Annotated in this window: 47 protein-coding genes (2 of these 47 cut by a window edge); 22 read left to right on the top strand and 25 right to left on the bottom strand. The window is 46.1% G+C overall.

The window, feature by feature from the left end:
• From G493_RS27620 to G493_RS0103510, 13 genes are all read right to left on the bottom strand, one after another.
• On the bottom strand, window positions 1-92 hold the beginning of the coding sequence (locus G493_RS27620) for a DUF932 domain-containing protein (RefSeq protein ID WP_269746305.1). It extends 409 nt beyond the left edge of the window; 92 of the gene's 501 nt are visible here — the first part of the coding sequence; the start codon lies at window positions 90-92; the stop codon falls past the left edge of the window.
• 6 nt (window positions 93-98) lie between these two features.
• Window positions 99-260 (bottom strand): hypothetical protein, encoded by a 162-nt coding sequence (locus G493_RS33310; protein ID WP_153306421.1) that lies wholly within the window; start codon window positions 258-260, stop codon window positions 99-101.
• Complete coding sequence (locus G493_RS0103460; protein ID WP_051308983.1) at window positions 257-1,438, bottom strand: multidrug effflux MFS transporter; 1,182 nt, start codon at window positions 1,436-1,438, stop codon at window positions 257-259. The genes G493_RS33310 and G493_RS0103460 overlap by 4 nt, the downstream gene beginning before the upstream one ends.
• Window positions 1,439-1,738: 300 nt before the next feature.
• Complete coding sequence (locus tag G493_RS0103465) at window positions 1,739-3,025, bottom strand: sensor histidine kinase (RefSeq protein WP_028579253.1); 1,287 nt, start codon at window positions 3,023-3,025, stop codon at window positions 1,739-1,741.
• 67 nt (window positions 3,026-3,092) lie between these two features.
• Entirely contained in the window at window positions 3,093-3,770 is a 678-nt protein-coding gene (locus tag G493_RS0103470; RefSeq protein WP_028579254.1) for a response regulator transcription factor, read from the bottom strand.
• Window positions 3,764-6,922 carry an efflux RND transporter permease subunit gene (locus G493_RS0103475; protein ID WP_028579255.1) on the bottom strand — a complete coding sequence of 1,053 codons (3,159 nt, stop codon included), beginning with the start codon at window positions 6,920-6,922 and terminating at the stop codon, window positions 3,764-3,766. Before G493_RS0103475 ends, G493_RS0103470 begins: the two co-directional genes overlap by 7 nt.
• The gene (locus G493_RS0103480) at window positions 6,915-8,081 is read right to left on the bottom strand and encodes an efflux RND transporter periplasmic adaptor subunit (protein ID WP_035273474.1); all 1,167 of its coding nucleotides are present in this window, start codon (window positions 8,079-8,081) and stop codon (window positions 6,915-6,917) included. Before G493_RS0103480 ends, G493_RS0103475 begins: the two co-directional genes overlap by 8 nt.
• Window positions 8,081-9,442 (bottom strand): TolC family protein, encoded by a 1,362-nt coding sequence (locus G493_RS0103485; protein ID WP_035273476.1) that lies wholly within the window; start codon window positions 9,440-9,442, stop codon window positions 8,081-8,083. Before G493_RS0103485 ends, G493_RS0103480 begins: the two co-directional genes overlap by 1 nt.
• Before the next feature lie 561 nt (window positions 9,443-10,003).
• Window positions 10,004-12,643 carry a hybrid sensor histidine kinase/response regulator gene (locus G493_RS31735; RefSeq protein WP_084813411.1) on the bottom strand — a complete coding sequence of 880 codons (2,640 nt, stop codon included), beginning with the start codon at window positions 12,641-12,643 and terminating at the stop codon, window positions 10,004-10,006.
• A gap of 17 nt (window positions 12,644-12,660) precedes the next feature.
• Window positions 12,661-13,953 carry an ABC transporter substrate-binding protein gene (locus G493_RS0103495; protein WP_028579258.1) on the bottom strand — a complete coding sequence of 431 codons (1,293 nt, stop codon included), beginning with the start codon at window positions 13,951-13,953 and terminating at the stop codon, window positions 12,661-12,663.
• 580 nt (window positions 13,954-14,533) lie between these two features.
• Window positions 14,534-15,187: a class I SAM-dependent methyltransferase gene (locus G493_RS0103500; RefSeq protein ID WP_028579259.1), complete on the bottom strand. Its 654-nt coding sequence runs from the start codon at window positions 15,185-15,187 to the stop codon at window positions 14,534-14,536.
• 266 nt (window positions 15,188-15,453) lie between these two features.
• Window positions 15,454-16,776, bottom strand: a complete 1,323-nt coding sequence (locus G493_RS27630) for a DEAD/DEAH box helicase (RefSeq protein WP_084813424.1) — start codon at window positions 16,774-16,776, stop codon at window positions 15,454-15,456.
• 539 nt (window positions 16,777-17,315) lie between these two features.
• The gene (locus G493_RS0103510; RefSeq protein ID WP_028579260.1) at window positions 17,316-18,506 is read right to left on the bottom strand and encodes a tetratricopeptide repeat protein; all 1,191 of its coding nucleotides are present in this window, start codon (window positions 18,504-18,506) and stop codon (window positions 17,316-17,318) included.
• A gap of 497 nt (window positions 18,507-19,003) precedes the next feature.
• Here G493_RS0103510 and argA point away from each other — a divergent pair, with 497 nt between their 5' ends.
• Window positions 19,004-20,323: an amino-acid N-acetyltransferase gene (argA, locus tag G493_RS0103520; protein WP_028579261.1), complete on the top strand. Its 1,320-nt coding sequence runs from the start codon at window positions 19,004-19,006 to the stop codon at window positions 20,321-20,323.
• Between the two features lie 102 nt (window positions 20,324-20,425).
• Here the strand turns inward: argA and G493_RS27635 are convergent, their stop codons facing one another.
• Window positions 20,426-23,278: a UPF0182 family membrane protein gene (locus G493_RS27635; RefSeq protein WP_084813412.1), complete on the bottom strand. Its 2,853-nt coding sequence runs from the start codon at window positions 23,276-23,278 to the stop codon at window positions 20,426-20,428.
• 322 nt (window positions 23,279-23,600) lie between these two features.
• On the opposite strand from G493_RS27635, the gene G493_RS0103530 reads away from it, so the two are divergent.
• From G493_RS0103530 to G493_RS27640, 3 genes are all read left to right on the top strand, one after another.
• The gene (locus G493_RS0103530; RefSeq protein ID WP_084813413.1) at window positions 23,601-24,167 is read left to right on the top strand and encodes a YeeE/YedE thiosulfate transporter family protein; all 567 of its coding nucleotides are present in this window, start codon (window positions 23,601-23,603) and stop codon (window positions 24,165-24,167) included.
• Window positions 24,167-24,691, top strand: a complete 525-nt coding sequence (locus G493_RS0103535) for a DUF6691 family protein (RefSeq protein ID WP_028579263.1) — start codon at window positions 24,167-24,169, stop codon at window positions 24,689-24,691. Before G493_RS0103530 ends, G493_RS0103535 begins: the two co-directional genes overlap by 1 nt.
• A 137-nt stretch (window positions 24,692-24,828) precedes the next feature.
• Window positions 24,829-25,146 (top strand): hypothetical protein, encoded by a 318-nt coding sequence (locus G493_RS27640; RefSeq protein WP_035273483.1) that lies wholly within the window; start codon window positions 24,829-24,831, stop codon window positions 25,144-25,146.
• Between the two features lie 17 nt (window positions 25,147-25,163).
• Here the strand turns inward: G493_RS27640 and G493_RS0103545 are convergent, their stop codons facing one another.
• Entirely contained in the window at window positions 25,164-26,951 is a 1,788-nt protein-coding gene (locus G493_RS0103545; RefSeq protein WP_028579265.1) for a DEAD/DEAH box helicase, read from the bottom strand.
• Window positions 26,952-27,530: 579 nt separating this feature from the next.
• Window positions 27,531-28,184, bottom strand: a complete 654-nt coding sequence (locus tag G493_RS0103555; protein WP_161629786.1) for a methyl-accepting chemotaxis protein — start codon at window positions 28,182-28,184, stop codon at window positions 27,531-27,533.
• A gap of 759 nt (window positions 28,185-28,943) precedes the next feature.
• Between G493_RS0103555 and G493_RS0103560 the strand changes: the two genes are divergently transcribed.
• Together G493_RS0103560 and G493_RS0103565 are read left to right on the top strand one after the other, a co-directional pair.
• Complete coding sequence (locus tag G493_RS0103560; RefSeq protein WP_028579268.1) at window positions 28,944-29,366, top strand: hypothetical protein; 423 nt, start codon at window positions 28,944-28,946, stop codon at window positions 29,364-29,366.
• A gap of 532 nt (window positions 29,367-29,898) precedes the next feature.
• A complete protein-coding gene (locus G493_RS0103565; protein ID WP_153306422.1) occupies window positions 29,899-31,158 on the top strand; it encodes a hypothetical protein in 1,260 nt (419 codons plus the stop codon).
• A gap of 138 nt (window positions 31,159-31,296) precedes the next feature.
• On the opposite strand, the gene G493_RS33315 is transcribed toward G493_RS0103565, so the two are convergent.
• The gene (locus G493_RS33315) at window positions 31,297-31,470 is read right to left on the bottom strand and encodes a hypothetical protein (protein WP_153306423.1); all 174 of its coding nucleotides are present in this window, start codon (window positions 31,468-31,470) and stop codon (window positions 31,297-31,299) included.
• 112 nt (window positions 31,471-31,582) lie between these two features.
• On the opposite strand from G493_RS33315, the gene G493_RS0103575 reads away from it, so the two are divergent.
• Window positions 31,583-32,479, top strand: a complete 897-nt coding sequence (locus G493_RS0103575) for a DMT family transporter (protein ID WP_028579270.1) — start codon at window positions 31,583-31,585, stop codon at window positions 32,477-32,479.
• Window positions 32,480-32,689: 210 nt separating this feature from the next.
• Window positions 32,690-35,383 carry a cation-translocating P-type ATPase gene (locus G493_RS27645; protein ID WP_205623629.1) on the top strand — a complete coding sequence of 898 codons (2,694 nt, stop codon included), beginning with the start codon at window positions 32,690-32,692 and terminating at the stop codon, window positions 35,381-35,383.
• Window positions 35,384-35,406: 23 nt separating this feature from the next.
• Here G493_RS27645 and G493_RS0103585 read toward each other — a convergent pair whose 3' ends face one another.
• Window positions 35,407-35,832: a Rap1a/Tai family immunity protein gene (locus G493_RS0103585; RefSeq protein ID WP_028579271.1), complete on the bottom strand. Its 426-nt coding sequence runs from the start codon at window positions 35,830-35,832 to the stop codon at window positions 35,407-35,409.
• A gap of 599 nt (window positions 35,833-36,431) precedes the next feature.
• Here G493_RS0103585 and G493_RS0103590 point away from each other — a divergent pair.
• Together G493_RS0103590 and G493_RS33930 are read left to right on the top strand one after the other, a co-directional pair.
• Complete coding sequence (locus G493_RS0103590) at window positions 36,432-37,361, top strand: substrate-binding domain-containing protein (protein ID WP_028579272.1); 930 nt, start codon at window positions 36,432-36,434, stop codon at window positions 37,359-37,361.
• Window positions 37,362-37,364: 3 nt separating this feature from the next.
• Window positions 37,365-38,318: a HAMP domain-containing protein gene (locus tag G493_RS33930; protein WP_028579273.1), complete on the top strand. Its 954-nt coding sequence runs from the start codon at window positions 37,365-37,367 to the stop codon at window positions 38,316-38,318.
• A 41-nt stretch (window positions 38,319-38,359) separates the two neighbouring features.
• Here G493_RS33930 and G493_RS0103600 read toward each other — a convergent pair whose 3' ends face one another.
• The 4 genes from G493_RS0103600 to G493_RS0103615 all read right to left on the bottom strand — a co-directional run bounded on the left by G493_RS0103600 (window position 38,360) and on the right by G493_RS0103615 (window position 41,990).
• Window positions 38,360-38,923, bottom strand: a complete 564-nt coding sequence (locus G493_RS0103600; protein WP_028579274.1) for a hypothetical protein — start codon at window positions 38,921-38,923, stop codon at window positions 38,360-38,362.
• A gap of 275 nt (window positions 38,924-39,198) precedes the next feature.
• Window positions 39,199-40,479 carry a TRAP transporter large permease gene (locus G493_RS0103605; RefSeq protein WP_035273488.1) on the bottom strand — a complete coding sequence of 427 codons (1,281 nt, stop codon included), beginning with the start codon at window positions 40,477-40,479 and terminating at the stop codon, window positions 39,199-39,201.
• Window positions 40,479-40,949, bottom strand: coding sequence for a TRAP transporter small permease (locus G493_RS0103610; protein ID WP_035273490.1), 471 nt, complete (start codon window positions 40,947-40,949; stop codon window positions 40,479-40,481). Before G493_RS0103610 ends, G493_RS0103605 begins: the two co-directional genes overlap by 1 nt.
• 9 nt (window positions 40,950-40,958) lie before the next feature.
• On the bottom strand, window positions 40,959-41,990 hold the full coding sequence (locus G493_RS0103615; RefSeq protein WP_028579277.1) for a DctP family TRAP transporter solute-binding subunit: 1,032 nt from the start codon (window positions 41,988-41,990) through the stop codon (window positions 40,959-40,961).
• A gap of 288 nt (window positions 41,991-42,278) precedes the next feature.
• On the opposite strand from G493_RS0103615, the gene G493_RS31745 reads away from it, so the two are divergent.
• From G493_RS31745 to G493_RS0103630, 3 genes are all read left to right on the top strand, one after another.
• Window positions 42,279-45,482: a hybrid sensor histidine kinase/response regulator gene (locus tag G493_RS31745; protein ID WP_051308987.1), complete on the top strand. Its 3,204-nt coding sequence runs from the start codon at window positions 42,279-42,281 to the stop codon at window positions 45,480-45,482.
• A gap of 270 nt (window positions 45,483-45,752) precedes the next feature.
• Window positions 45,753-46,037, top strand: a complete 285-nt coding sequence (locus G493_RS0103625) for a hypothetical protein (protein ID WP_028579278.1) — start codon at window positions 45,753-45,755, stop codon at window positions 46,035-46,037.
• 178 nt (window positions 46,038-46,215) lie between these two features.
• Window positions 46,216-46,986 (top strand): EI24 domain-containing protein, encoded by a 771-nt coding sequence (locus tag G493_RS0103630; RefSeq protein ID WP_035273492.1) that lies wholly within the window; start codon window positions 46,216-46,218, stop codon window positions 46,984-46,986.
• Window positions 46,987-47,045: 59 nt separating this feature from the next.
• On the opposite strand, the gene G493_RS0103635 is transcribed toward G493_RS0103630, so the two are convergent.
• Window positions 47,046-48,743 (bottom strand): FAD-dependent oxidoreductase, encoded by a 1,698-nt coding sequence (locus G493_RS0103635; protein ID WP_028579280.1) that lies wholly within the window; start codon window positions 48,741-48,743, stop codon window positions 47,046-47,048.
• 432 nt (window positions 48,744-49,175) lie between these two features.
• Between G493_RS0103635 and G493_RS0103640 the strand changes: the two genes are divergently transcribed.
• The 9 genes from G493_RS0103640 (at window position 49,176) to G493_RS0103695 (ending at window position 56,615) form a co-directional block, all read left to right on the top strand.
• Window positions 49,176-50,561, top strand: a complete 1,386-nt coding sequence (locus G493_RS0103640) for a sigma-54 interaction domain-containing protein (RefSeq protein WP_028579281.1) — start codon at window positions 49,176-49,178, stop codon at window positions 50,559-50,561.
• A gap of 236 nt (window positions 50,562-50,797) precedes the next feature.
• Window positions 50,798-51,271 carry a NifB/NifX family molybdenum-iron cluster-binding protein gene (locus G493_RS31750; protein WP_051308988.1) on the top strand — a complete coding sequence of 158 codons (474 nt, stop codon included), beginning with the start codon at window positions 50,798-50,800 and terminating at the stop codon, window positions 51,269-51,271.
• Between the two features lie 94 nt (window positions 51,272-51,365).
• Entirely contained in the window at window positions 51,366-51,731 is a 366-nt protein-coding gene (locus tag G493_RS31755; RefSeq protein WP_051308989.1) for a response regulator transcription factor, read from the top strand.
• A gap of 17 nt (window positions 51,732-51,748) precedes the next feature.
• Window positions 51,749-52,603, top strand: a complete 855-nt coding sequence (locus tag G493_RS0103660) for an ATP-binding protein (protein ID WP_035273495.1) — start codon at window positions 51,749-51,751, stop codon at window positions 52,601-52,603.
• A complete protein-coding gene (locus G493_RS0103665; protein ID WP_028579283.1) occupies window positions 52,603-53,508 on the top strand; it encodes an ATP-binding protein in 906 nt (301 codons plus the stop codon). The genes G493_RS0103660 and G493_RS0103665 overlap by 1 nt, the downstream gene beginning before the upstream one ends.
• Before the next feature lie 20 nt (window positions 53,509-53,528).
• Window positions 53,529-53,912 (top strand): NifB/NifX family molybdenum-iron cluster-binding protein, encoded by a 384-nt coding sequence (locus G493_RS0103670; protein WP_028579284.1) that lies wholly within the window; start codon window positions 53,529-53,531, stop codon window positions 53,910-53,912.
• 141 nt (window positions 53,913-54,053) lie between these two features.
• Entirely contained in the window at window positions 54,054-54,413 is a 360-nt protein-coding gene (locus G493_RS0103675) for a NifB/NifX family molybdenum-iron cluster-binding protein (protein WP_028579285.1), read from the top strand.
• A gap of 47 nt (window positions 54,414-54,460) precedes the next feature.
• Complete coding sequence (locus G493_RS0103680; protein WP_035273500.1) at window positions 54,461-54,904, top strand: iron-sulfur cluster assembly scaffold protein; 444 nt, start codon at window positions 54,461-54,463, stop codon at window positions 54,902-54,904.
• 1,111 nt (window positions 54,905-56,015) lie between these two features.
• Window positions 56,016-56,615: a DUF2284 domain-containing protein gene (locus tag G493_RS0103695; RefSeq protein WP_028579289.1), complete on the top strand. Its 600-nt coding sequence runs from the start codon at window positions 56,016-56,018 to the stop codon at window positions 56,613-56,615.
• Between the two features lie 310 nt (window positions 56,616-56,925).
• Here G493_RS0103695 and hypB read toward each other — a convergent pair whose 3' ends face one another.
• Window positions 56,926-57,645, bottom strand: coding sequence for a hydrogenase nickel incorporation protein HypB (gene hypB, locus G493_RS0103700; protein WP_028579290.1), 720 nt, complete (start codon window positions 57,643-57,645; stop codon window positions 56,926-56,928).
• Window positions 57,646-57,650: 5 nt separating this feature from the next.
• On the bottom strand, window positions 57,651-57,671 hold the 3' end of the coding sequence (locus tag G493_RS0103705) for a hydrogenase maturation nickel metallochaperone HypA/HybF (RefSeq protein WP_028579291.1). Its footprint extends 363 nt past the window's final position; 21 of the gene's 384 nt are visible here — the last part of the coding sequence; its start codon lies beyond the right edge, outside the window — the gene reads right to left on this strand; it ends in the stop codon at window positions 57,651-57,653.

The raw sequence follows: 57,671 nt of genomic DNA on the forward strand, positions 1-57,671 counted from the left end.
GCTGATTGGATAAAAGCATCCGGGCTGAAACCGATATGCTTATGGCTGAAGTTGGCAAACTCCGAGGCAACCATCAATCCGTTGCCGCATATCTGTCGTCAGGCTGAAGCTATCAGTTTGAAAGTACAGCCATAATCGTGAGAATTATAGAGGACCAGGTCAACCCGTTCGCCATCAAATGACAAGCCATTCTTGGCAAAACGGATGAGGTGCCGCTGGTACCCTTCCCGCTCAGTTTTGCGTACTATTGCAACTGTCATTTTGCCGTTATCATGGAGATAACACCAGCCAGCAGATACACTCCGAAGATTATTCCAAGCATGGGGTAGCTCGTTCCATTGTGCAGCGCGCTCACCAAACCACTGATGAGAGCGGCGATTCCAAATTGCAGTACACCGATGAGGGAAGAGCCGCTGCCGGCATGTTTTCCTGCTTGTTCCATGGCCACAGCCACACTGTTGGCAGCCACAACCGGTACCATGGAGAGGCTGCAGAAAAGCGGTATCAGGAGCAGGGCCAGATGTTCGGCATTTGCCATGGCAAGTGCAAGACCAGAGGTGATGCAGGCAAAGACAATACCGCCGATCAATATTCTGGTAGGAGGGAAATGCTTCAGGAGAGAGCGGTTTGCAATACTGGAAACGATGAACCCACAGGCATTCAGACCGAACAGCCAGCCATAATGCTGTGGACTGACACCATACAGTTCCATAATTACAAAAGGTGAGCCACTGATAAAGGCAAACATGGATGAGGCACCCACTGCTCCGGCCAAGGTGGGGATTATGAATTTGCGATTTCGTATGAAAGCAAGAAACACGTGCATGTCGCTGCGCAGCGGATTCTGTTCCCGCTCGGACATGGGCAGGGTTTCAGGGATAAAAAGGATTGATGCGGCAAAGGAGAGAACACCCACTGCCACAAGAAAGATAAATATACCGTGCCAGCTGGTTATCAGGAGAATATAGCCTCCCAGAATGGGGGCGAGAATTGGACCAAGAGCCTGCAAAACCATGAGAAGAGAGAGAACCCGTGCTGATTGGGTTGCATCAAACAGGTCACGTATAATAGCCCTGCTGATAATCATGCCTGCGCATCCTCCTACTCCCTGAAGAAAGCGTAACCCGACAAACACTTCAATATTGGGAGAAAGGGGAGCACCCACAGAAGTCAGGGTATAGATCAGTATCCCGGTCAACAATGGAATTTTTCTGCCTATTCTGTCACTTACAGGTCCATAAAATAACTGGCCTATGGCAAGGCCGAAGAAAAAGGTGGATAAGCTGAGCTGTACATCACCGCTGTTGCAGTTGAGGCTTTCAGCTATTTCAGGAAACCCTGCCAGATACGTATCTGTGGCAAAGGGGGCAAACATGGTCAAGATACCCAGGATAAGGATAAGAAAACCTGGCTTGTACGATGTGGTTGCTGGAACCATTTTTGTTAAACTCCGATACAGATTAATTCATGGTAACTGCTTACAGTGCACCTGATCTTTCCGCGATCAGCCTGGCTTACGTATGATCCAATACGCTGCGTCAGCCTGATTGCTAAAATCTCAGGCACCCTGTAACCAGTTACAAATACAGGGGGGGCAAGTTTATTGATTTCCCCTATGAGTAGTTGCAATGTATGTAAATAATTATGGACGATACAGGCAGAGAGTCGCTGCTTCTGCTTATTGTTCTCCTTGAGGCAGCCCAAAGACCTGAACTGGTAGGGTGCGTCACACGCACCGTCACACTTTGGGTTCTATAATGGTAACCGTAGCTTTGTTACCGTTGTCGGTAGCAATGTTGTCATAGGGCCATCCCAGACGTTGAGTCAGTTGCTCTGTAAGTTTCAACCCCAATCCAAATCCCAGGTCTTCATCGGTAGCTGAGCCAGTAGGCTGGGTGTTTTGAATACATATCCTGTTTTCCTGCTGGTTGATGGTAACCGAGCCGCAATCAGTATGCTGCAGGGCATTACGGATCAGGTTGCTGAGCACAATTCTGGCCACTGGTTCGGGGATATTGACGGTGTAAGCGCTTGTCTGTACCTGGATCGAGACCTCTTTACCCTTGCTGAGATACAATAACTCATCGGTGAGTTCGCTTATGAGCACATCAAGCTGTACAGCATGCATGGATGGCATGTTGCCTTCATTACGGCTGAGCCAGAGCAGGGTTTCTGTCATGTACTTCATATTCAGGCTTGCTCTGTCAATCCGTTCTATGACCTGTTGCTGTTTAGCGGTTTTCTTCTCTTCCGGCAGTTGTTGCAGTCTGGCCAGTAACTCCACATTATTGCGAATTACACTTATCGGTGTCCGCAATTCATGGCTGGCATGGCGAAGAAATCGGTGTTCCCGGTCCAACCCCTCCTGAACAGATTTCAAGGAGGTTCGAATCAGCTCTGCCAGTGCATTGAGTTCCGGGTATAGAAAATCCGGAGGCTGGTTCTGCAGAGTTTTTTCATCCAGTGACCTGGCCCAGTTTCCCAGGTTCGATACAGTTTTACTTACCTGGCGCATCATTACCCGCACTATCATGCCTACAACCAGAGCTGCGGTCAGGGTGATGAAGAGCAGGTTGCGCAGGCTTTCTTTGGCATTCCTGCCAATGAGAGGAATACTCGAATGCCGGCTTGCCTGCTTGGCGACATAGAGAACCGTGTCTCCCTGCTGATAACGAAGGGCAAAAGTGAGTACTTCTGGTGGATGCAGGAAAGTGGATTTATCCTGCTTGATCAATCTTGCTTCTCCGACAGGTCCCTCGGGTAGTTGTGTGCGTATGTCTTCGGGCATATCTGCCCAGCTTGATGCCAGATAGCATTCCCAGAAATATACCAGTGGTTTTCTGTCTTTTTCAGGAGTGTGCTGTAAATAGGCGTCTGCTGTTTTGTACATATCAGACGCCACAATCGAATCCATCCCCATCATGTAGTAGCGGGCACTCAGCATGGCAAAACCAAGGACCAGCAAAGCTGTCAGCGAGAGAAAAATAGCGCTGACATAGAGTTTCAGGCTGATTTGACGTTTCATTGTGTATATTCTTTTCTCGATGAAATGAAGCTCATGGCCGAATACGTAGCAGCCTCAACCCTGTGCATCATACTGGCTTATCTGCAGAGAGGGCGAAACCATGCCCGGTAATCGTATGTACAAGGGGAGGTTCAAAGGAGCCGTCCACAGCCTTACGTAGGTTAAAAATATGCACTTTCAGGGAATTGGAGTCAGGGAGATCGTCTCCCCAGACTTTTTCCATCAACTCCTGTCGAGAGACAGCACCAGGGGAAGCACGCAGCAGTACCTCAAGCAGCTTCCAGCCAATGGGGGAAAGCTTTATGCTGGTCCCCTGCCGTGTGATGGTATGGTTCTGCAGGTTCATTTCCAGGTCGGCACAGCTGAGCTTTTTTGCTTCTCCGCTGCGTCTTCTGGACAGGGCAAAAATACGGACCACCAACTCCTGCAGTTCAAAGGGTTTCACCAGGTAGTCGTCTGTACCAGCCCTGAACCCATCCAGTTTGTCATCAAGCTCGTCCCTGGCTGTTAACATAAGCACAGGGGTATCATCGCCCTGATCTCTCAGTTTACGGCACAGAGTCAGGCCATCCAGTCTGGGCAGATTAAGATCCAGGAGAAGCACGTCATACCTGTTTTCTTCAGCCAGGTGCAGGCCCGCGACTCCGTTGCTGGCATAGTGGCAGCTTATCTGCTCCAGTTCCAGGTACTCAATAATGGTATCCGCCAAATCCTGATCATCTTCAACAAGTAATACACTCAGCATGCGGTTTGCTCCTTCTGATGAGCTGGCAGTATCCTTTGGGCAATTCGCCTGGAAATGCAGGTAACGTCATGTTGAATCATCAGCAGCGAAGGTATCAGAATCAAGGTGATCACCGTAGCAAACATGATGCCGTATCCCAGGGATACCGCTGCAGGGATGAGAAACTGTGCCTGCATTGAGGTCTCGCCCAGCAAGGGCATTAAGCCGGCAAAGGTGGTTATGGAGGTCAGCAGAACCGCACGTAACCTGTCCCTGCAGGCCAGGCTGATGAGATCCTGTACCTTTGCGGTTTTTTCAGCATTGGAACGTAGTCCATTAAAACGGGCAACCAGCAGCAGGCTGTCGTTCACTACAACTCCACTCAGGGCTATAATGCCATTTAAGGAAAGTATACCCAAAGAAAGGTCATTCATCCAGTGGCCAAGTACTGCACCTACCACCCCAAAAGGAATCGCAGTCATGATCATGATTGGCTGGATATACGATTTCAGAGGAATGGCCAGGAGCATGTAGATGAGTAATAGAGCCAGGAAAAACATGTTCAGCATGGAATTTTGTGTTTCCGCCTGCTGTTCCGCTTCACCTGCAAAATGGATGTCCAGACCGGGAAAGGAGCGCTCCAGTTCCGTTGCAATCTCTGTTTTCAGTTTGGCCACCAGCTCAGTGGCAGACATCTGCTCTTTATCCACATCTGAAGAGATATACACCGCACGTTTCCCGTCAATACGATTGATGGATTCACGGGTATATCCATACGTTATTTTAGCAACTGAGGACAGGGGCAACACGGTGCCGTCTTCTGTTCGAATGTTTGCCTGCAGTACATCTGCCGGGTTTGAACGGTTCTCTTCCGGATAGCGCACCTTCACGTCAATTTCATCACTATTTCGCTGGAATTGCTGTACCACCTGGCCACTGAAAGCCTGGAGCACCTGGATGGAAAGCATATCTGTGGTTAACCCCAGGGCGCGTCCCTGCTGGTTAAGTTCCAGGTGAAGCTGGGGCAGCCCCGGTTCAAGGTTATCCTCGATGCCGCTTACAGCTGGTATGTTCTCCAGATAGGTCTTTAATTTCCTTCCCGCAGCTGTCAGTTCGCTGTCATCATCACTTCGCAGTTCCACCTTGAGCGCGCTGACCATTCTGGACGCATTTTGAATGGAAAGTGTGCGAACCCCTTCGGGAAACCCGGCAAGCTGTTGCCAGTGGCGGGTAAACTGGTTGATGTCATACGGGCTGTCTGCCTTAAGCTCCACAGTGATTTTACCTGCCTGGTCTGATTCGGAGAGTAGTTGTAGGTTGGCGATACCTGAGGTCGAATTTCCCTGTCCGAGTTCTTTATCAGTCTGAAATGCCAGTTCTTCCAGATGATTCAAGGCAGCATGGGTCAGACCATAGGTGGCGTCGTTTTCCATGATCAGTTCTGCGCGGACCGTATCGCCTACAATATCAGGGAAAAAGCTCAGGCGCACCACTCCTGTAAAAGGCATGGAAATCACCAGTACGAACAGGGCGGAAAACAGTATGGATACCGTATAACGCTGACACAGAGCCAGTTCAATAACACGCCGGTATATTTTCTCGTTGAACCACTGCAATGATGCATCCGCCAGACCCTGTACTTTTTGCCATATTCGCATGTAAGGATTGGCGCTGGCCTGTTGACCTGTATGCAGGTGATTAAGATGTGCAGGCAGAATCAGCTTGGATTCAATCAGAGAGAGAATCAGGCAGATGGCGACGACCATGGCAAACTGGCTGTACAGGTGACCAAGGCCTCCACTGGTTTGTGACAGGGCATAAAAGGCCGCCACGGTGGTAAACACGCCAAATAGAGTAGGGATGGCAACCCGCATGGTGCCTTTGATGGTACTTGCCATCGTATCTCCGTCTCTTCGGCGGATAGTATATACGCTCTCTCCGATTACAACGGCATCATCCACCACAATACCAAGGGCCATGATAAAACCAAAGGTGGTGAATTCATTCAGGGTCAGGTTAATGAGTGAGGTGCCCATGAAATAGAGTGTGCCGAAAAAGATAAAAGGCAATCCCATGGCAACCCAGAACGCAACGGTCAGGTTAAGAAATACAGCGAGCAGCAGGAACACCAGGGCTATACCGGTAACCGCGTTTTCCACCAGCAAATGCAGGCGCTCCTTGATCATTTGCGAGCGGTCATACCATGTCGCCAGTTCAATACCTTGAGGCAGTTTACCGGAATAATGCCATTCCTGTACCACTTCCCTTGCCCCGGCGACTGATTTGGTGATGTCATCCTGGCCTGCGGCTACTACCTGCAAACCAATGGAACTCTCGCCATTAAACCTGGACAGCACTGTGGTATCGTCGTCAAAGGTATCTGCAATGGTGGCAACTTCGCCAAGCAGAATCTGACTCCCATCATCCGTGGTGAGCAGCGGGATGGAGGCAAACTGTTCCTTGTAATAGGCCTGCTGGGAGGATTTCAGTTGCAGGTAGACGTTTTCATTGCGCAGCACTGCGCTCATGGTATCAGAAGATCCGTGGTTGACAGCCTCTTCAACATCAGAAAGAGAGAGTCCGTAGGCCTGGAGTTTATCTTCGTTGATCTCCACCACGATCATGGGATCAATCCAGCCGGAAATGGAAACCCGGCTGATATTGTCGTGGGCGAGCAGGTCATTTTTCAGGCGATTGGCAAGGCTCTGCAGGGTGGCCCTGTCGGCATTGCCATAGAGTTGTATCCACAGTGAATGCTCTTCTCTTTCTGCCTTTTCAATAACCGGGTTCTTTGCGTCGGTAGGAAAAGAGGATATGGCATCCACCTTGGCTGTAACATCTTCCAGCAGGGTATCGAGATCATAGCCATCTTCCATCTCGACAGTAACAGTGGCTCCACTGCCAGTTGAAGAGGATGTGATGGAGTCTATGCCAGTGACATCTTCCAACTGATCCTCGATTTTCATGGCAATGCCTTCTTCCGCCTGTTTGGCTGATCCGGAATCATAACTGACCGAGATGGTAAGGGAGTCCGGTTCCATGGGCGGGAAAGCTTCTTTGCGCAAAGAGCCTGATTGCATGATTCCCAGTACGATTACCAGAACCATGAGCAGGTTTGCGGCCACGGGGTTTTTGACAAACCAGGCAATGATGCCGTTGGTGTTGTTATGCATCGTTGTTCTCCTTTACTGGGCGCACTTCCATACCGGTTACATAACTGGATAATGGATGAATGAGCACATTCTGGGCAGCAGTGGCCAGAGCAGGAGGAACTTGTATGTAAATACTGTCATGGTCACTGAAAAGGGGAGTACTTTGAAAACATGCCAGGGTATTGTTGTCAGCCACAAACCAGATTTCACCTCGCTGGCTCAATGCAGAGCCCGGCAGTTTCCAGAGAGTATCTAGCTCTTTACCAGGAATATCCACCCGTACAAAGGTTCCAGCCAGCAGAGGAATGTTCTGGGTGAATGGCTGGTTGACCTTAACAATTATGGTTCGCTGTCTGGTTTTGGTATCAACATGGTTCTCCATGCGGCCGATGGTTCCCTGCCAGGTTTGTTGTCCGTCCTCAACGCTTGTGATGGTGACCGGATGGTTGTTTTCCACCGCATCTGCCGGCAGATTTCCCCACTCAGAGGCAGAAAGGGCAATGTTGATTTCCATAGTATCAATACTATACAGGGTTGCCACTTCTGTCCCCGCCTGTACATAACTTCCCGGAGTCACATCCCTGGAGACTATCAAACAGTCAAAGGGGGCTGTTACCGTTGTTTTACTTAGATTTTTGCGGGCAAGTTCCAGTGCAGCTTTTTTGTTTTCAACCTCTGCCCGAGCAGCAGCAAGCTGGGGTATACGGAGTACCAGGTCAGAATCCGGTTCGCCTTCAAGACCCGAAGATTCCCACTCCAATTGTGCCTGCCTTGCCTGGCGTTCTTCTTCCAGTAATGCCAGCTCACTTTCTGCCAGTTCGCTTTTTGCTGTGGCAAGTTCAGCAGTATATGCCGTATCTTCAATGCGAAAAAGCATATCACCTTTATGCAGGATACTGCCGGATTCAAAGTTGTTTCCCACGTTTTCTATCCTGCCGCTGACCTCTGTGGTCAAGGGCAGGCTGTAGTGGGGGGTAGCTTCGCCCTGACCGGATATATGCGCGTTATAGCTGCCAGGGGTCACGGTAACAACCGATACATCGGGATGCTGAGGTGATTCCTCTGCCATGGGCATAGGCTGACGGCTGTGTGCACCCATATTCTGAACAGTAAAAAAGATAACGCCTGCCAGTACCACGAGTGCCAGAGGAGGGGCAAGCCATTGTGTTATACGTCCCATTATTCAGTTACTCCCAATCCCAGGGCTAGGCCCAGGTCAATTCGATTTGCCAGTTGCTGGTACATAAGCTCGTCCAGTTCTATTTCAAGGTCATAGGTCTTTTTCTGAACAGTCAATAAGTCAAGAATGTCAACCAGTCCGGTACGATAGCTCTGCCTGTATGTTTGTAGAGAGTTGCGGGCGCTGGTCAGTGCCGCGTTGATATGTGTTATACGCTGAATCAGTTCCTGTTCATAGCCAAGGGCATCCTCCACCTCTTGCACAGCGGTGAGCAGGGTTTCCCGGTAAGCCTGGAAACTTTTGGCTGCTTCCAGCTGCGCCTTGTCAGCAGCCGCTTTCAGGCTACCGCCTTGGAAGAGGGGAGCAGTCAATTGCCCTAAGATGGACCAGAGGGGATCATTGAACAGCAGGCTGGAAGGAGACGATCCCACATCCTGCAGCGTGGCACCCAGGCTGATGCTGGGCAGTAACTCTTTGTAGGCCACCGAGGTCTCTAGATCTGCTGATGCAATGGCATAATAGGCTGCCTGCAGGTCCGGGCGGCGAGCCAGGGTCTGCTCAGGCAAGTCTGCCAATGGAATAAGCACCGCCGGATACTCTGAGGGAATGGCCACACTGTCCTTGTTGCTTTTTCCAAGCAGGATACGCAGGGTACGTTGCAGCCTGTTGAAGTTTTCTCTGTATTCAACAAGGGTTGCTCTGGCAGAGGAGGTAGAACTGCGTGCACTGTCAAGGTCTTCCAGCTCACCCAGACCGTTGCGGTAGCGCTCCAAAATGTATTGTTCATTTTTTTCCAGGGTGGCAAGGCGCCTTTCCTGGATGGCCACACTGTGCGATTGGGCAATTAACTCTAACCAGGTCTTCATCACCTCGGCAGCCAGGGTGTCACTGGCAGCCTGAACAAGTGCAGCCTGCTGGGCAACATCCATATTGGCGGCAGCTGTTTCATCGGCCAGTTTCAGCCACAAATCAATAGTCCAGCGGATGGTAAGTGAGCCTGTATAGCTCTCGTCACTACTTTCTTCCTTTGAGCCGGAGAGATCCGCAGCAGCCTGCGGTAACCTGCTGCCCCTGGTCTGGCGCAGTTCAGCCTTTGCAATCTGCAGGCTCAGTCGGGTCTGTTTCAGTCCTGGATTGGCTGTAAAGGCTTCCTGTACCAGGGCGCGAAGCTGTTCAGAGTCAAGCAGATCAAACAGGGTGGCGGCCTGTACAGCCTCTGCCTGCGATGACCACGTCGGAACCTGGGATTGTTGCACTTCAGTCAATGGGGCATATTCAGTACCCGGCTTGAATCCGCAGGCTGTAAGCTGTAGCAGGGCGAGAGCGGTAAGCAGCAATTTTTTCTGTTGTTTTTTCATCATATAATTAAAGAGACACGTAAAAAGAGTAATGTATGTCCTGTATGAACATACAATAGCAGGGCGAAGGTTAAGGGCAGGTTAACGGAGGGGAAAAAGATGTGATTATCCGAAAGATACAGCCTTTGAAAAGTGTATTTTGTTGATATCGTGGTGTAATGTGAGGGAAGTTGTCCCGTGGATTACATATTTCGCTCAGGAAATATTTGTTTATCTGGAAGTGTTTTAGCCCGGATTTCTCATGACTTTTTTGGAATAAATGTTAAAAATCTGAAATAACTAAACTTATCTAACAAAATCGAAAAACAATGTGTTTTTCTGGAAAATTCAAAAAAGTCACCTTGCAGGGCGAGTAAATTTTACAGAATCTGCTTTGTTACCGGACATTTGCAGTAGTTCTCTACGGCTACATGTCCGGTGCCTCGCATCTACTGCAAACTTTACTCGTGAGAAATCCTGGTTAGGGCAAGGGCAGGCAGTAAAGAGTAACGAGTGTCTGTTTATACATGAGGATTTTCCTTACCTGCTTTGGAAGGAAAATTCCCATTTATAAACAGACACTCACTATGACGAAGAGTCAATTTTTTGGAGAGTTGTTCGCAATTCCTCCAAATTAAATGGTTTTGGGAGAAAACCGCTAAATCCATAAGATTTATAGTTTGCCATTATCGGATCCTGTGAGTAGCCGCTGGCCACCACCAATATGGCGTTGGGATCCATTGCCAGGATCTTTTCCGCTGCCTCTTTACCGCCCATCCCACCGGGTATGGTTAAATCCATAATTACCAGGTTGATCGGTGTGTCAGAGTCCAGGTACTGACGATATCTTTCGATTGCTTCTTGCCCGTCAGCGGCCATAATAGTTGTATAGCCCAGGTGGCCAAGCATCTCGGCTGTTATTTCCCGCAACGTTTCTTCATCATCCATGACCATTACCGTTTTTCCAAGCTGCTCTACACTGGCCTGAATAGTCGGTTGTTCTTTCACTGTAGCTTCATAAGGTGCTGCGGGGAGCAGGATGATGAACGTGGTCCCACCTTCTTTTGGAGAATTGACAGATATTGAACCCTGGTGTTTGTTTATAATAGAGTGGGTTATGGCCAATCCCAGCCCACTGCCTTCCTTCTTGGTTGTAAAGTACGGGTCAAAGATACGTTGACGGAGCTTTTCAGGAATACCTGGACCGTTGTCGGCGATAGTAATCTCCAGGCAATTTTTGCCTGCTAGTAATTCCGTTGTTTGTGGAGCAGGTATCACATTACGGCAACTGACGGTTATAATGCCACCATTGGGCATTGCATGGCGAGCATTGACGATAATATTCTGGATGACCTGACTGATTTGACCTGCATCAACCTTGGCATGCCAGAGATTATCGGCAAAATTGAAATTACAGCGCACATTGCTGCCTCGCAAAACGAATTCTGCAGATTCTCTGATTATTTCGGCAACGGCAGTTACTTTCTTGACCGGCTCTCCTCCTTTTGAAAAAGTAAGCAGTTGTTGCGTGAGATCCCGTGCTCGTATTGAAGCCTTTTCTAATTGTTCAAGAAATGTATAACGTTTGTCGTTTTCTTGAGTCCGCGTCTTAATAAGGCTGACATAACCCAGGATTGCCGCAAGGATGTTGTTGAAATCATGGGCGATGCCACCAGCCAGAACACCAATGGATTCCAGCTTGCTAATCTTCAGGCGTTGTTCTTCTGCTGCTTTACGTTCGGTAATATCACGAATACAGGAAAGTAATAAAGATTGTCCTCCGAGTTCCATAATGGTGGCGGAAATCTCCGCCTGAAAAACAGAACCATCCTTTCGTAAAATCGGGATGTCTTTTGAGAGGGTTTTACGTTGAGCAAGAACTTCCTCAAAATCTTGAATTATCCAGTTGTGATCTTGAGGTGGATGCAAGTCTGTTACAGAGAAAGTAAGCAGTTCCTCTTCTGAATAGCCAAGCATGGTGCAGATCGTACGGTTGGCAAGTAGACATTTGCGTGTGGTCGTATCAGAGATTAAGATGCCATCTATGGAATTGTCAAAGATAGTCCTGAAACGTTTCTCCGAAGTCGCGAGGTTTTTTTCTGCCTCTTGATGCTCTACAATCTCCAGTTCCAGTTCGCGAGTCCGATCCTGTACCATTTTTTCAAGGTGGTCACGGTAGGTTTCAAGTTCCCCGAAACTGGTACGAAGACGCGCGGTCATCTGGTTGAAAAGATCGCCGAGTTCACCGATTTCATCCCTTGTCGTGATTGTAACAGAGGTATTAAGATCACCGTTGACTATATTCAGGGCGGACCGTTTGAGTTCTGCAATGGGGCGGCTGATAAATTCTGAGAGAAGGATTATGGCACCGATGCTGATAAGTACTGCTAAACCGGAAGTGGCAACGATGATGGTTTGTAATCTCTTAATATACTGGTTGATCAACCTTGTTTTGATGGTGATAGCCTGATTGAATTCATTTTTGAGTTGCTGGTAACTGCTACGCAGATTCCGATGAGAAAAGTCTAAATGTTCATACTGATCGGCAAATCTGTTGAAGACAATAGCAAAAGAGTTGGCTGCCCAGCTGATTCTATACAATTGAAGTTTGATGTTGTCAGAGAATTGTTGTGTGTTCATTGCGACTAACTGCTGCCTGGCCCCGGTGATGGTTGTCTCGATTTCTCCTCGAATTTCGTTTTTTGGATTGGCGATATAATTTTGCTGAAGCACAAGTGCCAACATGATGCGGTATTCGAAATCTCGGCTAACCGCTAATGAAGTTTGTTTTACCAGATTGGCTACACGGTCACGTAATCTTTTTGACTCTGCTTGCATGCGACTTCGCAATGTTTGCATCTCCAGGTTTTGTTGAACATAGTTAGAAAAAGAGTTCTCATAATCATTAAGTCTTTCAAGTACTCTGTTCAGTTGCTCCTGTTGCTGCTTTTCATCCTCCTTTTCCCGAGTCAGGAGTATTTTTTTGCGAACTTCAGTGAGCTTTTCAAGCACCTGGCGAGAATGGGTGATAGCTTCCTCAGCAGTAAATGCCTGCTCCTGTGCGCTCATTGCCAAAAAAGTATGTTCGATATGGTTTAAAAAACTATAGACTTGCTTCTGGCTGTTGAGTGCGCCGCGCATCCCCCACCAGCTGACCATCGAGACGATGATACTTAGAGATAAAACCAGACAGAAAGCAATAGTCAGTTTTGTGCGAAAAGGCATAGGGTGATATCTATCGACTAATGTGATTTATTGATCTCGTTCTGCATATCAGCCAGAATCTGATTGTATTGGCTGGGAAAGGCAATCAACTCATTGAAGCTATCCAGCCCCCGGTCGGCTATAGCAGGCCTGGTTGACAGGTCAAAGGCGTTTGCCCACAGATCGGCGCGAGTTATTTTCTGCTTGAGTCTGAGTTTAAACGGCGTATAAAAGGAATCGGGAATGGTTGTGTTTGGGGCCAGGGCCCCGGAACCGGTGCTCATGATTTTCTGAGCTTCAGGAGATGCAAAATAAGCGAGTACTTCTTTGGCGAATTTGTGGTTATCTGATGCCCGTGAAATGACAATTCCATCAATGGGCCCCATTGCTACATTTGGTACGTCGTTATCAATGACTGGAAAAGGAAAATAGTCATAATCACGACCGGGAACGTTTTTTGCCGGTCCTTCATCAAATATTTGAGTAGCCCAAGTACCCATCAGGGTCATGGCTGCTTTCCCCTCTTTGACCATCTTGGTGGCTTCGGCCCAGTCCAGAGAATTCGCATCACTGTTAAAATAACCGTGTTGGAGCATATCAGACCACATTCGGTAAACGGTTACCACCTGCTGAGCAGTGAAAGGTTCATGTTCCTGCAGTAGTCGGGTGCGGAAATCTGAACCTGCAGTGCGCAATAACAGGAAGTCAAACCAGTATTGTGCAGGCCAGCGTTCCCGGGAACCCAGAGCAACGGGAGATATGTTGTGTTGCAAAACCTGCTCGCAGATGTTGACAAATTCAGGCCAGGAGTCTGGCGGTATCAGGCCGAGATCGTCGAAAATTTGTTTATTGTAAAAAAAAACAATAATATGCTGCGTGATTGGCAGAAGATATTTTTTGCCGTTGTAACTCACTGCTGTATCAACTATGGCAGGGGCAAAACTGTTCGAAAGATTTTCCCTTGTCCAGAGATCGTCGATTTCCAAAAGCTGGTTTTTGTCAACCAGGTGTTGTACCCGCTCTCCTGCCCAATAGGAAAAAAGCTCTGGGGGATCGCTGCGGTCAAGAGAGACAGGGATCATTGTCTTGAAGGATTCGTGGTCAAGTGCACTGGTCAGTACGGTATATTCCTTGCTGTCCTTGTTTACCTTGGTCACCATTTCATCTATTCCACCACTCAGAGAACCGGAAAAGTAATGGAAAAAGTTTATTCTTTTTACACTACTTGCGGAGTTGTCCTGTTGCTCCGGGCGTTCGCCGTCACAGCCGGGTGACAATCCCAATATCATCGTCATAGATATTACTATGGCTAAAAAACGAAAAAGTTTCATCAAGAACTCCGTCTATCTTGGAAGGTGAGCTGCCTGTGGAGATTTGTAACAATATGCTAAGGAAAGTTTACCAAAAGATTAAACGGTGAAAAAGGTTTAACTTCTATCTCAAGAGGGGGAGTACTATGAAAAATGCTTGGACGATTGAAAGTTTTACAGTGTTATTGCATACAGAGCGCAATCTATTGCAATTAGAGAGGGTAAAGATGAGTGTAAATTAAAAAAAGGTTAGGGTTGTCTGTGATAATAGAATGCAATTACTATTGATACTGTGTAAATTTCATTTTTTACAAACTGCTAGAAGGCCGCCTGAGATACTGATGCAGACGTTAAAATTAAAATTTAAAGATAAAAAATAGAAATGACAGTTCATGAATGAAATTGAGTTTTGTTCTGTGGTAAGTTTTAAAAATTACGCTTTAATCGATAAGATAATTGATGATGTATAGATAAATATCAAGTTGAAATGTAATTCGTGATAAGCGGGGAGGTAAAGATGAAATTGTAAAAAGTATTTCTTGAAGTAAGGGATGCAGTGCTAAATAGTATGTTTTTTATAAAATTATTGTATTGTGATATGCTACCGTATAAATTTTAGAATATGACCCTTGAATTTTTCTTTTAAATATCCAGAAGTGTTATTTGCCTTGTGACAACTATAGTAATATCCCATTTTTTTCATGATAGAGCATAGTTTGTTTTTACGGCCTCTTCCAGGATCAACAATAATAACTTCGCATGCTGGTTTTGAATGTTTTTCTATAAAATAAGAAAGTAGTTCAACATGACAGTCTTCATACAGGAGGTCGCTTCCAATTATTAAATCAAAAAGGCCAAGTTGATCATTTTTATCGGACCAGCCAACTCGTTCAAAAGCAATGTATTCTCCTTCATTAAGTAGCGTATTCCTCTGTAAAAATTTCTCTACTTCTGGATGATAATCTGTCGCGGTAATATCTGCATGTTTTTTGTTTAAGAGTAAACTTGAAAGTGCTATACCGCATCCAACTTCTAGTATCCTTTTTGAACCAAAATCGTAGTTATTAATAAAATGAGCAAGAACTAATCCTGAAGGCCAAATAACGCCAAATATAGGCCAAAGTGCTGATGAAATCCCAACTTTATCAGCAATTCCAGCTGGATCGTGAAATTGTTGTCTATCGCGTAAGGTACAAAGATGGATATCTGTTTCTCCAAACTCTAACGTTTGGTAACGCAAGCGAACACCTGTCATTGACTCACCTGGAGATAACTTTCGCAATGCTGGCTAAGAGTCTGTCGGAGAATGCTCTTTTTTCCCATATTTGTGTTGTTTTCAGAAAATCAATGCTCGCAATATCAACTGTATGGCTGTGCTTTATTTCCTGAATATACCTTAATCTGAGAAAAAATAGCTTTTTCCGACAGACTCCTAGCTTGTAGAAGTATAATCTACTGAAAATCTGTCTTGGAATAGAGCCTATTACAAGCAGACCGCTCTAAAGCGTACAAAGGATATTGCTATATCTTACCTCTTTGAGCTTCAGAAATGCGGTTTGCAGAGCGTCTTCTTTGCCTGCTTTGCTGAATATTTGTCTTGTTGCTCTTTGGTTGTTTTAATTTCTGTATACTGGCTGGTGGGGTTAACATATTTTCTTCCGGAACGACACACTCCAGTTCTTTGCCAATATATTCCTCAATATCAGGAAGGTAGAAAGAATCTTCTTCACAGGCAAAACTTATAGAAGTCCCAAGCGCACCGGCCCTTCCTGTTCGCCCAATTCGGTGAACATAATTTTCCGGTTCATACGGCAAGTTAAAGTTGACCACATAGCTGACACCTTCGATGTGAATGCCTCTTGCTGCGACATCAGTAGCGATAAGCACATTAACTTTACCAGTTCGAAATCTCTCCAGTCGTTTGCCACGCTTACGTTGGGGAACATCTCCCGAAAGAAGACTGCAACGGATATTATGGCCTTGGAGGTTTTGGCTAAGGGTTTTCGCCTCATGCTTTTGATTGGTAAAGATGATGATTTTTTCATCGAGGTTGCTGATAATAAGGTTATATAAAACGCGATATTTTTCTTCCGTAGTTACCAGGTAGACAATTTGTCCAACTGTATCAACAGTCAATTGTTCTGTGGGGATATCTATGAACTCAGGTTTTCGGCACCATTGGAAGGCAAGCTGCTTAACAGCTTCCGTAATGGTGGCGGAAAACAGCATGGTCTGGCGCAAGTTTTTTTCTCGTACCTGACCGATAATTCGCCGAACATCAGGGATAAACCCCATGTCCAGCATTCGGTCAGCTTCATCGATAACCATGATCTCACACTGATCAAGCTTGATGATGTTTTTGCTCACAAAATCCAGTAACCTTCCAGGAGTGGCTACTATAATATCGTTTGTATTATAACGGGCCTGGTCCAGTTGTTTCTGGTAGTCTTCTCCACCATAAACTGCCAGAATGTTCAGAGAAGTATATTTGGCTAATTGGCGGCCATCGTTGGCAATTTGAATGACCAACTCTCGCGTCGGTGCTATCACCAGGGCTCTGGGTTTTGCAGGATTTAATGATACAGGCTGGCTAGTTTGGTTGAGCAGGCGGTTAATGATAGTAATGAGAAAGACCGCACTTTTGCCAGTCCCGGTGTTCGCTTTACCTACCATATCACATCCCTTTAACGTAATCGGGAGGGATTTCTCCTGAATCGGGGTGCAATATTTGTAGTTAAGGTCAGCAATGGCATGCATAACTGCGTTGGAAAGGCCGACATCGTGAAATCTGGTCTTGTCTGGGATTGGTCTAATGTCATAACCAGCAGGATCCCAAATTTTCATCCGTTGATTTTTTTTTGCTGGTAAGGGCTGAGGTTTAGCATGCAACCCGGAAGTTTCCAGTAAATAATCAGTAAGGTTTTGGCTGGTTGTTGGAAGGGGTGTGACGTGTCCATGTGCTACAGGATGCTCCCCGGTTTTCGGAAAAGTTATGGGTGCATTATTAGGTGCAAAATGGTTCGATTTGTTGATATGTTTACCTCCAAGAATTTTGAATTGTATACAGAAAAATAAGTTTGTCTCCAGGGCTATGAGCATGTTTTTGAGTAAGCTCAAATGTAGGAATACCGTGGTTTAGATATGCCAGTATAATGTGCAGCCAACTCTAAGCTTTTCATATGCACGCTATTTTCCAATGTAAGTAAGTGGTCAGAATGAACTTCTATGTTGGCGAACAACGCTGGAGAAAACGAAGTTTACGAGGACTACAGAAAAGGACATTACTTTTATTTTAGAATATAGTATTACACAATACACGATTGTGTGCTTAATGCAAACATTATTGATAAATATTTTTATGAAAACAAAAAGCTACTAACTCGTTAATTGCGTTTGAGAATCCATAAGTCTCCGGTTAACCACTCATCATCCTCCAATCTCAATGGAGCTGATTCTTGTGACACTATCCGCCAGCCGGTTTTCAAGGCAGTTTGTTCAATATATTCTGGCGAATAGGCAAAACGTCCGGTTGGTTGCAATCGATACTGCGTTCCATTCAAATGTTCAGTGGAGCAACAAAATAAGGCTCCTGGTGTGGCAATGGTGCCAGCAAGAGAAAGAATTGGTACGAGATCACCTATATAAACAAAAACATCTGTTGCAAGAAATAAATCGTACGTTTCTTCTGTTGTTGTCATGTGATGGACAATAGAATCTTGATAGATTTGAGCATAACACTTTTTATCTATCGCGTGAGCTATCATATCTTCTGAAAGATCCACCCCATCAAGAACATGAACCATTTTTTTAAATACAATACCACTCAGGCCCGTACCACATCCAAGATCCAAACCGTGTAGGCAGTAAGCCCCGCGTGCATCGCTACGATTTAGACAGTCATATAGCTGTTGTGGATTGTCATAACCTAGCTCAACAACAAGATCTTGTTCAAACTCACTGGCATAACTATTAAAGACGTCATGTATATAAGCGTCGGGTGCATGGTCTAAGTGAACACCCTGCAATGCTGCTAACAGATAACGAATCGACTCGTTTTGAGGTTGTTTTTCAAGAATTTGTTTGTAGTACATAATGACCAGATCATGGTCTCCAGCTCTGTAATGAATATCTGCAATGTTGTGGATTGCAGGTACATAGGCTGGATTCAAGGTAAGGGCGCGTTGATAGCAGCCAATGGCTTGATCGTCGTCATATTGGTCGCGATAACAATTACCGAGACAGAAAAGACTGTCAAAATGATTTGGCTCTATGATTAAGAGACGTATATGGGTAGCGATGGCCGCTGCATAATCTCCAGTTTTTTTTTGACAAAGAGCGAGGTTAAAAAGAGTGTCAGTGTCCTCAGGTTCAAATGAGGCAGCTAAAGAGAATTCGTTGATTGCATGATCGAATTCATCCTGTTGAAAATAGATTAGCCCAAGGTTGTATCGTAATGAAGCATGGTCGGGGTGAAGTTCAATGAGAAGCAGATACTGCCGACGGGCTTCCTGTAAAAGGCCTTTATCATGGGCAGTGCAGGCCAGCTCAAAAGACCTTTGAGATATTTCATCCATTGAGGGCTATCCGTTGATATCGTTTGTATAGGGGTATAGGGTGAGAAAAACGAAATGTTCTCTATACCATTCTGGTTGGAATAACGCTCTTGTGAAGCGATTATTTTTAATTGTTTCTATCTTGTGGAAACTTGTTTCAGCACGTTATGGGTGAATAATACCTGTAATATTTGATATTTACTCAAGCCTGTATAATTGAGATTACTCCTGTTTATGCGTAACAAAAGACAAAATTTGTTGCGTATATGCACCGTACCTCCAAGTTCAGGGCGATAATGGCGTAGAATATGAGGAGGTTTCCAATCCCCTGGCGGAGGATCTGGTGTATGAAATCTATCTTGTAAAAAACAGTGCTGATGGTATTCTTTTTTTCAGAGATATTGATCTATTCTCCCATCCGGTAAGAATCGTCGCCTAGGTGACGGCGAAAATCTATTTACTTTATAATCAATCATGGCAGTACGGATAGATGCTCCATAAAGGGATTGGACACTAGTGTGAATATTACAAAAGACCCGTTTCTGGAGTGGTTCAGGAATGTTTCTCCTTATTTTCACGACCATCGGGGAAAAACGATTGTCATTATGATTCCTGGAGACTGCCTCTCGCAGGGAATGTTTTCAGGCATAGTGAGCGACCTTGCCATCCTGCATGCCCTAGGGGTTCGCCTTGTGCTGGTCCATGGGGCTCGCCTGCAGATAGATGAGGAACTGCATCAGAAAGGTTTTGTCTCAAAATTTCATAAAGGCGTTCGAATAACAGAACGAGAGCATATCTCCTCTATCATGAAAGCGGTTGGATCGGTTCGCTGGCAAATTGAGGCGTTATTCTCAAGCGGTTTGCCCAACTCGCCCATGTATGGTGCCAAAATCAAGATTCGCAGCGGGAATTTCATCACCGCCATGCCGAAAGGGATAATTGATGGTATCGATCATCAGATGACCGGCAAAGTAAGAAGCGTGGACGGTGGTGCTATTAATGATATTCTTAAAGAAAATGGAATTGTACTTCTTTCTCCACTTGGGTATTCAATCACCGGTGAAGTCTTCAATCTTTCCTTTGCTGATATAGGGATCTGTGTCGCCAGCACAATAAAAGCCGATAAGGCTATCATTTTTAATGATGACGGGGCTATTTATGACAGAGACAACAAGCTATACAGGGAGCTTACCCTTGCCCAGTGCAAAGAGTTTCTTGATGGCAGTGATCTGCATGCTCCAAGCAATTCCTATTTTTCTCTGCGAGCCTGCTATTCTGTATGCCAAAGAGGTGTTCCCCGTGCCCATATCATCTCTTCACGTGACGACGGTTCTTTACTTAAAGAACTCTACACGAGGGATGGTGACGGCACCATGGTATACAGTGACAGTTATGAGGTGGTCAGGCAAGCGCAGTTGGAAGATGTGAGCGGAATAATCAACCTCATTTCTCCGCTGGAGCAGAAAGGCGTTCTCGTTAAACGTTCAAGGGAAAAGCTGGAAAACGAGATCGACTATTTTGCGATCCTGGAAAAAGACAGCCTGGTTATTGGTTGTGCCGCCCTCTATCCCATTGAAAAGTCAAACGCCGGTGAGCTTGCCTGTGTGGCCATCAGAAAGGAATATCAGAAAGCAGGCCTTGCTCCTATCCTGCTTGCCTATGTTGAAAAGCTGGCGGCTTCTCGTAATATCACTGAAATATATACGCTGACAACCCGGACCGCCCACTGGTTTCTTGGGCAAGGTTTTGTCGAAGTAGAAGTAGATGCGCTTCCTGCAAGCCGAAAGGCTCTTTATAATTATCAGCGAAATTCAAAGGTATTTTGTAAGAAGCTTTAAAAAATTTTCTCCATCAGCTAACTCACTTAAAACCCTTGAGGGCCAGAGTGCAATAGATTCTTCTTTGTTACTTCCTTGATGTAACCAGTTACCCCAATACCCTTATTCTTTGCGGGAGCCAGAATCAGGCTCAGCGCCACCTTGGTCAGCGGCTTGGGTGAACCTGGTGAGGTCCTGCAAAGTATCCTCCAGTTGCTTCAGTGCCTCTGAAGCATCTTGGAATCGTTTTTCTCCCAGTGCGTTGAGGTATGTCTCAAATGCAGTATTCGCCTGGGTGGCGAGATCCTGTATCGTGGGCTGTTGCGTTTCTGCGGGGCTTGCCATATCCGGGCGGAGGATTTGTTTATCGAAGAGTTTCTGCAATGCTTTATCAAAAGTTTCCGCATAGCTGAGCCGGTCCCCCTGCATCAGGGCGACCAGGCGTAGCTCCGGATAAGCCGCTGTCTCTGCCTGCAGGTAAATGGGTTCTACGTAGAGCAGGCTGTCTTCCACTGGAATTGCAAGCACGTTGCCGCGGATTACCCTGGAGCCTCTTTGGTCCCAGAGGGTTAATTGGCCGGAGAGAAATCTGTCCTGATCAATTTTTGTTTCCACCTGTTGAGGCCCGAGTACCCGTTTTTCTTTTGGGAACATGTAAGCAAGCAATCTACCGTATTGCGCACCGTCACACATGGCTGCAATCCAGCCGATGGATACCTGGCGATTTTTTGGAGTAAACGGCAGCATGAGAACGAATTCCGGATGATCTGATCCCGGTAATTCCCATAAGATATAGTAAGGCTCGACAGGTTTTATCGAACCGGAGTATTTTTCCGTGGCACGTACCCAAAGATCTTCCTGATTATAAAAAACCGCTGGCTCGGTCATGTGATATTTTGCATAAACCAGTCCCTGGAGCAGCAACATGTCTGTGGGGTATCGGACATGGCGCTGCAATGATACTGGCATGGCATCTGTCGTTTTGAACATATTAGGAAAAATATTCTGCCAGGTTTGGATGAGCGGATCCTTGTCATCATATATATAGAAATCCACTGATCCTTCATAGGCATCAATGACTACTTTGATGCTGTTACGCACATAATTGCTTCCCCGGAATCTTGCCAGTTTTCTTTTGGCAAAAGAATCATCATGATAGATTGTGCTGTTGTTTTCATTGGAAAGGAAGCGTTCACTATATGGAAGATATGCAGATGAAGTGTAGGCATCAAGTATCCAGTATAATTTACCTTCAGCCAATACAATATAGGGATCGTCGTCAAATTGAAGAAAGGGAGCAAGCTTCGAGGCTCGTTTTTCGATTTGTCGGTGAAAAAGTATACGGCTCTCAGCAGTGGGATAACCGGAAAGAAAGAGACGTATCCCATCAAATTTCCATCCATACAGAAATTTGCGCCACAAATTGCTTAGTTTGACCCCCCCAGACCCCTGGTAGCGGGTATAGGCGTTTTTTTCACCTGTGGGGAAATCAAACTCTTTTTCTTTGGTATTTACCAGCACAGGTGTGTTGGTAAGCTCTCCGTAATAAATTTCCGGTCGTTGTATTTCCAGTTCGGGATGGGGGCTGTGGGGTGGGATATCGCGGATGAGTAAATCTGGCAGACCCTGTTCTGTAAAGGTGCTTACGTTGGTCATGGTCATGCCGTATCCATGGGTATATTTAAATCTTTTGTTTACAAAAGTCTGGCTTTTGACCGGGATATTTTCAAGTTCCAATTCCCTGGCTGAAACCATGACCTGTGAATATCTCCCATCTATAAGGTAACGATCAATATCCACGCCGTGAAATTCGTAATAGAGACGTATTTCCTGGAATTGTTTAAAGACCGCTTTTAATGCATTGTAATCCCATAGGCGCACGTTATCAAAAATAGTTCTATTACGTTCGACCATTGCAGGGGTAAAAATATCAGCAGCAGGGAATTCCTTCTCTTCAACATTGTGCAGACGAAATCCATGTCGTGTCATGCGGATATTGTGGGCAATATAGGGACGTTCAAATGTAATTTCGTTGGGTTCAACTGCCAGGCGCTGGGTCGCCATTGGTAGGATTTTGAGTATAGCCAGATCAAGCAAAACCACGCTCACAAAAGAACCTATGGTAAGCAGGTAATGAGCTTTGGAAAATGAAAATTTATTCTGCAGGATTGCGATAACTTTGTTTCGTAGAAAGGAAAAACCCATAAGTATTGCTAAAGCTGTCAGAAACAGCAACATTACGGTCAGGGCAGGTAGCCTTATGTGTATATCCGTCCAACCCGGGCCGGTAATGGCCCCCATTTCTGAATACATGAGTTGAAATCGTTGCAGGTAGGTCGCATAGGCAAAGACAATAAATAAAAATGTCAAAGATTGATATATTGCGCCACTGTTGGATGTGTTCAGGTCGGGGATGAGCTTTACGTGTTCCCCATGCTGCTGTATCTGAATAACATTTGCACAGTTTGTAACCAGACAGATAACTGCAAGCAGGAAAAGAAAACCTTTGAGTGAATCCTGGAGAGGCAGGGTAAAAAAGTAAAATCCCACAGGCTTATGAAAAATGGGATCAGTCATCTCTGTGGGAACAGCATGCAGAAAGCGAAGAATGTTTGCCCAGTTTTCGTTACCCCAGATGATCCCGGCAAGCGAGGCAAGAATTAACGCCGCAAGACGAAAATATTTTTTCTTCGTGGAATACCCCCGGGTAAAGAAAAAGACCAGACCCGCAGCTATACTGAAGCCCACTGTTCCAGCTATGAGTCGTACCCAGAAGACATCCCAGAATCTTCGGCTGTATCCCAGGCTTTGAAACCAGAGCATCTCCCCCCAGAAATCCATGAACCAGAAAAATACCGCGGTTCCTGTCGTTGCCAGTACCCCTGTGAGGAGAAAAGAGAAACGGCGCTGTTTAACCCCCACGATAAAAATAAAGAGGCCGATGCCCATCAGGAAAAGCATTAATGCTGTGTACATGATTACCTCGCTGCCTGATTGCAATTACCGGAAGACAGAGATGCACGACCTGTAACCCGTGCACTGTACAATCTTATTTATATCTTATGCACGAATACCTTTTCCTCCAACCTTGTCTGTAAGCAAAATGTAGTAACGGGTGTATGTTAAGGTGGCTTGAAAATACTACCCACCATTGCTTTTTGTTAATGGTGTTATACTGTTTAAGAGATGTTGTACCGATTTCCCCTCAAATCAACATCCCCACCCATGTGTATCGATTCTACCAGGGGACAATGTTATTCTGGGGCTTGTAGTTGTATTGGCTGAGAAATGCTTTGCAATGACGAATCAACAGGAGCGCATTATGAATTTGTCTTTTTCTTCTCCACGATGGAGCCCGTACATGGCTGGAGCGCTAGTAGGTGTCTTGGCTGTGTTGTCTGTTCTTGTTACTACTTTGGTGCTTGATAAGCCTAAGTATTTGGGAGCATCCACCACCTTTGTTCGTGCTGCCGGGCTCATTGAAGCGTCTGTGGATGCCGAGCATGTTGCCCAGAACGCTTATTTTACCTCCAAGAAAGTCAAGGTGGACTGGCAAATGCTTTTTGTAGTCGGTATTTTCATCGGGGCGTTTGTCTCTGCTCGTCTGGGTGCCTCAAGCAAATTAGAAACCGTGCCGCCTATCTGGAAGGATCGCTTTGGCACCAGTGCTGTAACTAGAGCGATGGGAGCCTTCATAGGTGGTTGTATTCTGCTTTTCGGAGCCAGGATGGCTGGCGGATGTCCCAGTGGACATGGCTTGTCAGGAAATATGCAATTGGCGGTCAGTGGTTTGCTTGCATTGGTTTTCTTTATAATTGGCGGAATATTTACGGCTCGCCTTGTATATGGAAAAGGAGGCGCATAATGGAACAGATACTTGGTTTGATTACAGGTGTGCTCTTTGGATTTCTTCTGCAAAAGGGAGAAGTGTTACGCTATGAAAGACAGGTAGGTTTCATGTTGCTTAAAGACATGACTATCATCAAGTTCATGTTTTCAGCTGTGCTTGTTGGCATGGTTGGAATATACGCCCTGCATGGGGCTGGAGTGATCAGTCTCAGCCTGAAGGCAACTCATGTTGCGGCCATTGTACTAGGCGGCCTTCTCTTTGGTGTTGGCTGGGCTATTGCTGGTTATTGTCCGGGAACCTCAGTTGGAGCCCTTGCAGAGGGCAGGGTTCATGCTGTTTGGGCCATTTTAGGCATGCTCGTCGGCGCAGCTCTTTATGCAGAAGTGTATCCTGTGTTAACAAACACCATACTCTCCTGGGGAAATTATGGAAAAATTACACTTCCCCAAATGCTTGGAGTATCTCCTTGGCTTGTCATTATCGTCTTTATTGCCGTCGGACTGGGAATGTTTTACTGGTTTGAAAAGAAAGAGCTTTGATTGTGAGGTTTGATTAGAGAGTCTGACTTCCCCTGTAACTAGTTCAATCCAGAATCTTTTTCTGCTTTTTCAATGTACGAAATCAATACTCTCTTTATAATGCTCGTTCCAAAGACTCTTTAAAGATCCATCTTTCCATGCACGATGCAAACCTCTCGCAATTTGCTCTATTGCTTTTTTGTTTGATCTATGGAGGTAATTTTCTGATAGTGGAGGAGGGGAGAGGCTGTCAGTCTGAAATTTCCCTCATGAATCTTTCGCTGTTTGTTTTTGGGAATGATTGCGGTTTTCCGCATACAGAGACTGTGCTCATCAGCGAAAAACCGCTTTTAATCAAACCGGAAGCAGCTGTAACCCGTTGCCAGGTTTCCTTCATGCAAAGCCGATATCTGCCGGGGGCAGATATCGTTTACCGTTATGAGGTAGATGAAAGTCAGGCTTTACATCTCCTGTGATCAGTTGTATGCCACTGTTAATGGGTGGAAGGTCTTCTGGCAGAGCTACTGTTCTTTGAGGGCTTTCTCCTGGCCCGTTTTTTTCTGTCCTGGGGGCTTGGAAGGTCTCCGTGCAGTTGGTTTTCCCGTTTCATTTGCATCATACGGTTATAGATTCTGGCTTTCTGCAAAATTTTCAGAGTATTATTCGGCATACCGTAGGGGAGGTCTACAGTGGAATAATCGCCAAAAATTGATATTCTGCCTATGAATTCACTGTCGATATCAGCTTCATTGGCAATGGCACCCACGATGTTCCCTGGGGTTACTCCGTGGTCAAAGCCTACCTCTATACGAAAGCGTTCCATGCCTGGTTCCGGCTTTCTGGAGCGGGTTGAACCCTGTTTACGGGGACTATCGTCTTTGCTTTGGATACTTGCGACACGATCCCGTGCCTCCTTTTTATTGCGGACAGGTTGCTGTTTAGGCTCCTCTTTCATGAGCAGAGGTTTTTTCTGGTGCATTAATGAGGCGAGGGCAGCGGCAGCTTTTTCCGGGGCGATATCGTACTCCTGACAATAATCGTGCAGCAACGTTTCATACCAGCTGCAGTCTTCACCCAGTGCGGCTGTGAGTTTTTCTTTGAATGCCTCAACCCTTCGCTGGGTGATGGCCTTTGCTGTAGGCAATTGCGCCAGGCGTATTGAACAGCCTGTCTGCCGTTCTATGTTTTTCAGCAACCGTTTTTCCCTGGGTGCAAGAAAGAGGATTGCTTTCCCTGTTCTACCGGCCCGGCCTGTACGGCCGATTCGATGGATGTATGCTTCGGTATCATGGGGAGAATCATAATTGATGACATGGCTTATTCGGTCCACATCCAGACCGCGTGCTGCTACGTCGGTGGCCACGACAATGTCGAGTTTTCCGGTTTTCAGCTGGTCAACGATGCGTAACCGTTGTTCCTGGGGAATGTCACCATTCAGAGCACCACAGCGAAACTCTTTTTCACAAAGATATTCGGTAAGTTCAATTGTCTCAGCTTTGGTGCGTGCGAATATAAGGATGCCATCAAAATTCTCTGCCTCAAGAATTCTGATGAGAGCCTCTTTTTTACCATCGCGTCCTTTGGTTATAAGGCAACTCTGCTCAATGTTTTCACCGGTAGATGACGTACTTTCAACCGTTATTTCAACCGGGTTGACAAGATGTTTTCTGGCAATTTTGCGGATGGACGGTGGCATGGTGGCAGAAAACAGGGCTATCTGCTTTTGCGAAGGTGTCTGCTCGAGAATCCAGGTGACATCATCAATGAAACCCATTTTTAACATCTCATCCGCCTCATCCAGTACAACACTGTTTAATGCACTGAGGTCAAGGGTATTTCGCCGGATGTGATCCATGATTCGTCCAGGCGTACCAACGACAATGTGCACTCCGCGCCGTAACTGCTGCAATTGAGACGAATAGTTTTGGCCGCCGTAAATCGGAAGAACCTTCAGGCCGGGGATATATTGTCCGTAAGTGGAAAAGGATTCACTAACCTGAATCGCCAGCTCTCTGGTGGGAGCAAGGACAAGAATCTGGGGTTTCCTTTTGTCCTGTGGGTTTAGGTTCTGGAGCAGGGGAAGGGCAAAAGATGCAGTCTTGCCTGTTCCCGTCTGTGCCTGGCCAACGACATCGCACCCGGTAATAAGGTGCGGAATTATCTGTGCCTGAATGGGCGTTGGTTTTACGTAATTCAGGGCTTCCAGGGCATTAAGAAGTTTGGGGTTAAGATGAAGATCTGAAAAAAGTCCTGTCTCGGTGGTAAATGCGTCTTGAGTCATGTACTGTCGTCTGTTTGAAAAAGTCGTTTCTGAGCGCGGTAATCTTGCAAGCAAGCCGGTACTATAACCTGGAGCGGCGCTGGAAATAAAAAAAGGCTGTGTAAAAAAGGAGGATATATGCAGATGAAATGTATACTGATCGGTGTGAAACCGGCAGGAGCAGGTCATCCCTGATTGTTTAGCCGTAAAGTTTGTGGCAACGAATCAGAAAACAAACCCATGACCACTTTTACGAATATACTGCACTTTACGATTAACAGCCAATGAAAAAATACAAATCATAGCTTTTCTTTTTCTGCACAGTGAAAATATGGAGCGAAATGGAGCTGGGAGATGAAGCTGGAGGTATTTGTCAGTTACATATATATGGAAGCGTACAATGCGGAAAACCTCATGGGGAAGAAACGACAGGGTTTTCACCGCAACCGGAGTTGTAGAATGTGGTGGAAACCCTGTTGGATAATCGTTTGCCAGGATCTGAAGTGTTGGCAGAACCCCATAAAAGCAAGAGATACTCCTTTTGAACAGGAAGGATTGGTCAGGATAGTTGATCCTGGCAGCGGTTTGAAAAAGGAGATCTTATTGGAGCCGTGTGAGCAGTTCCTCTAGCTTCACAGACATCTGTACATTGTTGTTATTGACCGTTTCAATTCGATCCACCATACTTTGAGCCTCATTCGCTGTATCTTTGACAGCAGATGCCACTACGGAAAAACTTCTCCCGAAATCCCCGGCTCTTGCCGCTTCTATGGCAGCATTAATAGAGAGGACCTTCAGGCTGGATGCAACATTGGTGATATCAGTCAGGGTATTTTTTACGGAGTTGGCGTTTTGTGATATCTCCTCACTGAGAGTACTGATTTCTGTAAAGACGGCCTGGTTTGCTTTTTTTCTGTTTTCAGCCAGAACATTAAACAACATCAGGGATGCTTTGCTGCTGATGAGTTCTGTTCCTGGATGCAGGTGTTCCTGTATGATCTGGTGTACTTTTTCCGATCCTGTTGCCTCAAATATAAAATCCGGTTGATTATGTCGTAAAGCAGCAACCAGGTCTGTCTTTGTTGCTATACCCCGTGCTTTCGCCTCAACCATACCTACAGCCTTGAGATCCTGATCTACCATGAAGGCGATTTTAACCTGATCGCTGCCAGATAAAAGCTTCAGGATTTCCAGGCCGCCTCTGCCACCGCCAATGATGGCCAGGGTTGTTTTTTCTTGGTCGTTTTGGCTCATTGCGTTTTCCTTGATAATGATCTTGTGTTGCTTAAACTGAGGGGCGCGAAAAAAAATAACTCTCCAAAAAAGCGCAGAATGAGTTGAGAGTCCAACAAGATTAAAGAGCATTTTTTTCGCGCCCCTTATACCTCTTGTCCAATTATCATATCAAAAGACAACCCGGATGTTATGAATAAAATAAAAATTTTCTGGCTGTTGGGTCAGGGAAAGAGGTTTTGTATTCAGGCCGGAATTTATTTTGAGTACACTGTGAAAAATTTAGGGTTGCGGAAAATAATACATATCCAAAAAAAGCGTAGGATATCGGGTTGATAAGTAGCATCAATGGTTCCATACTGGCCGTATTGAGCCATTGACACTACCACGTTACCGGGTGGAGAGACAAGCAAGATGGGATAATTTATTTTTTCCGTGCCCCTTCTCTTATCTCTGATTTTGGTTGTCTGAAAAAATCGTTTGAAATGGGGGGCTGTTTTGTCCTTCGGTTTTGAGGGTGCTCTGAAAAATGCAATTGATTATGATTATTATTTCTATAATTAAGCTTGTGCGATTATAAAATGACCTTACAGTGCAATATAATGATCTTGCGGGCAGCTGCTCACAATATACCTGATTTTTTGCGATCAGCCTGGCTTATGCATCACCCATTACCTTACATCAACCTGCTTGCGAGAACCACAGACGGCCCGGAGTGATTGGGCTGCTCTGCCACACATGAACAACTCCGGCAGGAGAGAGAAATAGATAAGAGGACATATGATATACGACATAACACAGGCAGCCATGGAAAGGGATAAGCGTAAGTTTGTTGCTGAGTTACGCGATTATTTTGTTGATAAAACCAGGCAGGAGAGCGGCTGGGCCATTGTCAATGCGATTTCCCACCGCTTGAGACACAAGACATTTACCCATGGCGAAGCGCTCCGGATTGCGCACTATCTAAAGGAAAAATTTGAAATTCGTAGCGCTCATCTGGAATATGCCCGATCTTTCAGAGAAGGTGGCGTTGCTGTCAAGGTACAGCCAAACCCATCTCCTGACATCACGGATAGGCAGTCTGTTCATGAATTTCATTCGTTATTCCTTCGTTTGCAGGTGTCGGTACAGGAACAACTTTTGAGTCACCGGGATGCCTGTCGGTTGATTCAGGAGATTCAGTCCGGTTATCCTTCAACATAACATCAACTTTGCACAACGCCTGCTGCTGGTTTACGCACTCTTGCCAGCTCTCCACTTGGAATTTTTATTTATGGACAGGCCCCTGTTGGAAGCTTTTTGCATCTGCCAGGGAAATAATCAGGTGGTCAAAATACGTTATTGCAGAGAATGTAGCCATTTTTCCGAAAAGAGTGAGAAACTGGAGCTAGCTTGCCGTGTTTCCTTTTTTCTTGTTCTCATGATTCTCTTATTCTATAGTATGCCTTTATCGTCACAGCATACTACATGTGTGTCTTTATTTTTGCTAACAGCCCACAGTGCACCTGATCTTTTCGTGATCAGCCCGGCCTACGTATAACCCCACGCGCTACCCAGCCTGTTTACGAAAACCTTAGTCACCCTGTAAGCAGTTACGAATACAGGGGAGCTTAGTCACTTCCCCAATGAGTAGTAGTGTCTGTCAATAAATGGACTTTTGATCCATTTCTTGCGATGTATTCTCTGGCTTGTTCAGAGTAGGGGCATCTGCGGTAATAAGTGAAAGGAAGTGTCAGTGAAAATGTTGCAATGTATTTATCTGATTATTGGTGTCTTTTGTGTGATCGTGTCTGAAGTGTATGCTGCGGACAATGCAGCCGCTGCAATCCGATATCTTCTCCTGCAGGGGGATCAGCGTATTCAAAAAAGCAATTTGCTCTACCAGGGGGCTTTTGCCTTACCCCAGGAAACATATGGTGGTTCACGCTACGGCTATGGAGGACGCGGGATAACGCCATACACTGTTCCGGAAACCGGGCAACGGACATTATTCATGGAGGGACATGCCTGGTATCAAGGATATGTCGGACAGGTCGCAATCCCTGATTCTTTCAGCAAAAGTGATAATTGGGCGGAATTACCAAAGGCAACAGTGCTTCAGGAGTTCAATTTTGTTCCAGACAACGGGTGGACTTCTCTGGGTACTACGGGGTATGAAGCAATCTTTGGTTTACTGGTGCATAATGGTCGTTTGATTGTTGGCGCAACCAGCTGGTATGATGCAGGATGCCAACAGACAGCCTCCCATGGCGTATCCGGACTGGATCTCAGCAAGACAGATGATTTTCAGGGATTCTATTCCGTCGACGCTGCTGCAAACCCACGTTCCATTGGTGGATATATGACCCCGATTCCCAAAAAATGGCAGGAGCGTTTCGGCGGAACTGTTTTGACAGGTAACGCGGCACTATCCATTATCAGTTGTATATCATCGGGGCCCGCTGCAACGGTTATTGAGCCCGACGATTTCGGCAGCACAGAAGCTGTTTCCGGCACAACCGTTGTCTACTATCCTTTGAGGCATTATCTGGTCTCCGGGGGAGTGACCGAAGAAAACAGTTTTACATATGGTTCCGGAGTGGTTGGCGTCGCGTTTCCTGAAGGGAGTAGAAGTGTGCTCTTTTTTGGCCGTCAGAGTATGGCTGATGGCTACTGCTACGGGCCAGGTACTGATGATCCTGAGCTTCATAAAGTACCGACAGAAGGTGGGACATACTGTTATGATCTATGTGATCATTCCAAAGGCGGGCATGGATACCCCTACTATCACTATGTGTGGGCCTATGATGCCAATGATTTACTCAAGGTCCGGGCTGGCGATCTAGAGCCCTGGGAAGTTGCCCCCTATGCAGCCTGGAAGCTCGATGAAATGGATGACAGCGGCTGTGCAAGCATACGTGGGGCAGCTTATGATCCGGATACCAGGCAGTTGTATATTACCCAGGGGTTCAGTGAGCATGGACGTGTTGATGTCTATACGATTACAAAGCCATAGGCTGAGCCTGAAAAGCTATTCACCTGCGGTACATTTTTTTCAACACACAGCGTAGCTGATCACAGTGCCCCTGATTTTTCCGTGATCAGCCTGGCTTAGGTATGGGCTATACGCTGCGCCATCCTGCTTGCGAAAATCTCAGGCACCATGTAAGCCGTTACGAATACAGGAGAGTTTCCAGGTTGAATCACTTCCCCTATGAGGAGTTACCAGGCAGCAAAGTTGAAACGGCACTGTTTTTGTCCAGCAGGTGAAAAGCTGCACGGATACCACAATCCATGGCAGTCCTGCGTGAAATGGATTATTATGCATTAAACTTTTCCTATCTACAGGTTGACACAGGAAAATCCGTGCACTAAAACGCCTCCGGTTTTTGTCAGGCAGAGACCTGTGGCATCTTTTTAAACCGTGTAACGAGTAATATATGAGTGTACCGGATTTACTCCTGATTCTGATTGCCAATTGTGCATGGGGATTCAATTTTATTGCTGGCAAAATTGGTGCAGATACCTTCCAGCCTCTTTTTTTTACCAGCATACGTTTTATGCTGTTGCTTATCATCATGCTGCCATGGCTCAGGCCTGCGCCTGGCTTCATGAAACCCATGCTGCGTGTGGCATTCCTGTTGGGTGTGGTACATTTCGGGATGATTTTTATAGGCCTCAGTGCCGGAGGCAATATAGCTTCCATTGCCATAACAGCTCAGTTATATGTGCCGTTTTCAGCTATTCTTGCAACGCTGTTGCTTAAAGAAAAAATATCTCTCCCCCGTGTTGCAGCCATTACTATTGCCTTGCTTGGGGTAATGGTAATAGGATTTGACCCGGTGGTGTTCAATCATCTTGACGCTGTTCTCTGGGTGGCTTCCGCCGCCTTGGTGATGGCCACTGCAACTATTTTCATGCGGCAATGCCCAAATCTCGGGGTATTACGGCTGCAGGCCTGGATTGCAGCCGTGGGCATGCCTTCACAGCTCCTCCTCTCACTTTGTTTTGAAAGTGGACAGGCAGAGCTTTTACGTGAGGTCCGGCTCATTGATTACTGGTCCCCCTTGTATTCAGCCGTGGGAGCCTCGGTTCTCGGCCATGGTATCGTATATTACCTGTTGGGGAAATATCCCGTGTCCTACGTCACGCCATTACTGCTTCTGGCTCCAATTATTGCTTCTATCCTGGGGGTATTTCTGTTTGGAGATGAAATCGGTTGGAAGCTTATTACCGGAGGGATCATGACCCTTGTCGGTATCTTGTTTGTCTCCATCAATCCTGAAACTATCACCAATAGAATTCGCCTGCAGAGATTTCAGAGAAGGCGAAAGTAGAAGTATCTTCGCTTGGGTTAGTGTAAAAAACACAATAATTCAAAGTGTTAACTGATCAGTTTTTTCGATTTACATAAAAAACGCTGTTTTATGCTTCAACAGGTATACTGTATAGTTGAATAGATCTACTTGAACTCTTCAGGTATGTTATACAAAGAGGTTAGGGAAAACACTGTAAATTCCTGCCAGAGAGAACCGGGGTGAAGTATTGTGAAATCCGATCAACCTTTCCACAGTTTAACTCAGGATGCTGTTCTTGATAGCCTGCGGGTTGTCTCGGGTGAAGGGCTGTCCTCCCCTGAAGTTAATCTACGTAGACAGCAGCACGGCCCCAATGAACTTGAAACGGAGCAGATCCGTCATTGGGGACAGATTGTACTCCAACAGTTCAAAAGTGTAGTCATTGTAATCATGATCGTTGCCGCAGTTTTTGCCTTGGTAACAGGGCGTTTTCCTGAGGCGATCGCATTGCTGGCAGTAACTCTGATCAATGCTGCAATCGGCTTTTTTACAGAATTCAGTGCGGTACGTTCCATGGAAGCACTCCGTCGACTGGGCCGTCAGTATACGACAGTGATTCGGGAAGGTAAACGGCAACGGGTATTAGTCCGGGAACTGGTACCTGGTGATATTGTTGCTCTGGAAGAAGATTTGGTTCCGGCAGATGTTCGTTTGCTGGGGGATAAAGAGATCAGGGTAAATGAAGCCGCATTGACCGGTGAATCCGTACCTGTACACAAAAATCCCACCCACGTAGATGCCAAATCTCCCTTATATGCACGCCACTGTATGGTATATAAGGGAACATCGGTTGTTAAAGGGACATCCATTGGCGTAGTGGTTGCCACTGGATCTGCGACTGAACTGGGTCGCATAGCAGAGTTAACGCGCCAGGCTCATAAAAAAGCAACTCCCCTGCAGCAACGATTGGACCAACTTGGAAGAAGAATGGCCTGTATAACGTTAAGCCTCGCATTTGTTGTTGGTGTTGCCGGGTTGTATGCAGGCCAGGAACCAGTTTTGATGATTGAAACAGCCATTGCTCTGGGTATTGCCGCTATTCCCGAAGGTCTCCCCATTGTGGCCACCATTGCTCTCGCCCGTGGCATGTGGTTGTTAGCACGAAACCATGCGTTAATGAATAGCCTGCCTGCGGTAGAAACCCTTGGGGCTACTTCTGTGGTGTTTACTGATAAAACAGGCACACTCACTGAAAACAAGATGGTTGTAAAGCAGCTTATAACCCCGAAAACTTCCGCTAACAGGGATAATCGGCAAGATCTTGCCGATTCAGGGCATGCAGAAGCGGAAATCTCCAAAAAAAGGTTGCTTGCCATAGGTGTTCTTTGCTCAAGTGTTCAACCTGATCATGATCTGAACAATGCATATCGTGGTGATCCCACGGAAATAGCTCTGGTGCAGGCTGCGGAGCAGGCAGGGATGACCTGTGAAGAGTTACGCGCAGAGATGGAAGAGGTTCGCGAAGTCCCGTTTGATTCCAGGACCATGATGATGGCCACAATTCATGTAAACAGGGAACAATCTTTTCAAAAACAGCAGTATTACGTTGCCGTGAAAGGAGCTCCGGCAAAAGTGCTCGAGCATTGCAGCAATATGCGAACCAGCACAGGAATATTCCCTCTTACAGATACAGATAAAGCGAACTGGAAGGAACAGGTAACTCGATTGGCCGGTGAGGGCCTGCGGGTTTTGGCTTTTGCAGAAAGCTATGTTGATGATCCTGAGCTTGACCCCTATGCAGAATTAAGTTTTGTCGGCTTGGCAGCTCTGGAAGATCCTCCCAGAGAGGATGTGAAGGAATCTATAATGGCCTGTCGGCATGCAGGTATACGAGTCATCATGGTAACAGGTGACAGCGCTGAGACTGGTGGTGCCATTGGTAAACAGGTAGGCTTACAGGAGAGTGGTGATGCGCGTCAGGGGAGTGAACTGCCATCCAATGAAAAACTGGCTGACGCGCGTGAAGAGTCCCTTTTCAAGGCACGGGTTTTTGCCAGGGTAACACCGGAGCAGAAATACCAGTTGGTTTGCATGTATCAGAACAACGGAGATATTGTTGCCATGACTGGAGACGGGGTCAATGATACACCGGCTTTGAAGCAGGCTGATATTGGTGTTGCCATGGGGCTCAAAGGAACAGATGCCGCCAAGCAGGTGGCTGATATGGTGTTGCTTGACGATAGCTTCAGTACCATTGTTGCCGCCATCCGTGAAGGGCGAATCATTTTTGCCAACATTCGCAAATCGGTCATGTTCATGCTGTGCACAAATTTTGCCGAAGTACTGGTTGTCACCCTGGCATCGTTGGCAAATGCTCCAATTCCATTAAAACCATTACAGATTCTGTTTTTGAATGTGCTCACCGATGTTTTTCCGGCCATGGCCCTGGCAGTTGGGAGTAGTGCCATTAACGTCATGAAGCGGCCACCTCGCCCGGCAGAGGAGTCCATTTTAACCAGGTATCACTGGCTGATGGTAGCAGGATGGAGCGGAGTGCTGGGAGTGGCTGTACTTGCAGGCCTGGCTGCTGCTTTGCTTGTCTTGGGGTATCCGGAGCAGCAGGCGGTTACGGTTTCCTTTTTGACCCTTGCCTTTGCTAAACTGGTATTTGTCTTAAATCTGCGTGATCCAGGAACCACAATTTTTCATAATGATATTGTCAGCAACTACTGGATGTGGGGAGCTTGGGGTGGCTGCGCTTCTTTACTTTTTGTTGCTGTGTATTGGCCACCGCTTGCTAATCTTCTGCAAACAACAGCTCCCGGGATTACAGGCTGGTTGCTGATCACCATACTGATTGTTTTTCCTGTATTGGTGGGCCTGGTATTTCCTGACAGTCGATTATATTCAGCAAGCTCTGGAAAACCTGCTTCAACAGATTGAGAAATGTGTAAATCGGTGGAGCGTTATCTGTTCATAGCAATTTCCGATTCATGGCAGGGCCATTTTTCTGAAGCAGCCTGCATGAGGCTATCCACTGCAGGTTGCGAGAGCCTGTCAGGATTGTTTTCAGCCCACTCTAAAAAAGTTGTCACCATTTGAGAACGTGATATGGGGCTGTCTGAGCAGACAAGTTTGCTGATATTGGGATTTTCCTTAATTGCTCCATAGAAGCTCATGGTCCCGGACATGAACCCGTAACAGAATCCCATGGCCTTATCGTGGAGCTGGTATTCTTTGTCAGTGGAGCAGAGAGTTTTGAGGTCCTGGGCAGTTTTCAGGTAAAACGCTTCCTGAAACTTCTGGTTCTTGACGTTGACCTCCGAATCTGCAGCAGCACTGGTACCTGCCACAAGGAGAAAAGCGACGAGCGCGAGTATCTGTATGTTCATGAAAAGTATGAAGGCTATGAAAACGAAAAGGGCATATTGAGTTTTTATGTAATATTGAGTGGATATCTAACATAGAGTGTGGGCTGGAAGCAAGATGAAAGTGAACATTTATCTTTCATTGGCTGTTTGTGAGTAGCAAGCCTTGAGTAGGGGCTCCATAACTGATCATGGACACTCCATGAAGTCTGCCGTTGGTCTCTTAGGGGCACGGAAAGAACAAATTATCCAATCCTGCTTGTCTCTCAACTCGGTAACGTCGTCGCGTCAATGGCTCAATACGGCCAGTATGGAACCATTGACGCGACAACGTTACCAAACCGATACCCTACGCAATTTTTGGATATTTATTTTTATTCTGATCACCGACTATTACATGGGTTAAATTAATAGTGCAAAAGCGGTGGTATGGACTTGTTGAGATTTTGCATGAATCTTGGAAATGCACACTCTCTGTTTCGACCAGTGAAGAGGTTATAGCTGATATAAAACTTTAGCTACGATTTGACGCAGGTTGGCAAACAACATAAAATTTCTCTAGAGGTATGATATTTGGTTGACTGAGTTGCTCGTAATGCTCTTGTGCTCCGGGAGATATAACGATGTTGCGATATGTATCTTGTTGTTGTGTTATTCTGGCACTTCTGCTCGGTTTAGGAGGGTGCAAGGGGGAAGAGCAGAACGTAATCGTGCTCGATGATGCTCCCAGAAAAGCAGAAACTTACAGACAGGCAGAGCAGCCAAAAATCCGCATAGCAATCGGGGGCATCATTACTCCGCAGGCCGGACTTGCCTATTATCTTGACCTGCTCAGTTATCTTCAAGATAAAATAGAAAGGAAAATCGAATATGTGGATAGAGAGGACTATGCGGCTATTAACCAGCTGCTGAAAGAAGGGCAGTTGGAGGCTGCTTTTGTCTGTAGTGGCCCTTATGTGGAAGGAAAGGAAGAGTTCGGTCTCGAATTGCTTGTAGCTCCTCAAGCCAACGGGAAAACAGTCTATTATTCTTATATTATTGTTCACAAAGGTAGTTCCTATAAGGCATTTGAAGACCTTCGCGGTAAAAAATTTGCCTTCACCGACCCCCTGTCAAACACCGGAAAACTCGTCCCAACGTACATGCTTGCCCAGATGGGGGAAACTCCTGAAACTTTTTTTAAGGAATTTATTTTCACCACTTCCCATGATAAATCCATCAAGGCGGTATCATACGGCGTCGTTGACGGGGCTGCAGTAGATAGTCTTATCTGGGAATATCTTCGTACGACGAATCCCGATCTTACCTCTCAAACACAAATCCTGGAAAGATCCCCGGCCTATGCTATTCCTCCAATTGTGGTGCCTTCGAATCTAGACAAAGAACTCAAGTCAAGATTGAAGAAGGCTCTGCTGGATGCTCATCTCGATCCCCGTGGTAAAGACATTTTAAAAAGAATGAATATCGACAAGTTCGTAGTTATTGACGACAATGCTTACGATTCGATAAGGAAAATGCAGGACTGGCTTAGAAAGAATCAAGCCAAGCGGTAAGACATGCTTTCTATTACCTTGCGGATAAAAATTCTTTTCAGCATTATACTGACTACCGCGTTGTTCGGGATCGGTATGGTGGTGTTTGCCAAAACCATAATATATAGTAAGCTCAGCAATATCCTGTTAGAACAGACCGTCTATATAGCTAAAAAGATGGCACTTGATTGTGTTAATCCGGTAATTACGGAGCAGTATTTTAAAGTTACTATCATGCTGAAAGATGTGATAACTTCCGAAGAAGAGCTGGTTTACGGATATGTTTTGAGCAATTCTGGAAGTGAGATAGCCCATACCTTTGAAAAAGGAGTGCCAGCAAGTCTGATTGGCGTTAATAATGTAAAATCTGACCAGGCTTTTTCAGTCAAAAAGCTGGCAACCGACAAGGGAGGCGTTTATGATATCGCTGTCCCTCTTCTTAACGGAGATATAGGGGTACTGCATCTGGGGCTGTCAGATAAGATGCTCAAAAGTGACGTAAATGAAATTGTTACGATAATCATCCTGTATGCTCTTACACTGTTGCTTATCGGTGTTATTCTTTCGATTATATTTTCACAGGCTATCACCAGGCCTCTACGATCCCTTTCCAAGGCTGTGGAAGCTTATGGTAGGGGTGAAAAAACTGAATCTTTCCCTGTAGATTCAAAAGATGAAATCGGCGAACTGGCTTTGGTCTGTAACATTATGCTTCAAAGGAGAAAAGCTGCTGACGACGACCTGGAAAAAACGGTCAGAGAACTTCGGGAGGCTCTGGACAGGATCAAGAAATTGAGCGGACTCCTGCCTATTTGTGCTTCTTGTAAGAAAATCCGCGATGATAAAGGCTATTGGAATCAGATTGAGTCATATATCAAAACTCACAGTGATGCGGAATTCAGTCATGGTATTTGTCCAGAATGCGCAGTGAAGCTCTATCCGGAGTTGGTAGATAAACACGGGAATTTTCTTGGCTAAAACCCTCTCTGGAATATTTTAGGATTCCAGCGGATTTCTGATTAAAATTTGAAAAGAATAAACTCTTCTGGTTTTTTATCCTTCTCAATGGGAACAAAATGGAATGAAGAAATATCGAGTTCTTCCCACTGATTGACATTCACCTTGCTGGAAAATGGTTGGAAATAGAATGCCAGCTTCATCTTTTCGGTTGTAGTATTCATTTTCAGCTTAATCGTGACATTCTGTTGTTCCCATTTATAGGTAACGAGTTTGCTCGCTGTGGTTTTATAAGCTGGTAGCCCGTATTGAGATTTCATGTGGTTGAGTAATGTATCATATATATCGATGGAATCTATATTGAGGTATATTCCAAAAAGTTGGTCCTTGTAGAACCCGTAGACAACATTGTCAATGGTCACATCACCAATTGTATATGTCTCTCCGGGATTGCTGTAATAGCTGACCTCCCCTTTAGCACCAAGTTTTGATAAACCACTATGCTTGGATGCGCTATCACCCCATGAGTATTCTGAAATTCCTTTTTCAATGTCTGATGCATTAACGTTGGTGCTTAAAAAAAAGGCCAGGCTAGCAATGATTACAATAATTCGTATAGTTATCATTTTTGCGTGTCTCCTGTGGTGGTCTTTTTCAGATACTATAAACTGGTTTGTCTTAATTACGTAAATAATAACAAACTGTTGCGTAATAAAATGAGGAAGGCTTGATCTGTGTAGAATACGTTATTTTCTAACATACTTATTCTACAATAGTTTTTCGTTGAAGGTAACTGGAAAATAAAGAGGAAGAATTAGCAGGGGAGATGCTCTCCCCTGCTGATGTAGTGGTCAGATCGATAGTCAGTTCGAAACAGTGAATCAATGGTCACCTTGATAGCCTACATCAGGTGAAAAAATCTGGGTATGATAAGTGACAGTGACGGGAAAAGAATGACCACCACAAGAGCCACGATCATAGCAAGGACCATGGGGGCTACTGTGGTAAACGTCTTTTCCAGCCTTATCTGTGCAAGTTGGGTGGTGACATAAAGATTGACTGCCACAGGCGGTGTAAACTGTCCGATGGCAAGGTTCAGAGTCATGACAACGCCGAACCAGACGGGATCCCAGCCAAAATGACTTATGATGGGCATGAAGATGGGCAGGAAGATATAAAAAATAGAAACCGCATCAATGAGCATGCCACCAATGAAAATCAGTATATTGATTAATAGCAGTACTACCCATTCGTTATCACTGATACCCATGAGCATGTTCGCAAGGTTATCCAGAATGCCGACAGTGGCGCCAGCCCATGAAAAAAGCCCTGCAAAGGCTACAATGAGCATGACAATGGCAGAGGCCTCAGCCGCTTCCACCAGTATAGTGTACATTTTGTTGAGGTTCAGCGTCCGGTACACCACAAAACCGAGAAAAGAACTGTAAAAAACAGCAACAACTGCAGCTTCGGTAGGGGTGAATATGCCTCCATAAAGTCCTCCCAGAATGATCACTGGTGCAAGGATACCCCAGAAAGCCTTACAAAAGCTTTGCCAGAGGCTTTCCTCTTTCTCGCTCTTTACATTGGCACCGTAACCTTTGCGCCCAGCTATGATTAACGCCGGGATAAGCAGAGACAGACCAGCCAGAAATCCAGGGACAGCTCCGGCGGCAAACAATGCCGGAACAGAGGTATTGGTGATGGCGCCATAGATAATCAGAGCTATGGATGGGGGAACAATAATTGCTGTGGAACCGGCAGCCGCAATCAGGGCTGCGCTATAGCTGCGACTGTATCCCTGGGAATACATGGCTGGTATTAAAATCGCACCTATGGCCGCAGCATCAGCGGGACCGGAACCGGATACCCCGCCAAAGAAGACACACACTGCAATCGCCACAATTGCCAGGCCTCCCCGTCGTTGTCCAATGAGCAGGTTGGCAAAATGAATAATGCGCTGTGATATACCGCATCGCTCCAGAATAAAGCCCGCAAGTATGAAAAGAGGAATGGCCAGTAATGGAAATTTGGCTATGCCTGCAAAAAAATTGGGTGCAATGACCGGAACTCCCAGGTCAGCTCCCCAGATAACAAGAAAGCTCGGGATACCTATGGCTATGGCAATGGGTGCTCCGATCAGGAGCAAAAAGAAAAAACCTAAAAATAAAGCGATCCCCATTACCCCCTCCCTCTGAGTTCAGCAAGGGTCACCTGCAAGAGCCGGATGACGATGAGGGTACAGCCAACAGGTATGCAGACGGTATACATCCATTGAGGCAGGTTGAGAGACTCTGAGGTAATTTCCAGTATTCGTTCATCCAGCAACTGTTGATATCCCAGATATCCCAGACTGGCAAACAAGCCCATTCCAGCCAGACCAATCAGTGTGTTGAGCAGTCGGCGAATGGCGTCGGGAAGTTTATCCTGGAAAAAAAGCAACCTGAGATGATGTTTTCTTTTAAAGGCAAGGCTTGTACCAAACAGGGTCAGCCAGACAAGGGCATTAACTTCGAGTTCTTCTGTAAAAGCAAGGGGGTATTCAAAAATATAGCGAGTTACGACATTGGCAAACGCCAGTATGGCCATGGCTGCCAGAAGTGATGCGCCGAGCACCTCTTCCAGATGCTCGGCAATCCAGCGAAAAAACATTATAAGGACCTACTGCTGTGATGCCGTAATGGCTTTTTCTGCTTTATCAACCAGGTCCTTGCCAACGACATCCACCCACTTATCATATACAGAAGCGGTTTTCTCCCGGAATTGTTTTCGTGCCGCCTGGTCAAGTACGGTGACCTCCATGCCGTTTTCCTTCATTGTTTCAAGGGCACTGAGGTCCGGAGCAATCAGCCCTTTGCGAACAACCTCACGCTGCCACTGCCCAGCCTCTATTGCAGCCTGACGGATTATTTCCTGATCCTCAGGGGTAAAGGATTTCATGACGTTATTGTTAACGGTAATCATGAGGGGGTCGATGACGTATCGCCAAATGGTGGCATACTTATGGAATTGCCAAATTTTTACAGGGATTTCGATGGCAACCACCGGATTCTCCTGGCCGTCAACAACGCCTTGCTGAAATGCCACCTGGGCATCGCCCCAGTTCATATTTACAGGGTTAGCTCCCAGTGCCTTCATGGTATCAATGAATATAGGGGTGCCGACCACGCGAATTTTCATTCCTTCCAGGTCTGCGGGAACAGCAACCGGTTTTTTGGAATTCGTCAATTCACGGAAGCCGTTTTCTCCCCACGCTAGCAGCGTGACGCCTTTTTCTTTAAGCAGTACGCCAAGTTCTTGCCCCACTTCACCTTGGGTTACGGCATCAAGAGCTTTGTAATCCGGAAAGAAGAAGGGCAGGTTGAACAGGTTAAGCGGTTTAATGGTTGTGGACCAGTTGATGGTGGATGCAAAACAGAAGTCTGCCACGCCCTTCCGGTGAATCAGGAACTCATTGGTCTGTTTACCAGCCATGAGTGAGGAAGATGTATAGACCTTGATGTTGATGCGTCCCTGGGTACGTTCTCTTACCAGGTCTGCGAATTTGGTGGCGCCTTCACCCCATGGAAGCTTTGGCCCAACGACAACGCTGAGTTTGTACTCATTTTTGTAACCCTTGGCAGCATATGCCAGTGAGGGGATGACCAGCACCATTGTTATCAAAATAATAAGAAAGGGTTTGCGCCTGAGCATGGTTTCTCCTCATTGATTGTTGAGATCTTGCAGTTCATCGGTTTTTGCCGGTGACATTGAGGACTGCGATTGAAACTTCATTTTTAGCGGTTGATTAAGCGACAATTAGAAGGGATGATAGAAGAAAGGGAGCTGAAGGTCAACTGTTAATACCAATGTTTAATGTTCGGTAAAATAGGAGCCAATACGTTGACCACATTGAAAGTTTCGCGTAGGATACAAGAAATCTATACATTTCGGTAAACAACGAATGCTTTCATATCAGTTGATCAGGAAACAGGCGGAACATTGACAGAAAAGAAAGAAACAGAACAAACAGGGCAGTCTGATGTAAAAACTGATCTTTGTAACCTGTTTTATGACTGTCCGGTTGCCATGGGGTATCATCGGCTTATATACGATGAGAGCGGGAAAGCTGTTGACTATCTCTTTCTGGAGGCTAACCGGCCCCTTGTGAGTATTCTTGGCTGTGATCCCCGCAACAGCCTGGCAACCTCCATTTTTCCCGATCAGCGTATAACTTTTCTGGATCAGCTAGCCACCTTTATTGCAGCAGCCCACACTTCCCTGGTTCATCAGTTTGTCCAGTATGTTCCTGAAAAGAAACGCTGGTATACCTGTGTCGCCTATTTCAACAAACCTGACCATTTTGTTGTGATGTACTTCATGGAGTCCTCCGAAGAGGCTTTTTCAGGATCCTTTCCAAGAGATGACAGCTCCTATAAGGAACTGGTTGATAATATGCAGGAGTTGATGATGGTGTTGGATGAGGATGGCACTATTGTCTTTGCCAATCCAAAAACCAATGAATATCTGCTGGGTGAAAGCGTACATTCTCTATATGGGCGGAATATTAATGAATTTGTTGTAGATATTGAGCACGGAGACATATTTGCCAATCTGAAAAATGTGTTGAAGTCCGGGGAGCCGTTACGGCGAGAACTGACCATTCGCTCTGTAAATGGACCACGAGTGCTGGAAACTACCTCCACGGTAATTACCTACGGTGGCGGCAGTAAGCAGGGGATATTGGCTTTTGGGTTGGATGTAACCGGGCAATGGGAGCAGCGTAAGATCGTTCAGGAGTCCGAAGAAAAGTACCGCGTCCTGTATAACAGCATGCAGGAGGGAGTGATCTTTTTTTCAGCAGGATATCAGCTGCTTACCTGCAATCCGGCAGCAGAACGTATTCTGGGGGTAAGTCAGGCAGAATTACGCACCCTGTTACATGAAGAATCAGCCTGGACTATTTACGATGAACAACTTCGGCCCTGTTCATTGTACGACAGGCCGGCATATCGGTGCATCAAGACAGGGAAGCCTCAGTCGAATGTTATATATAAACTCAAAATGCACAGTACGGGCAAAGAGGTGTGGGTTGATCTCAATGTTACCCCACTATTCCGAGATAATTCCGGGCTACCTACAGAGGTGATGCTCACCTTTTCAGATGTTACCGGCAGAATGTGGTTACAGAAGATTCGAGAAGCCAGGTTTTTTTTGCTGGAACATGCCAACCTCTGGACGGTGGAAGAGCTTTTGCAAGCCATTTGTGTGAAGTTAGCGGTGCTGACCCAGAGCCGATTCGGATTTTATCACTCCCTGGCGGAAGGCGATTTGCCACAACAAAGCGCACGGGTGTGGATAACGTCACCTGCAGACGCCGATGATATTCAGACCAGATATGAACCGGGATGCTATGGCCAGCATTCTGCGATTATTGAGCAATGTATCAGAGAAAGAACAGCCGTCTGTGTCAATGAGTATGAGCGAAGAAGCAAGGCAGATCAGCAACCCGAGCAGGTTACCCGTGAGCTGGCCATCCCCGTATTTCATAACGGTATTCTCATCTGTATTTTTGGGGTGGGCAACCGCAACCACCAGTATACGGACGACGATATATCCATGCTGCAGCATTTCAGCGAAATTATCTGGGATATTGTGGAGCAGAAGGTGTCTGCCGAGAAAGCTTCGGAGGCTCACAGACAATTATTGACCATTCTGGATGGTATTGAAGCCCATGTATTTGTCAGTGACCTGCAGACACATGAGATTCTCTATATGAATCAAAAAATGCAGCAGGAATATGGTCAGTTTGTCAACGGGCTTAGTTGCTATGAAATGTTCCAGAATCATTCCAGTCCCTGCTCGTTCTGTACCAAAGGTGCACTGCTTGACAAAGATGGTCGTCCAGGTGCGGTGATAACCTCGCACAAAATGAATCCGAAATCAGGCAGCTGGTTTGCCAACTATGATCGCGCCATATATTGGGTTGATGGCCAACTCGTTCATATCCAGTTTGCCATTGATATTACGGAACAGAAGCAGATGGAGAAAAAACTTAAACAATCCCAGAAGCTTGAAACGATAGGCTTGTTGGCGGGTGGCATTGCCCATGATTTTAACAATATTCTTTCTGTGATTCTTGGGTATGCCACCATGGCAATAGAAGAAAAAGAAGTGGACGGGGGATCGGTCCGTAGAGATATCAAGCAGATTCACAAGGCCGGGTTGCGAGCCAAGGATCTGGTTCGTCAGATTCTTACCTTCAGTCATCAGGGCGAAGAGAATCTGAAAACCCTGAGTCTGCATATGCTTGTGAAAGAGACTGTGAAAATGATCAGGGCATCTTTTCCTACTTCTGTGGATATCCAGACTGATATTGATGTCATCCCTCTGCCGGTGTTGGCAGATCCCACACAGCTTCATCAGGTAATACTGAATCTCTGCACCAATGCCCTCCACGCAATGGAAGGAACCGGTATATTGACTGTAAGCCTCAAACAGGATGTAATACGTGCACCACTGCTCCTGCCTCAAGGCTATCATTTGGAAAGCGGACAGTATGCGCGTCTGAGCATACGAGATACTGGCAGTGGTATTTCAGATGACCTGTTAGATAAAATGTTTGACCCTTTTTTTACGACCAAGGAAGAAGGGAAGGGCACCGGACTCGGACTTACGCTGGTACAGAAAGTCGTATTGGAACATAAAGGTGGGGTGAGTGTGGAGACAGTGCTTGGTCAGGGAACATGTTTTTCAGTCTACCTGCCATTACATTCAAGTGAATCACGCTCTGAATATGAAAAAAAGGAAACCCTTCCCAGGGGAACAGAAACCATTCTGGTGTGTGATGATGAGCCTTCTCTGGTTATGGTTATTCAGCGTATCCTTGAACGACTCGGGTACACTGTGGTGGCTTTTGATGACAGTACCAAAGCCCTAGCAGCGTATACCAAGTCTCCGGAGAAATATGATCTGGTCATTACAGATATGACAATGCCCCAGCTCACAGGCATGGCTTTGGCAAAAGCTATGTTTGCCATTGACCCGGATCAGGCCGTGATTATCTGTACTGGATACAGTGAGCTTATTACTGCTGAGGTGGCCAGGAGTGAAGGCATTAGAGAATTCCTGTTAAAACCTGTTTCCAAAAAGGAAATGGCTTTTACCGTACGTCAGGTGCTTGATGAGGCTGTCAGTAGGGAATAGGGTTGAATTGTTGCATGTCAGCAAGATAGTGCCTGTCTATAAATGGTCTTTTCGGAGTTTTGTTCCTCGCTTATTTGCCTAAGCTTTGTGTTATGTTCGAAAGTAAGCGAAGATAGATGCCGATATCAAGTATATGGCTGTTGTAACATGTATCGCATGGTTCGGAGTCTGCGCTTATCTAAACTTGAACACAATCCTCATTCATGGACAGTCACAACGTGTTGATATAATTACTGATTATCATAGAAAAAACTGGTAACAGAGAAGCTTATGGGAACGTTGCGAATAGTGGAGAAAGGAAGCAGAGGGGGTCGTGATATCGATTTTCCTGCATTTTATATGAATGATTTTTCTGTTCTCGGCCTGGTTGTCGATGGCTTGGAGCGAACTTTTGATGTCCTGTCTGAAAAGGGTGTGTCTGTTGAAAGAAAAAAGGACAGTCTTCTGATTGCATTGGAAAAAAAAGATCGTGTAGAGCAGGTATTAGAAGTACTCTCTGCCCAAAATATCAGGTATACTCTGTCCGACCTGGTGAGTTGTGCTTACCAGGGATGATGATGCGGGCCACTGCCCGTGGGGCAGTGTGATATGATGATGTGACTTACCGAACTCCTGTGCAAGCATCTGATAGGAGGTCATTTCAGCGTCCCTCAAGGTGATATTCTGACTATGCGTCTGTATACAGTTGGAGTATTGGAATGTTTCTTTTATTTGCAGTCTTGTAGTACGTGTTATGGTTTCAACTACATCAGTGTCCAAAAAAAAAGCACCCTGGATAAGCCTGGGGTATTCAGCCGGTTTTATTTTTCGTTATCCAAAACTCATGTCGGTCAGCATCCTGTTGATCGGGTTGACAGCCCTGCTTACCTGGGTTGGAGCTCATTTTACGTTGGGGCTGGTTGATTCCTACACCGGCAATTTTTTCGTGCAGCCTCCTGTGGCTGATCATTTCTGGAAATATCCACTTGTCTGGGGGTGGTACGTTCTCGACTGGGTGTTTTTGTTTATAAGCCGGATTATTGTCTTTTATCTTGCCTTTCTTCTGGCTTACAGCCTCACCAGTCCAGGGTATGCCTTTTTAAGCATACTTGCCGGAAATCGATTCACCGGAAAGGTACGCGAGGGAGAAGCCGTCATGAGCCTGACCGGTTTTCTAGTTGATATGTGGGAGGGTATTAAAATAGGCTTTGTCGGTGTGTTGGCAACTGTCCTGGCTTTGGTGGTGAATTTTATTCCAGTTATTGGCCAGGTATCTGTATTTCTTATTTATGTATATTATTCTACGTTGATGTTCATTGACTTTCCATCATCCAGATATCGCTGGAGTCTTGGAAAAAAAATAGGCTGGATAGGAACCAACAGGACAGCATCGTTCAGGCTGGGGCTTTTTCCCGCACTTCTTAGTATGATTCCTCTTGTGAATATCTTTTTCATGGCTCTGTTTTTCCCTTTGTTCACCGTATATGGGACGTTGAATTACCTGACAATTGAGGGGAGAACCTGAGATAGGGATTGGTACTCCAGGGAACAGGTGGATAGTTCCCTGGAATATACTGCTTGTTCTTATTTTTTACGAGGATACGGCCAGGCCATGATGCCACCTTCCATGACTTTGACGTTTGTGTATCCATGGGCATTAAGAACGGTGGCCGCCTCATACCCCCGTAACGAGATTTTGCAGAAGCAGATAATTTCCTGACTTTTATCTTGCGGAAGTTCCTCCAGTCGTTTGCGCAACGCTCCGATGGGGATCAGTTTTTCACCAATTCCGAGTTGCATTTCCTCGTATTCCTGTGGGCTCCTGCCGTCCAGGAAAAATGGTTGCTCACCATTACTTACCTTTTCCCATACCTCTTGCGCAGAGATACCGGTCATTCGACCTTTGAGCTTATTCTGCATGATATGGGCAGTTGCAATAAAATGATCAATGGCCAGCGAGAATGGTGGAGCATAGGGAAGATCCGCATTTACAAGGTCTTCAATGGTCAGCTTGCCCTGGATTGCCATGGCGGCCATGGCCACTTCCCTGCTTACATCACCTGGTCCTACGCATTGAAAACCAAGCAAACGTTGATCCTGGGTGGAGATAAGCATTTTGGAGATGACAAGTTTTGCATCCATAAATCCAGGCTTGTCAGGACTGGCATTGACAACGGTTGTGTAGTCTTTAAGACCAACCCGTTGAGCCATTTTTTCGCTCAATCCCGTTGAACCTGCGCTGAAATCAAATACTTTGCAGATCCCTGTATGGTAGGTACCTGGGAAAGTTGTACAGTTCCCAAGCATGGCGTTCTCGCCGGCGACTCGACCCTCAAGGTTTGCCAGGTCGCCCATTGGAGAGAAGGTTTTTCCTCCAACATTGAGATTTTCGATTTCCACGCAATCGCCTGCTGCATAAATATGTGGATCAGAGGTTTGCATATGCTGGTCCACAGTAATACCACCAAACTGACCGATTTCCAGGCCGCTGTCCTTGGCGATCCGGCTGTTGGGGCGCACGCCGATGGCCATAACGGCCAGTTCACATTCCACCATTGAACCATCGTCAAGGGTCACGCCATTGAGTTTGCCATTCTCGCCGGTGAAGGCCTTTACTCCTTTTTCAGTGAGCACACGGGCTCCTTTGGCCTGCATGTGGTTCTCAACCAGTTTGGCAAGTTGTCGATCAAGAAAGGGTAATACCTGGTCAAGCATTTCAATCAGCGTAACCTGTATGCCTGACTCCTGCAAAGCTTCACAGGCTTCTACTCCGATGAGTCCGCCACCGATGATTACGGCCCGTCTCACTTTCCCTTCATCACGGATTTTTCTCAGATAATCTGTGTCCTTCATGGAAAGCAGAGTTGTTATGCCTTCCAGTTCACGGCCGGGAATAGGCGGCATGTTGGGTACGGAACCGGTGGCAATGATCAACTTGTCGTAATCGATGTTTTGTTCTGTGCCGTCAAAGGTATTGGCGCATCTGACAGTTTTTGCTTCGCGGTCAATTGAGGTGACTTCTGTGTTCACCAATGCCTTGATACCTTTGGCGTTTTGAAAGAAGTTTGGGTCTCGTACAACACCGGTCGGCGTACAAAGCAACATGTTCCGATTGTCAAAGGTGCCACCTACATAGTAGGGGTAGCCGCAGGAGGCCATGGAAAGATCCGGATCTTTCTGGATGATTGTTATTTCTGCGAATTCGTTGAGTCGCCTGGCCTTGGCAGCGGCTTTAGCACCCGCGGCAGACCCACCGATTACTACCAGTTTCTGGGTTGTCATTTGGTTTCCTCCTCAGATCAACACGTTGGGAAATCACTTGAATATTGTGGACAAAATATCGAAAAATGATCGTTTCATGCCTATTATGTCAGACATGCAATACGAGTTTTCACAATCAAGGATCAGAGCAGAAGGGCAGTAAGCCATAGCTGGCTGACACCGAAAAGAAGGTGTTGGGTAGGATATAGCGATCATATACACAAAACTGACAGTTACTGCCAGCTTTTTTCCTGAATAAATATGGTCGTCCGGGGTATATACTATTCAGATATTGCATGTGTATCTGAAATGGAGCGCTGTTTCTGCAGAATTTGAACTCGGCCGACACGCCAGAAATGAGAAAAATATACGGAATTTTTCACGATCATCATTTGAGAAAGTCATGAAAAATACGGCACAGGTGACGATGTAGTCAATGGAAAAGTATACACCATGAAGCAGGAAAATAATAAAGACGGTCATGTGACTGAAATTATTTTGGAAAGTATTTCAGACGGAGTGTTTACCGTCAATCATGAGTGGCGAATAATGTCTTTTAACCGGGCTGCCGAGGAAATCACCGGTATCCCGCGAAGTGAGGCCATTGGCAGGTACTGCTGGGAAGTGTTTCGTTCCAACATGTGCGAAGGAGATTGTGCTCTAAAACGGACAATGAAGGAAGGCAAAGCCTTTGTCAATACATCTACCTACATAATTAACAGCGAAAGACAACGCATTCCCATTGCAGTTTCCACAGCGCTGCTTCGAAACGAAAAGGGAGAAACGCTGGGCGGAGTGGAAACGTTTCGTGACAATACTGTGGTGGAAGAATTGCGTAAGGAACTGAAAGGTAATTTTCAACTTGGTGATATGGTATCACGTAGTACCTTGATGAAACGTATTTTTCAGGTTGTTCCCCAGATTGCTGAAAGTGACAGTACTGTTCTTATTGAAGGCGAAACCGGCACAGGTAAGGAAATGCTGGCAAGAGCTCTTCATAGTCTTTCCCTGCGGAGTGAAAAGCCTTTCATTGCCATCAACTGCGGTGCTCTTCCTGATTCCTTACTGGAATCAGAACTGTTTGGTTATAAAAGGGGGGCATTTACACATGCCGTCAAAGATAAACAGGGATACTTTTCAGCAGCCGGGGGCGGGACCATCATGCTTGATGAACTGGGTGAGACCAGCCCGGCTTTTCAGGTGAAATTGCTGCGGGTACTGGAAGAAAGAGAGTATCAACCGTTGGGCAGTGTTGAAAAGCATACCACAAATGTGCGTATTATTGCCGCTACCAACAGAGATCTTGCCCATCTCGTTGAGGAAGGGAGTTTTCGTAGGGATCTCTTTTATCGCGTTAATATTGTTCGTCTGCAATTGCCTCCTCTCCGTGAACGAATGGAAGACATTCCTCTTCTGGCAGACCACTTCATTGGTAAAATGAACAGATTGCGCGGCAAGGCTGTATCTTACTTGAGTGAAGAATCCCTTGAGGTGCTCATGCGTCATAGTTTTCCCGGAAATATCAGGGAATTGGAAAATATTATCGAGCATGCTTTCATCCTCTGTTCATCTGGACCTATCACCCTGAATCATTTACCGCAATCCCTGTTACATATAGATTCTGTTCCGCCAGCCAGCCCCCAGGACTCTGGCCAGCTCCAGCATGCTGTGCATAATACTGAAATTGAACAGATTCAAGCCGCTTTGCAACGAAACGATTATAATCGTACAGCAGCTGCCAGGGATCTTGGTATGCATAAAACTACATTTTTCCGTAAGGTTAAACGGCTGGGGATTACACTTCCTTCCCGTGATGGGCGGCATATACCTGGCAAGTAGCAGCGTGGCTTTTGTGCTACTGTATTCCGTTGCATATAGTAGCTTTTTCGGTACTGTATGCAACGGCTGGTGCTGCCAGGAAAGGCCTTTCTTTCTTCATGACGCAACTCTTTTCTTGTGGAGGTTCCTCCTATCTCTCTGTAAGCTCGTGGCTGTAACTGGTTCGCTCGGTTGAAAGACTGAAGCCGGCAGAAAGAGCGCGCTTATCTGGCATTCATATTGCCTGTATCTGTTCCATGAAAAGATCATCTTCAGAGTTAAAAGTAGCCGTTACTGTATGGGGAGACAGGGTTTCCCCTGTTTTTGATGCTGCCAGAACTCTGCTGATAGCTGAAATCAACAATACAAAGATTATCCACACTTATTATTTGCCTTTTATGCCTGAGCCTGTTTCCCAGTGCGTCCGTGTACTACAGGCTGAAGAGGTTGTGGTACTGATCTGTGGTGCTGTATCACAGGAACCAGCCGATGCCCTGGAGGCAGCTGGGTTGGAAGTGATACCTTTTATTACAGGTAATATCGGCGTTATTCTGGAAAATCTGGTTGCTGGTTGTCAGGAATGGACAGCATTGAAGATGCCTGGATGTGCGAGAACTGTTTGCTGCCGGGGTAGGATACGGAAAGGATCAGGGCAGACACAGAAGGTATCTGAAACAGGAACGACGATGAAAAGACAAAAACGGGATGCGACTGGACCACGGCGTAGTTGAATATGGCGGCCGGGGGATCTAACTTGATGGATACTAACAGAAATAGCTCTCAGCAGTGTTGTAACGCTGGTGGGAGTACACCATGGGATAAAGCGTGACAATATTATTTGTTTGCCAGAAATCAGAACAGTTTCAATCTTTAAAAGACGCTCTGCTGGGTCAGGTTCAGTTACAGGAGGTTTACTCAGCCGGGGAAGCTCTGGAAAAGGCAAAACAGGAGAAGATAGAGGCGTTGGTTTGCTCCCAGACCTTACCAGAGATGGAAGGGCTGGAATTGTTAAAGCAGCTGGTCAAGGTGAATCCTTTAATTAATACAGCCCTGGTAAGTGATCTTCCGGAAAAAGAATTTCATGAAGTTACCGAAGGGTTAGGCGTACTCATGCAAATACCCTCCGATGCCGGCGCAGAGCATGGTCAGCAGTTGTTGGATAAGCTCGCGAAGGTCGCAAGCCTTTTTTAATCAGGGAGATTGAGCAAATGATTATCAGCGTAGCCAGCGGCAAAGGAGGAACCGGAAAGACAACAGTGGCCACTAATATGGCTCTTGCTGTGGAACATGATCTCACACTGCTTGACTGTGATGTGGAGGAGCCCAACGCGCACCTGTTTTTACAACCAGCCATGACAGAAAAGATACAGGTGGAAACTCCAGTTCCTCACATAGATATGGAAAAGTGCTCTTTGTGCCGCAATTGTGCCGCAATATGCAGGTTCAGCGCTATCACAGTTGTAGGGAAAAATGTTTTGGTTTTTCCCGAACTCTGCCATAGCTGCGGCGGTTGTACTTTGGTGTGTCCTGAAGATGCCATTACTGAAGTCGGCAGGGTTCTGGGTGAAATCGAATCAGGCCGGCGGGATCATATTTTCTTTTCCCATGGCCGAATGCGGATCGGCGAGGCAATGGCCCCGCCATTAATTAAAAAAGTACGTTCAATGGCTGTATCCGATGCCCCTGTTATCATTGATGCACCTCCTGGAACATCATGCCCAGTTATAGCTGCCACATATGGAGTTGATTTTGTTCTTCTGGTGACTGAGCCGACACCTTTTGGTCTCCATGATTTACAGCTGGCGGTTGAAGCTGTGAAATTATTGGGAATACCCAGTGGCCTGGTGATTAACCGCAGTGATTTGGGAACCGACGATGTGAAAGAATATGCCAGATCTGAAGGGATACCCGTGTTGATGGAAATACCATTTGATCGAAAGATTGCCGAAGCATATTCCCACGGGAAGACCATGGTTGAAGAACTCCCTGAATGGGCAGGAAAATTTCAAAATTTGTACACGCAGATAGAGAGGTTGGTTCAGGCGGGCGGAGGTATGCAATGATTAATGAACTGGTAATCGTCAGCGGCAAGGGTGGGACCGGTAAAACAAGCTTGACCGCTGCTTTCAGTGCTCTTGCCAAAGGCACGGTTCTGTGCGATGCCGATGTGGATGCTGCAGATATGCATCTTTTGATGCAGCCGAAGATATGTCAAACAACGGATTTCATGGGTGGAGGGCAGGCATGCGTTGACCCTCAGGTTTGTACGCAGTGCGGTACTTGCAGAGATGTGTGTCGCTTTGGGGCAATTGACGAGACATTTACCGTTCAGCCTATTTTGTGTGAAGGTTGCGGGGTATGCGTTGATATGTGTCCGGAGAAGGCGATCGGTTTTGAGCCGCAAAAGTGTGGGGAATGGTACTTGTCGGATTGTAAATACGGCCCCATGGTGCATGCACGTCTGGGTATTGCAGAAGAAAACTCCGGCAAGCTGGTCAGTCTGGTGAGAAAAGAGGCCAGAAATCTTGCAGAACAGAAAGGCTACGGACTTATTCTTACAGATGGACCTCCGGGAATAGGCTGCCCGGTGATTGCCTCCCTTAGCGGTGCAACTGCATTATTGATAGTTGTAGAACCAACAGTTTCTGGTATTCACGATATGCTGCGAGTTGCAGAACTTGCATCCCATTTCAAGCTTCCTGGCATGCTCTGCATTAACAAATTTGATTTAAATCCAGAAATGAGCGATAAAATTGCAGATATTGGTCAGAAACACAATATGCCCGTTGTCGGACGTATTCCCTTTGATTCCAGCTTTGTTCAAGCCATGGTAGCAGGGCAGAATATTTTTGAATATCAGCCGGAGTCACAACTTTCGAAAACAATTCAAAAAATATGGACCCAAATTATCGGATCCCCGGCCATGAATAGTATGGGCGTGCTGGATCTGCAATCAACAATCCGTTAAATCAGTAAAAAGGTACAAGTATGGCAATATTGAGAGTGGCGATTCCGTCTTTGGGCGATGGTGGTTTGGATGGTAAGAGAGCAGGGCATTTCGGTCACTGTGATGTATTCACCTTTATTGATCTGGAGGATGGTGAAATCAAAGAAATAACAACCCTCCAAAATAAAGAGCACGTACAGGGCGGTTGTATGGTTCCTGTAAACTTGCTTGCTGAAAATAAGGTAAACGCCCTGGTGGTTGGCGGCATTGGTATGCGTCCTCTTATGGGGTTTCGTTCAGTAGGTATTGACGTGTATCACGATGCTGTCCGCGCAGACATTCGTCCTGTAGTTGAAGATTTCATTGCCGGTAAACTGCCGATGATTACCGATAACGATGTGTGCGGCGGAGGATCTGCACATTGAGATTGTATCCACCTGCAGGATTTTTCTGATATTAAATTTCAGAGTTTCTCCTACCTCGGAACTGAAGTTCCCCCTTACCGCCATCGGGTTGGCGGTTGTTGTTCCTGCGGGTGGGTACAGTACGTATAAGAGGAAAATATTATGAAAATTGCAGTGACAGCAAAAGGTGCCACGCTGGATAGCGATGTGGATCCCCGGTTTGGACGGGCAAGCTATATCGTCATGGTTGATACGGAAACCATGGAAAATGAAGCACTGGATAACAGCGTAAATGTCAATGCGTTCAAAGGTGCAGGCATTCAGGCTGCAACGATGATAGCTGATCGCGGGGCAGAGGTGTTATGCACTGGTTATTGCGGGCCCAAGGCTTTTCAAACATTACAGGCTGCGGGGGTGAAGGTGGTAAGTGATGTAGCAGGCACTGTGCGTGAGGCTGTCGAACTGATGAAGAGTGGAGATGTGCAGTACACTGAATCAGCTAACGCCGAGGCCCATTGGTAATGGAACGTAGGGATGCTTGTATAAAAATGTAGAGAAGGTGTTCTATTATGGATGATGCGCAGTTTCACGCTATGGTTGATTCCATCCAGGAGAAGGTGTTTCAGGACGCTGAAGAAGCTTATGGGGCTGTCGGGTTTGACCGTTGGCGTAACCCCAGGTTTAATGGCGTCATTGATATTCCGGATGCAACCGGCTGTATCACCGGTGATTGCGGGGATACTATGAAGATTTTTCTGCAGTTTGAGCAGGATACGGTAAGTAATGCTTCCTATATAACTGACGGGTGTGCATCCAGCAGTATCTGCGGCTCATTTGCAGCCGAGATGGCCATAGGCAAAACCATTGAGCAAATATTTGATCTCACAGGAGACGATATACTCAATCACCTGGGACAGTTTCCGAAAAATGAGACACATTGTGCCTTTTTGGCTGTAAAAACGCTGCAGGAAGCAGTGAATCAATACATGATCAAGCAAACACGGCAGAAGTAAACTGCTATCTGTCCGTGTATGGATTGGTGAATCCGATCTTTTTGCGGCCTGCACAAAAAATCCCGTACAGTTCATATTGACCTGTACGGGATTTTTTTTGTCTGTCTTTTTCGTCTCGCCTGGATTTTTCAGAAAGACAATACTCGCAATGCCAACTGTATGGCCGTGCCTAATTCCCTGAAAATACCATAATCTGCGAAAAAATAACAACTTTCCCACAGACTCTTCACCGTTGAGCATGTATGTCAAAAGCTGTGGTAAATAGAGAGAAGGTAAAATGGGCATACTGCAATGAAAAGTTTACTGAACCTGGAAAATCAAATTCTCTGAGCAGGAGGTGGGTGTTTTGAGTGATTATCTTGGGAAGTGGGGGCCAAGATGGTGGGGTGTCCTTGGGGGTGGACATTCCTGCTCAGAGAATATTGAGTTGTATGTCAACGTCAGGTAAAGGAAATTGCCAGAGCAGATGGGGAAGGGGGGGTGAGTGGGGTGTTATGGTGTGTAACTCATACTGCAGTCACAATCCATAAGAGAATCTGCTCTGGCGAAATCCTAATTTATGACGCTGTCTTTATTTTTGTTGTGCTCGATAATACAGGTTGATACCAAGGCAGGGAGGGGGTGTAAGGAGTTCTTTGAAGTGATAAATTGGAGAAGCATCACAGAGAAAATCAGCTGTGTTCCAAGAGTCATCAAACCTGCCCTGGTATCAACCTGGATTATATATTTCAGCACTATTGTCGTAGTTTACCTCCCGGTTACATACATGACAAATATTCGTATATATAAATGTTACGACACATTTTACAGTTTGTGAAGAGAATCACTCTCATTTGTGATCCTTTCTTCTGAGACCTTTTAGCATATCACGCACAGTTTGCATAGTGAAAATGTGCTTTTGTGCATTTTTTCTTTTTTAAACTTCTTGTTGAGATGCGTAGAGCAAGGCTCTTGGTTCTCTGCCCGCCGTTGCTGTTGCTATCAAAATGCTCTTGTGATACTCTTTTAGGCATTTCAGCTTCCAAATTATCTTTTCGCCCTGACAATGAAACGTTTGTGCTTTTTCCTTTGCGGGGCAAAATGACATACATTACGCACAAGGTGGGGTAAAATGACCAGTGCAATGTCTGATTTTTCCGCCCTTGTGCAAGTTGCATTGGAGACAGGGGCGTCTGCAGCAAAGGTTGTTTCTGTAGACCATGTTCGCGTTGAACAGCGCCTTGCCGGTCTATGCAGGGAACCTCGTTGTCCAAGTTATGGACTTGCTCCAGGGTGTCCTCCCCATGCGATGTCACCATCTGCTTTTGATGATATGCTAGCAATTTGCGTGCGCGTTTTGGTATTTAAACGAGATATTCCAATGAAATTTCTCTATGACAAGAGACGACTGGAAGTAGCGAAGAGTATTCACCGGATTGCTGCCCAGGTGGAGCGAGCAGCAAAAAAAATAGGATATACAGGTGCTTCCGGATTTGCGGCTGGATCCTGCAAGGAATTATTCTGTCCAAATCAGGAGGCGTGTCAGGTTCTTGAGGCAGGCAAGAGCTGCCTGCACCCTGATAATGCAAGGCCTTCGCTTTCAGCGGTGGGAGTGGATGTGAAGCGTCTCTGTGACGCTCTTGGCTGGAAATTGGTCTGGGGTGACCGGGAAACAGCAGAAAAAGATGAATCCCAAACAGCCTTGATGCTTGGGATGGTGTTACTCAAGTGAGGCTTTTCTCAGGTTTTGCGAATTTATCAATGCAATTTCCCTTGCATTGCTGACTACCGTCTGACCTTAACAATACCGTGAAACGTCCCTGAAAACAGGTCGTTTTCAGGGATGTTTACCTAAGGGTCACGGAAAAAATGCATTATCCAATCTTACTTATCTTTCAACTCGGTAACGTCGTCGCGTCAATGGCTCAATACGGCCAGTATGGAACCATTGGCGCGACGACGTTACCAAGCCGATATCCTACGCAATTTTTGGATATTTATTCTTTTCCGCGACCCTAATTGGCCCTTCAGAAGTGGTAATTCTACGAAACCTGTTTTGCAACCAGTGCTTTGAGATAGGCAATCCACTGGTCAAACCCTTCCCCGGAAGTCGCCGACAGGGCAATGATATCAAGGTCGGGTTGAATGGTTTTGGCCTCCTGCTGAGCTTCCTCCATGTCAAAGTCAAAATGGGGGAGGAGGTCGGTCTTTGTGATGAGGAATAGATCTGCGCCTTTAAAGGTGGTGGGATATTTTACCGGTTTGTCAGAACCTTCTGGAACGGAGAGTAAAATAACGCGCTTGTGTTCTCCCAGATCAAACGTTGCCGGGCACACAAGGTTGCCGACGTTTTCGATAAAGATCAGGTCAAGAGGGGCACCGTGGCAAAAGTGCTCAAGGACATGCAGACCACCATGTACCATAGGGGCGTCGAGATGACACGCTCCGCCGGTTGTCAGTTGTACTGCTGGAACACCTTTGGCCCGGATTCGATCTGCGTCCCGTTCTGTTTCGATATCTCCCTCAATGACCCCGATTTTCAAACTGTCTCCCAATGCATCGATGGTATGTTCGAGAAGGGTGGTTTTTCCGGAGCCAGGGCTTGAAATAAGGTTGATGGCAATGGCTCCCATTTTTTCAATATGGGATCTATTGGATTCAGCCTGCTTTTGGTTGGCGTCCAAAAGGCTTTGATTAACTTCAACAACTTTACTGTCCGTGTGATGATGTTCGTGAAGCTGACAGCCGCATACGTCGCACATGTGTTTTACTCCATTTCAATTTGTTT

Source organism: Desulfogranum japonicum DSM 18378, assembly GCF_000429945.1.
Taxonomy (GTDB): Bacteria; Desulfobacterota; Desulfobulbia; order Desulfobulbales; family Desulfobulbaceae; genus Desulfogranum; species Desulfogranum japonicum.

Bases quoted from the DNA above. Each gene is read 5' to 3' on its own strand.
- G493_RS33310 (WP_153306421.1), bottom strand. From the start codon at position 260: ATGACAGTTGCAATAGTACGCAAAACTGAGCGGGAAGGGTACCAGCGG.
- G493_RS0103460 (WP_051308983.1), bottom strand. From the start codon at position 1,438: ATGGTTCCAGCAACCACATCGTACAAGCCAGGTTTTCTTATCCTTATC.
- G493_RS0103465 (WP_028579253.1), bottom strand. From the start codon at position 3,025: ATGAAACGTCAAATCAGCCTGAAACTCTATGTCAGCGCTATTTTTCTC.
- G493_RS0103470 (WP_028579254.1), bottom strand. From the start codon at position 3,770: ATGCTGAGTGTATTACTTGTTGAAGATGATCAGGATTTGGCGGATACC.
- G493_RS0103475 (WP_028579255.1), bottom strand. From the start codon at position 6,922: ATGCATAACAACACCAACGGCATCATTGCCTGGTTTGTCAAAAACCCC.
- G493_RS0103480 (WP_035273474.1), bottom strand. From the start codon at position 8,081: ATGGGACGTATAACACAATGGCTTGCCCCTCCTCTGGCACTCGTGGTA.
- G493_RS0103485 (WP_035273476.1), bottom strand. From the start codon at position 9,442: ATGATGAAAAAACAACAGAAAAAATTGCTGCTTACCGCTCTCGCCCTG.
- G493_RS31735 (WP_084813411.1), bottom strand. From the start codon at position 12,643: ATGCCTTTTCGCACAAAACTGACTATTGCTTTCTGTCTGGTTTTATCT.
- G493_RS0103495 (WP_028579258.1), bottom strand. From the start codon at position 13,953: ATGAAACTTTTTCGTTTTTTAGCCATAGTAATATCTATGACGATGATA.
- G493_RS0103500 (WP_028579259.1), bottom strand. From the start codon at position 15,187: ATGACAGGTGTTCGCTTGCGTTACCAAACGTTAGAGTTTGGAGAAACA.
- G493_RS27630 (WP_084813424.1), bottom strand. From the start codon at position 16,776: ATGAAAATTTGGGATCCTGCTGGTTATGACATTAGACCAATCCCAGAC.
- G493_RS0103510 (WP_028579260.1), bottom strand. From the start codon at position 18,506: ATGGATGAAATATCTCAAAGGTCTTTTGAGCTGGCCTGCACTGCCCAT.
- G493_RS27635 (WP_084813412.1), bottom strand. From the start codon at position 23,278: ATGTACACAGCATTAATGCTTTTCCTGATGGGCATCGGCCTCTTTATT.
- G493_RS0103530 (WP_084813413.1), top strand. From the start codon at position 23,601: ATGACGAATCAACAGGAGCGCATTATGAATTTGTCTTTTTCTTCTCCA.
- G493_RS0103535 (WP_028579263.1), top strand. From the start codon at position 24,167: ATGGAACAGATACTTGGTTTGATTACAGGTGTGCTCTTTGGATTTCTT.
- G493_RS27640 (WP_035273483.1), top strand. From the start codon at position 24,829: ATGCACGATGCAAACCTCTCGCAATTTGCTCTATTGCTTTTTTGTTTG.
- G493_RS0103545 (WP_028579265.1), bottom strand. From the start codon at position 26,951: ATGACTCAAGACGCATTTACCACCGAGACAGGACTTTTTTCAGATCTT.
- G493_RS0103555 (WP_161629786.1), bottom strand. From the start codon at position 28,184: ATGAGCCAAAACGACCAAGAAAAAACAACCCTGGCCATCATTGGCGGT.
- G493_RS0103560 (WP_028579268.1), top strand. From the start codon at position 28,944: ATGATATACGACATAACACAGGCAGCCATGGAAAGGGATAAGCGTAAG.
- G493_RS33315 (WP_153306423.1), bottom strand. From the start codon at position 31,470: ATGCATAATAATCCATTTCACGCAGGACTGCCATGGATTGTGGTATCC.
- G493_RS0103575 (WP_028579270.1), top strand. From the start codon at position 31,583: ATGAGTGTACCGGATTTACTCCTGATTCTGATTGCCAATTGTGCATGG.
- G493_RS0103585 (WP_028579271.1), bottom strand. From the start codon at position 35,832: ATGAACATACAGATACTCGCGCTCGTCGCTTTTCTCCTTGTGGCAGGT.
- G493_RS0103590 (WP_028579272.1), top strand. From the start codon at position 36,432: ATGTTGCGATATGTATCTTGTTGTTGTGTTATTCTGGCACTTCTGCTC.
- G493_RS33930 (WP_028579273.1), top strand. From the start codon at position 37,365: ATGCTTTCTATTACCTTGCGGATAAAAATTCTTTTCAGCATTATACTG.
- G493_RS0103600 (WP_028579274.1), bottom strand. From the start codon at position 38,923: ATGATAACTATACGAATTATTGTAATCATTGCTAGCCTGGCCTTTTTT.
- G493_RS0103605 (WP_035273488.1), bottom strand. From the start codon at position 40,479: ATGGGGATCGCTTTATTTTTAGGTTTTTTCTTTTTGCTCCTGATCGGA.
- G493_RS0103610 (WP_035273490.1), bottom strand. From the start codon at position 40,949: ATGTTTTTTCGCTGGATTGCCGAGCATCTGGAAGAGGTGCTCGGCGCA.
- G493_RS0103615 (WP_028579277.1), bottom strand. From the start codon at position 41,990: ATGCTCAGGCGCAAACCCTTTCTTATTATTTTGATAACAATGGTGCTG.
- G493_RS0103625 (WP_028579278.1), top strand. From the start codon at position 45,753: ATGGGAACGTTGCGAATAGTGGAGAAAGGAAGCAGAGGGGGTCGTGAT.
- G493_RS0103630 (WP_035273492.1), top strand. From the start codon at position 46,216: ATGGTTTCAACTACATCAGTGTCCAAAAAAAAAGCACCCTGGATAAGC.
- G493_RS0103635 (WP_028579280.1), bottom strand. From the start codon at position 48,743: ATGACAACCCAGAAACTGGTAGTAATCGGTGGGTCTGCCGCGGGTGCT.
- G493_RS0103640 (WP_028579281.1), top strand. From the start codon at position 49,176: ATGAAGCAGGAAAATAATAAAGACGGTCATGTGACTGAAATTATTTTG.
- G493_RS31750 (WP_051308988.1), top strand. From the start codon at position 50,798: ATGAAAAGATCATCTTCAGAGTTAAAAGTAGCCGTTACTGTATGGGGA.
- G493_RS0103660 (WP_035273495.1), top strand. From the start codon at position 51,749: ATGATTATCAGCGTAGCCAGCGGCAAAGGAGGAACCGGAAAGACAACA.
- G493_RS0103670 (WP_028579284.1), top strand. From the start codon at position 53,529: ATGGCAATATTGAGAGTGGCGATTCCGTCTTTGGGCGATGGTGGTTTG.
- G493_RS0103675 (WP_028579285.1), top strand. From the start codon at position 54,054: ATGAAAATTGCAGTGACAGCAAAAGGTGCCACGCTGGATAGCGATGTG.
- G493_RS0103680 (WP_035273500.1), top strand. From the start codon at position 54,461: ATGGATGATGCGCAGTTTCACGCTATGGTTGATTCCATCCAGGAGAAG.
- G493_RS0103695 (WP_028579289.1), top strand. From the start codon at position 56,016: ATGACCAGTGCAATGTCTGATTTTTCCGCCCTTGTGCAAGTTGCATTG.
- hypB (WP_028579290.1), bottom strand. From the start codon at position 57,645: ATGTGCGACGTATGCGGCTGTCAGCTTCACGAACATCATCACACGGAC.